Source organism: Parabacteroides sp. ASF519, from assembly GCF_000364265.2.
GTDB classification, from domain to species: domain Bacteria; phylum Bacteroidota; class Bacteroidia; order Bacteroidales; family Tannerellaceae; genus Parabacteroides; species Parabacteroides goldsteinii.
On the sequence record NZ_AQFV02000006.1, the window covers coordinates 5,593,979 to 5,651,649 of the forward strand.

Here is a 57,671-nt window from a genome sequence, read left to right on the forward strand (position 1 = left end):
TGACGGTGGAAGAAAACATAGACCTCCAACTGAAATATCTTGGCGTACCTAAAGCCGAACGCAAACAGCAGGTACTTGACATCCTGCGCAAAGTACGCCTCAGCCAACGCGCCAAACATTACCCGCAACAACTCTCCGGAGGCCAACAGCAACGAGTAGCCATCGCCCGCGCCGTGGTAGGCAAACCTAAATTGATTTTGGCCGACGAGCCGACCGGCAACCTCGACTCCAAGAACAGTCTCGAAATAATGAAACTGCTCAGTCAGTTGAATGCCGAAGGAACGACTATCGTCATGGTGACACACTCACAGCACGATGCCACATACGCCGACTACATCATCAATCTTTTTGACGGACAAATTGTCAATGAGTTGGATGGAATACTTTGATGCCTATAACATTCTCTCAATGTCATATAGGATTATTCCCCAATTTCGTCTGCTATCTGCAACAAACGGCAGGACATGTCGCTTCATTCCCGGATTACCAACGATTATCATGAATTCTGTCCTCTATCCGAATTTCTTTCTGTTTACAGATATGTGCGTTTTCGGCCGGATAACCGATAGCAAGATAACAGGTAAACTCATATCCATCGGGGGCTTTAACCAGTTGTTTTACATGTTCCGGTTCGTTGCCGATGGGAATACGGAAAGCACATGCCAATCCTTCTGCCGTTGCTGCCAACAGCATATTTTCAACGGCAGCCCACGCCGAAGCGAAATAGTTGAGCGAACTTTGGTCGGCAGGTTGACACAGAGGATAATCCTTTTGCCGGAAAAACGGCAGAACAAGGCAATTGCTCTGCATAAGCATACGTTGCTGCTTGGGCAACGCATCGGTAAACATGGCGTGCTCATCTTTGTCCATCACACCGGCAGCAGCGTTAAGTCCTGTCTGCTGAATATTTTTAGTGTTTTGTGCCACAGGCGATACGAGTCGGGCAATATTCTCTTGTCCTCTCACCACAACAAATTCAAACTGACGCAAATGGTCATTGGTAGGAGCTTTAAATGCAGCCGACAATACCTTCTTCAATACTTCGTCCGTAACTTCTTTATCAGAAAAATCCCGGATAGTTCTTCTTTTCTCTAATATTTGATAGAAATCCATAACAATACATTTTATTGGTTATACTTATCGTTTCCGGCAACAAAGTTATCCGGCTTTCTTGTTACATATTTGTGATATTGTTTCGTATACTTGTCGTATATTTGCATTCGGATCATTTTAAGCATACCTTTATGGAAGATACTGCTATTCCTTACGAATTGCCCGAGGTGGAAAATCATTCGTTTTTCTTTATAGACCAACGGGTAGAAACGGGTCTCGAGGCCAAATTGCATCAACATGATGCATGGGAATTGTATTATGTTGTCCACGGGTATGGTAACCGGATGGCAGGCGACACTTTACAACCCTTTGAAGCTGGCGATGTGGCATTGATACCTCCGTCCATGCTCCACCGCTGGGAGTATACGCCGGATTCAGCGGACGAAGAAGGCCATGTCCGTTATCTGATGGTAGCTTTCAGTCATTCACTGGTAGAACGGTGCATGCAGGTATTTCCCGAACTGCGCAACCATCTGAAAAACATTACATTTCCAGTCAATGCACTGAAGTTCGGTTCCAAAAGTTCACGAACCATCCGCCGGATATTATCACGGATGAACAACCTGAACGAGTTGGGACGCTTGTGCGAAATGTTCCGTCTGCTGCCAGTCATTTTCACCTCCTCCGACCACATGTTTGCAGGCAGGCCGATGCGCATCGAACGGGATGTACGTCGTATGCAGCAAATATGTAGCTATGTGATGGCTCACTACGTCCACACTATTTCGTTGGATGATATTGCCGCCGAAGTAGGTATGAACCGCTCTGCTTTCTGTTCTTACTTTAAGCGTTGTAAAGGAATAACTTTTTCGCAGTATGTAACTCAATACCGTTTAAATACAGCCTGCAAACTTTTGAAACATTCACAGAAGCAAGTATCCGAAATATGTTTCACGGTAGGATTCAATGATTTACCTCACTTTGTCCGGGTTTTCACAAATAATATAGGAGTCTCTCCCAGCAGGTACAGAAAACAATTTCAATAATTATCTTATATCGTTTTCCCTTTTGTCTGTTATCTTCATTTGTCTTCACAACTGATTGGACTTGCTTGTGCCGAAGCATTTGCCGGGGGAGTCAAAAACGAAGGCTGCGGGATTCATATCCGACAGCCTTCCACATTAACCCTTAACTTTAATCAACTGGATTACCAGGAAATTCGTTCCGGCAGTTTCAACATAATAATACGTTAGTAACCGGAATTCTGTTTCAGGTTCGGATTCTTATCCATGCTGTCCTGCGGGATCGGCAGATAACGGTTCTTGGCAGCAAACTCACGGTTTTCAATCAGGTCCTTGCCTGTTACGACGGCACGTTTATAAGGATCTGTCTCGTTGTAATCGATTGTACCGACGATACGGTTTAACGGGCCGTTCAATAATGTTTCGGCCAACATCTTTCCTGCGGCATCTTTCCAACGCAGAATATCTGCACGACGCAAGCCTTCACCCGCCAATTCAATGCAGCGCTCACGACGAATCAGCTCACGCAATGTTTCTTTCGTGCTGTACCTGGCTCTGTCCACAACAGGCATGCCGGCACGGGTACGGATCTGATCCAGATAATCATATACCTGGGCGGAAGGGCCGTTCAATTCATTCTCCGCTTCGGCATACGACAACAAAACTTCGGCATACCGGAACACGATCACACAAGTTCCGGTACTCCACATATTGGGATACTGGTCGATGGGGTCCAGATATTTCGCCCAAGTCAGACTGGATTTCGAAGCATTGTCGGTGTAGGTGGGATAGTTCTTATTATCCGACTTATCCGCCAGTGTTTTATCCAGCGTGTTCAGCACCGAACCTCTCCAGTCCTGTCCCGGATAAAGAATACTCATCGCCATACGGGGATCGCGGTTGGCAAACGGATGGGCCGCATCATACAGGTTCGACTCTTCCTTCGTTTTACCGTCTGTCATTTCATACATATCCACCAGGTTCTGGGTGGGGACGATAGAGGACCAACCGCCGTCTACATTATTATACATCTGGCCGATAACTCCCAAACCGAATGTATTAGGGATACGCTGGTCGGCAATGATCACCTCTTTCGAATCTGTGCCAGTGAGCTTGAACAAATTGGAATAATCGGGTTCCAGTTCATACTGCTTCAGGTCAATGATGGCCTGGGCAGCCTCTTTAGCCTTCTGCCATTCTCCATAATACAAAGCCTCACGCATCTTTATTGCCAGTACACCGCCTTTGCCGATGCGTCCGCGGGCAGCCGGTGTCGTATTAATACCCGTCAAAGCATCTTCCAGGTCTTTGGCTATCTGCTGACGAACTTCTTCTTCGGTATTACGGGGCACCTGGGCTTCTTCAGCTGACTGATAAGAGCCGATGATAGGCACACCGCCATACCACCAGTTCATCTGGAAGTATTTATAAGCACGAATCGCTTTCGCCTGTGCAACCAGGTCATTCTTTGTTGCTTCCGACTTGAATGTTACATTGTCGATATTCTCCAGCACGGTGTTGCAACGGCGGATAGTCGTGAAGCTATAAAATGAACTGCCGGGGTTGGAGCTTGACAAAGAACCGTCACCCCAGGGGCGCCAACCTTCCCACGGAAAGTTGTTGTAAGCAATATCTGAACCACAATCGAGATAGAGAATAGCGGTCGGATCCCACAGACCGTTATAACATCCCACCACGAAACTTTCAGCATCCGTTTCGGTCTTCCAGGTGGTGGAAGGAGACAATGCATCATGTGGAGCCGTATCCAGAAAGTCCGAGCAGGATGTAGATAAAAACGCTGCTCCGGCCATTAAATATATTGATAATCGTTTCATAAAATTCAACTTATATTAGATAGTCATTAATAGTTTAGAACGTAACATTTACTCCGAATGAATGGGTAGTAGACAAAGGATAGCTTGACAAACGGGTGCTGACTGTCTCCGGGTCTACATTCAACGGCATAGAATCGAATGTCAGCAGGTTCTCAGCCGAATAATAAATCCTCAGGCTTTGAATACCGGCTTTTTCTATCAGGCTTTTCGGGAAGGTGTAGCCTAACTGTGCAGTCTTCAGACGCAGATAGCTCGTATTCATGATCCAGAAGTCAGACATGACAACAGATGCTTCACTCGGTGACTTACGGGCTTCTGCTACACGGGGCATACTTGCTCCTTTATTTTCGGGTGTCCATGAGTCCAGCCAGGCTGTTGAAGGGTGGCCGGCGCTGCCGGAAAATTCACCGAAGGCTTCTTTAGTATAAGCGAAACCGACGTTTGCCGCACCGGTAAAGTTCAGCGTCAGGTCGAAGTTCTTATAAGCACCGTTCAGGTTCAGACCGAATGTCATCACCGGATCTTTTGTCTTATAGAGTTCACGGTCTTCGGCTGTGATCTTACCGTCATTGTTGGTATCGACATACTTCAGGTCACCCCCTTTAAATTTCAGGCCGAACGGATATCCGTCCTGACCGGCATATTTATCCATCCAGGCTTGTGCCTCTTCGTCCGACTGGAAGAAACCGTCTGTTCTGTACACGAACCAGGAATTAATAGGAGAACCGACCTGACGCATGAAGTCGCCATCAGACATACGGTTAACACCTCCCAGGTTTTCTATCTTATTCTTGTTATAGGCAAAGTTGCCGACTACACCAAACTTCCAGTCACCCCATTGGTTACTGTAGCCCAACTGCATTTCGACACCTCGGTTACGCATGGCACCTACATTATCTTTATAAGCACCCAGCGCAAATTCCGTCGGTACCGGAACTTCCATGATGATATCGGTTGTCTTGCGATCGTAGTAATCGAAAGTAAAGCTGATCTTATTATTGATCATTGCATCTATCCCGATACCCCATGTCGTTGACTTTTCCCACGAAAGGTCTGCTATTTTATAATTACTCTGATAATAACCGGTCGTCAACGCACTTCCGAAAGGATAGTTGGCACCCAGGTTATACGTATTCAACCAGGGATAAAAGTCACCGCCTGTCGGTGTCCCGTCGCTCAAAGCATCCTGGTTACCAAGCATACCCCATGATCCGCGAAGTTTCAGGCTATTCAACCAATTCCTCGTATTTTCCATGAAGCTCTCTTCGCTGATACGCCATGCTGCGGAGAAGGAAGGGAAATATCCCCAACGGTGTCCGGGGGCGAAACGGGAAGAAGCATCCGAACGGAAGTTTGCTTCCAGCAGGTATTTACCGGCATAGTCGTAGTTTACACGACCGAAATAAGAAAGCATATTCAATTTGCGGGTAAAACCTTCGTTGGTTTGGGTAGCCGTAGCACCGGCATTCATATCATCCAGTTCGTTATTCGGGAAGTTTTCGCGGTATTCCTTATTGTAACGCACATCATATTTCTCGGCATGATATCCCAACATCACTTTCAAACCGTGATTACCGAATGTCTTGTCATAGTTCAGCAAAGCATCGAAATTATATCGTGACCAGTTGGTGAAACGTTCTTCCAGGCTGTTCGGACGACTGGCCTGTGCCGGGTCTGTATCCAATTTCATAACGAATGCCTTGAAGTGCTGGTCGTCATTTACATACGAACCGGACACTGTTGCCTTCAGTCCGTCTATGATCTGGTAGTCGACTGCAAGAGAACCGGTAAAGTTCTGGTTGTATTTGTCCACAGTCTGTCCGGAGTCCAGCCAGGCGATAGGGTTACCGTCATTTGTTGCACCATATGTTCCATCCTCATTATAAACCGGAATCATCGGGCTCAGAATATTCAGCTGGCGGATAATCTGGTCCGACCAACCGCCGCCATAATTGGAGTTGGGGTCTTTATAGTCGTTCTTTATATATGACATATTCAAGCGAACCGTCAGTTTCTTCGTGATATTCATATCCAGGTTCGTACGGCCGTTGAATTGTTTACGTTCCGAGTTAGGAAGAATACCGGTTTGTCCCAGATAACCGACAGAAGCCATATATTTCGTATTCTCGGTACCTCCGCTGATATTTACATTGTGTTTATGCAATACACCGGTTTGGTAAGCGGCATCATTCCAGTCTGTGTTCGGATGTCCGTATGGGTCGGAGCCATCCTGAAACAGGCGGATGTCTTCATCACTGTAGCGGTGAGGCTGTCCGTTATCATCGTCGATCCGGTTATACAGCATCGCATATTCGGCCGAACTGACGCGGTCTATTACAGCAGTCGGGCTTGAGACCCCGATATATCCGTTGTAAGTAATACGCGGAGCACCGGTCTTACCGCGTTTGGTCGTTATCAGAATAACTCCGTTGGAGGCTTTCGAACCGTAGATGGCGGCAGAGGAGGCATCCTTCAGGACAGAGATACTTTCGATGTCGTTCGGGTCGATACTGTCCATCGAACCGCTCTCGATCCCGTCGATCAGGATGTAGGGAGATGCGTTATTCAACGTTCCGACACCACGGATACGGATATTACTTCCATCTTCACCAGGACGGCCTTCACCGGCTGTGATCGTCACACCCGGCATCAATCCCTGCAAACCGGAGGATACATTCGAAATCGGTCGGCTTGTCAGTTCTTCGCTTGCCACAGAGGCTACGGCTCCGGACAGGTTGGCTTTCTGCTGGGTACCGTATCCTACCACCACAACTTCGTCCAGCTTTTGCGTATCTTCAGCCAGAGTAATTTTAAGAGTCGATTGTCCTGTGTACTTAATTTCTTGTGTCAGATAGCCGATGAAAGAGATCTGGATCACATCCCCGGCTTTTACATCCAGTACGAAGTTACCATCCATGTCGGTGACAGTACCGTTCGTTGTTCCTTTTACGACAATAGAGGCACCGGCAACAGGGCCGAAATCGTCGTTAACTGTTCCTTTTAAACTCTTTTGTTGCTGAGAAATGTCAACTTTGGATGTTGCCGTACTGTCGGAAGCATGTGCTGTCCCTCCGGAGCACAATGTGGCTGACAACAACAAAAGGCTGACTGGTCTTACGATTTTCAACATAACAATTGCTTTTTGTTTAATAATACTAGTAACTTTATAAATAAGATTTAAGGAGATTAACTCACTTTACTTATAGATTCACCTTATTCATGGTATTAACATTTACTCTTTCTGTAAAAATCTTATCCCTATGAAACCACAGTTCTTACAGAACTATTCTTATTTCACAAATAGCATGGTTTCAGCATATTAATCTAAAGAGACAATCATCTACCTTTATAATGGATTAACTTTAGTTTAAACGTTATTATTATTAAACGATCTCCAACGACTTGACTATTACTGAATAATCTGCACAATTTAATGTTTTATATAAAATTAATATTACATTTGCAGGTCGGTATTAAATTAGTTCTGTAAGAACTCAATACAAAAACGCCACATATCTTATTTTAAAAAAGGCAAAGCAAATGATCAATACAGATACCGCCATCCACCATGCTAATAATCTTTTATATAAATAACCAATTATAACAAATCCGGCGACAATCACCATATATAGTAAGTCCATTATAAGAATACCTTTTACAAAGCTGGATAGAATTATATAAAAACTTATCTGTAACTTTATCGCCATATCTATTATAACCTTAGATAACATGACAAATAAAACTCTATTAAGTACCGTGGTTCTTGCCTCTATGGCACAATTCGCGGCAGCCGGTAATGCCGGTGAACAATCGCATCCCAACATTATTCTGATCCTATGCGACGATATGGGATTTTCAGATTTGGGATGTTACGGAGGAGAAGTTAAGACTCCGAACATTGATTTTTTGGCAGAGAACGGAGTGCGTTTCAGCCAGTTCAAAAACACCGGACGCAGTTGCCCCAGCCGTGCCGCCCTCCTGACCGGACGTTACCAGCATGAAGCGGGAATGGGATGGATGACGGCTGTCGACGAGCACCGGCCCGGATACCGCGGACAGATATCTGCCGATTACCCGACTATCGCCGAAGTCCTCAAAGCAAACGGATATGCGACCTATATGAGTGGGAAATGGCATCTGACAGTACAGGGCGCATTCGATAAACCGAACGGTAGTTATCCCACACAACGAGGGTTCGATAAATATTACGGTTGCCTGAGCGGCGGCGGAAGCTATTACACCCCGACTCCCGTCTATTCGAATACGGACCGTATCACGACATTCCCCGACGACTTTTATTATACAACGGCCATTACGGATTCGGCCGTCAGTTTCATCCGTAGCCATCCGGCCGATGTCCCGATGTTCATGTATCTGGCGCATTATGCCCCTCACAGGCCGTTGCAGGCACCCAAAGAACGGGTGGAAGCATGCCGGCAACGGTATAAAGTAGGATATGACGTCCTGCGCCAACAACGTTTCGACCGCCAGAAAAAGATGGGATTGATGAATACCGGAGATACCCTCCCCATCCATCAGAAAGAATTTGAAGGAGGACGCCCGGCCTGGACAAGTCTCACTCCCGAACAACAGGAAGCATGGATAACCGAAATGGCTACCTATGCCGCCATGATTGAAATAATGGACGACGGTATCGGGGAAGTTATTGCTGCTACCAAAGAAAAAGGACTCTATGAAAACACCGTCTTCCTCTTCCTGAGTGATAACGGTTCAACCAATGAAGGGGGTTTTATTGCCCAATTACTGGCCGACCTGAACAATACGCCTTACAGAAGTTACAAACAATGGTGTTTCCAGGGAGGAACCAGTACGCCTTTTATCGTTATGTACGGCGATCCGCAAAAGAATGTTCTCAAAGGGAAGTTCAATCGCGAATTCAGTCATATTATAGATGTAATGCCGACCTGTCTGGATATGGCTTCGGTTGAATATCCCGGACAATTCAATGATAAAAAGTTGAGTACCACCGAAGGCAGAAGCCTGATACCCGCCGTCCAAAACAAGACGTTGGAACCACGCGACCTGTTTTTCGAACATCAGACCTCATGTGCAATCATTTCGGATGGCTGGAAACTGGTTCGTAACAGCGGCAAACAGTCCTGGGAGTTGATCGACCTGATGAACGATCCGTTTGAAGAAAACGATCAGGCAGCCTTATACCCGGAAAAAGTAAAGGCATTAGAGAGTAAATGGAACCGATGGGCCGAAGAAAAACATGTCTTTCCTTTTGAATACCGTCCCTGGGGAGAACGTATTAATTACTATAAATCGCTCCATCCGGATCAAAGCGGAAAGGATTAAATGTTACAAAAGTCTCACTATGGCACACAGATGACACAGATTAAGCAGATGAACACGGATAAGTGTGCCATAGTGAGACCTTTTACTACTTATCAAATCCCTTCTTCAATTCTTTTATGGCTGGCAAAGCAAACGAGATCAATCCGATCATTCCCACCAGTCCCCCACCGATTATAAATGTATTTCCAATACCGATCGTATCCGCCAGAAATCCGGTACTCAACAATCCGATCATCGAAGGCAACAGACTAACACTCATATAAAACGAGAACACACGTCCCATCACCACCGGATTGATACGTGTCTGTACCACCGTCGTAAAGGAGGCCATATAAAGAGAACCGGATATACCGCCGACCGCCGTCAATACGACAAACAACGGGTAACCTGAAACCGGCAGAATACCGGACAGTCCGAACGTAACTCCCAACAGGATATACATCCAGTTTATCAATGAAATCTCATTCAGCTTAAACTTCTTCATCCCCAGAAAAGCACCGCCCAGCAAGGCGCCTATTCCCCAGGCTGCTTCAACCAGACTGATCTGAAAAGCATTCCCTGAATAATGGTCCAACGTCATCAACGGAAACAAAACACTGACCGGCATAATAAAGAAGGTAGCAATGATAGAAAGGATAAACAACCACGACAATCCGTTTTGTGCACGGACCTCTGTCAAGGCTTCCTTCGCTTCTTTCAAGAGATGTACTTTCTGCGTTTTTTCCGTATTATCCGGATCGGGGATTTTCACAAACAAGAGTGAAGTACATGCCAGAGCCGCACCAATCACATCCAGCAGCAAGATATTCGTCATCTCCATAAAAGAGATGAAAAGCGCAGCCAGTGCCGGCCCGGCAATATTACAGGCAGACTGGATAATCTGGTTGATGCCGGCAATACGAATCAGTTCCGACTTCGGAGCCAGCAAAGGGACCGACGCCTGCATGGCCGGCATATGAAAAGCCGAACCTACCGAACGTAAAGCCAACATAATATAAATATGTTCGATCTTCGCTATATCCAGGTAGAACAGGACAGCCAGGATCAATGTACAGAAAGCGATAAAGCTATCTGCCAGTATCATCACCCGCTTCCTTTTCCAACGGTCGATAAAGATACCGGTAAACAGTCCCAATACTGATTGCGGAAGCATGGCTGCTATGGCAGCAAAAGCCAGTACTTCTGCCGATTTCGTTTCAAAACTAAGCCATAGGATGATTGCAAAATTAACGATTGAACTGGTCAGGATAGAGAAGAACTGACCGGTCCATATAATGGCGAATACTTTTTTCCAGTTATTCATAACTTCTTTTATAATATAACAATAATAGATACGGGATTCCCCACGGTTCCGGGAAATCGACAATATAAACTCAGAAAACAAGAAGGATCTTATCCGTTTATCACACCAAATAAATGATGCCTGATTTAGAAGTTATTGAACACATAAAGATTATTTTATTTTCCGCAAGTATACGAATAAAATATGAATTACCAAACGATGATTAATAACGATGCTGTTTTTTCGCTATACCTCCCAGCATTCCCACCAGCGGTTGGCGCAGATATATACAATATACTGGCGTACCTGATAATTGGGGAATTTCCGGCGGGTATCATCGGCGTACTTCTTTACCTGCTCCACATCTTCAGGTCGGGGGTCTGAAAATTCCAACATCATTTCGGCATCTTTAGCCTCGAAGTATTTGAACTCTACGACACGGTCGTCGGTATAATAATCCGTGCCGGGAATACCGGTCATCTCGAAATCGGAACGCCCCACCGAATTGTTTTGCTCAATGGCAAAGGTGTAACAATTACTCAGATAACGGGAAACCAGTTCATAGAATGAGCAACGGATGAAGTTTTCGTTTATCTTGTCGAAAACCTGGGCGGGAAACTGTCCGAGGTATTGTTCGAAATAATTCTGCACGAGCGGTTCCAGGCGGCGGTCGCCGTCATATTTCCGGTAGGTAGGCACATAACGTTGTGCATTTCCTTCTATACGGTTCAAATCGTTGTAATAATCCATATAGACACTGCGCATAGTCATATTCGGAAGCGATGTCACATAGTTATCTCTGATCGTAGTCATACCCAGATAGAACAGGCTGATCGGATAAAACTCTTTGTTGAAGAACTTTTGCTTGTTGAATTTGCTGGACAGGTCGGCTACGTTATAGGCCAGTTCATCATCGATAATCAGCGCGTCGAGCATCGCTTTCGCATTGTCGAGCGACATGGTCAAACGACGGATCCAGTTGATATCCGTACGGAGGTTCTCATCAACCATTTCTTCGGGAATACTGCCGCCATTGACAGCAAATTTCTTAAAGAAATAGGTCAGGATAGTGGCATTAAACAACCGTTCGGCTTTCGGTTTAAAGCGATAGCCATCGTAGTTGTTTACGATAAGTTGCCATATCTCGTCATAACGGTCCTGGCTGCCCACATACTTATCGAGCACATAACGCAAATACGTTTCCGTTTCCGCATACGTAAAACCAAGCATATTCAAGAATGAAGGTTCCAGGGTCAATATTTCGGCTATATTGTAACCACTGGTCAAGTCGTCCATTGTGACGGGCAATACGCCGGTACAGAAACAGGTGCGGATGCTTCCTTCACCGATACCTGCCTTTATCACTTTAAAGAAGGTGCGAAGGAAACTGTCTTTAGTAGTCACCTGTTCATACAGCGGATCGTTGTAAGCTGTAAGCAGCTGGTTGGTGAAATTATCGTATTCGTCTATCAGCACGTAAACTTTAGGCAAGCCATGTTCACGGGCATATCCTAAAGCTTCTTCCAACATTTTTGAGGCATTACCTTTAGTAGTAAACTGAAAGTCGCCGAACAAATCCCGGTTATGTGTCACCATAATCTCGACCGGAATACAATTCAAATCATTGAAGTTCCGTTCCAATCCGTCCATATCGTTCGCCATTACCATCTTTGAGAAGTCATAGCGCACAATCATATATTGGTTATGTTCCGGGGTAGGATGGCTACCGATCCAGGTTCCACCGAAAAGTTCATCAAAGCGTGCCGCCCTAGTACGATCATAATAACAGGCCAGCGTAGAGATAAGCAGACTCTTGCCAAAACGGCGCGGGCGGAGGAAAACAGGGGCATTATAATATTCCAGTTTACTGATATAGTTGGTCTTATCCACATAATAAAAACCACGTTCGCGTAAATCGACGAAATCGGCAACTGCATAAGGTATCGTCATTGTAGCCATACTCGCTTTGTTTTATATTCAACAAGAGCAAAGGTACGAAAGTTTTCGGTACAACAAAACGAAGGCTGCGGGATTCACATCCGACAGCCTTCTACACTAACCCTTAACTTTAACCAATGAAAAACAATAATCTACTTAATTAGTTTTTTAGCGAAGCGATTGCGGCTTCGTAATTCGGTTCGTTGGTAATTTCAGGAACCAGTTCCTCATATACCACCTTGCCTGCTTCGTCGACTACTATCACGCCACGGGCCAGTAACCCTTTCAGCGGACCGTCAACCATCAGCATCCCGTACTTATCTTCAAAGCACGAACAGCGGAATGCAGAAAGTGTAATCACTTTATCAATACCTTCCGTAGTACAGAAGCGTCCGTGCGCAAAAGGCAAATCTTTCGATACAGCCAACACCACAGTATTTGGCAAAGAAGCAGCTTCTTTGTTGAAACGTCTCACCGAAGCAGCACATACGGCTGTATCCAAACTCGGAAAAACATTGATTACAACGTTCTTTCCTTTCAGTTCTTTCAGTGATAATTCAGATAAGTCACTTTTTACTCCTTTGAAATCGGGAGCCTCTGCTCCGACTGCCGGTAATGTTCCGTTTGTATTTACTTCCAGATTACCTTTAAATGTTATCTTTGCCATCTTTGTAGTATTTTATGTTTTTGTTACTAAAAAGCGACGTACAAATATAGGCCGCTTTGTATGACTAAAACAAACGTTAATGAAGAATGTTTTTCCTTTTAACTCTTTTTAATCACTTGCCCTAAGAACTGTTTTTCTATCTTTGCCGCAAAATAGAACGACATGAACTGGTTAATTATTTGCGGACTTCTTATTATCATTGTTTTACAAATCTTATTCCGCCCGAAAGAGGATAAATCCGATACACAAAACGAACTGAAACGCTTGCTCGATGAAATGCAACGTTCTTTCGAACGCATTGAAAAAAACTTCCGGGAAGACTTCCGGCTGAACCGCGAAGAGGGCCGTATCGTTGCCCGCGACAACCGGGAAGAACTGACCCGCTCCATGAACGAATTCAGGGAGGCTTTCGACCGGGGCATCGCTTCTTTCAACAACCTCCAACGGGAAAAGTTCGCCAACCTCGACGAACAACAGCGCCTGCTGGTTGCCAACACCGAAAAGCGCCTGGATGAAATCCGCGTCACGGTAGACGAAAAATTACAGAAGACACTGAACGACCGCATCGGCCAGTCTTTCCGCCTCGTTACCGAACAACTGGAAAGCGTGCAGAAAGGTTTAGGGGAAATGCAGACACTGGCGCAGGACGTTGGCGGTCTGAAACGGGTACTGAGCAATGTGAAGACACGAGGAAACATCGGAGAAATACAACTGAGCATGTTGCTGGAACAAATACTGGCACCGGAACAATACGAAGCGAACGTACACACCCGCAAAGGTTCGGACGCGGTCGTGGAATTTGCCGTCAAGCTCCCGGGGCGCGACGATATCCGCGAATACGTTTACCTCCCCATCGACGCCAAATTTCCCAAAGATATTTACGAACAATTGCTGGACGCTTACGACAATGCCGACCCGCAGGCTATCGAAACGGCAGGCAAGCTGCTCGAAACAACCATCAAAAAGATGGCTAAAGACATTTCCGACAAATACCTGGCTCCCCCCGCAACGACCGATTTCGGCATTATGTTCCTTCCCTTCGAAGGCATTTATGCAGAAGTAGTGCGCCGCTCCGCCCTGTTGGATGAGTTGCAACGGACCTATAAGGTCGTCGTAACCGGGCCTACCACCCTTGCCGCTATCCTGAACAGCCTGCAAATGGGTTTCCGCACGCTGGCCATCCAGAAACATTCCGGCGAAGTATGGACCATACTCGGTGCGGTAAAGAAAGAGTTCGAAAAGGTAGGTGGTATGCTGGAAAAAGCGCAGAAGAACCTGCAAACGGCCAGCGGCCAGATAGAAGAAGTGCTCGGAACCCGTACCCGCGCCATCCAACGCAAGCTGAAAGACGTAGACACCCTGAGCGGCCGTGAAGCCCGTGCAATCATACCGGAATTGGGACCGTTGACGGAGGAAGAGGAAGAATCATAAAAAATACCTATCTTTGCCACCTCAACAGAATGGATATATGAAGAATGATGGCTTTACTTTCCGCAAGCGGCTACGGAGTTTCCGGTATGCGTTCAACGGGATACGTTTGTTGATCACGAAAGAACATAATGCCTGGATACATTGTTTTGCAGCTGTATGCGTGGTGATTGCCGGTGTTCTTCTGGGGTTGTCGCGCATGGAATGGGTTGCTGTCGTAATCGTGATCGGTGCCGTGCTGGCAGCCGAAGCCGTCAACTCTGCGCTGGAAGCTATTGCCGACTTTGTATCGCCCGAATATAGCGAAGCAATCAAACGGACCAAAGACCTGGCAGCCGGAGCCGTATTGTTAATGGCGATTGCCGCCGCAATAGTAGGCGGAATCATCTTTTTTCCCAAGCTGATTGCTTTATGTTGAATCCGTACGTTTTAAACAAATCAGAACATTTTAAACAAAACAGAACAAACAATAGTTATTTCAAATATTCACTATTAATTTTAATTACACATAACAATGAAACTTCCCGAAGACCCGACGATGCTTTTCAGCGTAGTTAACATGAAACTGCGCGACAAATATGCATCCCTTGATGAATTATGCCGTAAGATGGACGTAGACAAGGACATGCTTGTCCATAAACTTGCCGTTGCCGGCTTTGAATACAGTGCTGAAAACAATAAGTTCTGGTAACTTCCGTTTCTACTTTGCATCAACAAAGAAAATATGAAACGAACAACCTATCTTTTTACCTTTCTTCTGGCATTCATGGTCTGCTTCAACAGCCATGCACAAGAAGTCAAACTAAGCGGTAGCCGTAATGCCGTCCGTAAATCGGGCGACGTGCTGGCCTGCCTTACTCCTGCGGCGAGCCTGGCAACCGTGCTGATCCTTCAGGACTGGCAGGGGTTGAAACAGGGTGCACTGGCCGGTGTAAGTACGGTCGGCATGACCTATGCGCTGAAGTATCTGGTAAAGAAAAAACGTCCCGACGGTAGCGACAACCATTCGTTTCCTTCCATGCATACCTCCGTGTCGTTTACAGGCGCTGCTTTTATCCAGCGCCGTTACGGTTGGAAATGGGGTATCCCGGCGTATGCCGTAGCAACCTATGTAGGATGGAGCCGTACGTATGCCAAGAAGCACGACTGGTGGGATGTGGCCGCCGGAGCCGCCATGGGTATCGGCAGTGCCTATATCTTCACCCGTCCGTTTGCCCAAAAGCACAACCTGACCCTCAGTCCACTGGCCGGTGACAAACATTTCGGCATTTATGCTTCCATGACCTTCTGAGCATAACTGATATAACGGAATAGAAAAAACAGCCCGGACGTGTACTCGCTACAGATCCGGGCTTAATTACAAGTCTATATGTGACTAACTCTATATTCTTTGAGGTTTTAATCATTCGTAATGTAAAGCATCGGCCGGTTGCAGCTGTGCCGCTTCGTTGGCCGGATACCAGATACCGGCAATAATCATCCCGGCGATCAGCAGGAAAGTGACCAGCATCCCTCCCGCAAAACGCAGGAGGCTGTTATCCATCAGGTTCGAATCGATCAGATTGGCAAAAGCAATATTCAGACAGATGACAACGGCCGGAATAAACGCAAGTGTCAGCAACACGAGTCCTTCGCCCAACACCGTCATCCTCAACTGCCCCCGGGTAGCCCCTAATGCCATCCGAAGTCCCATTTCCCCCTGCCGCTGACGGGTACGGAACCAGAAAGTACCGACAATCCCCAGAAAGATATTCACCAGCAGGAAGAGCAGGATGGACAAACGCGTTTTCATCTCCCCTTTTCCGTCCCGCAAAGCATCTTCCCTTATATTGGAAAGCGGGATAATATTCTGAAGATAGAGGTTACCGATCTCCACCTGATCACTCTTCTCCTGCATAAATGTATCGGCAAAGTTCCTGTCGGCTTCCGGTTTAACCCGCACAGAGACTTCCATCCAGGGTAACATCTCTGCCGAGACGGTCTTTACCTCCGTCTCACTCTGGTTAATATAAATCCTTGCTCCCACCTTGCTAAATTCCGACCGGCGGACCTCCTGGCTAATTCCGCCGATGGTCATCGTTCCGGAATTATTATTTGTATAAACAGTCTGTTTTACTGCGTCCTTTACACTTTTCTCCGGAAAAAGCCTCTCTGCCGCATCCCGGGTTATAATAACCTTCATACCGCCTATCCCTTCTTTCAGTTCTTCAGGATTTCCGGAAATAGCGGAACCAATACGATATACATCGAAATACTCCGGAGTAACAAACTGGATACGGCAGGAAACAGCATCCGAAAGCGTATCCCGGCGAAGAGGCTGGTAATTATCCATGCTATTATAAGGAACGCCAAACCTGGATAAAGCCACTTCTTCCACGCCCGGCATCCTGCGTATGCGCTCCATCGCCTCCCACAAATCTTCACCGGCTTTGGCGGGGTGTTCCCCAGGTGTCAGATACCCTTCGGCCCCCTCTTCCCGGGCGTTAAACTCAAACTTATAGGTATGGTCGAGGTCGAAACCGACCGGTGCACTGAACGTATATAATACAACCAGCAAATAATCCACAATATACCACAGGCAAACCGTCACAAGCAACAATTCCCCCAACAACCAGCTATTACTTTTCCGCTGGTTCCATATTAATTTAATGATATGTTTGATCATCTTCGTACTATTTTAACGGTTTAGTTTTCATTCAAAGCCTCTATCACCTCTTTGCGCGACATCCGGTAAGCAGGTATTCCGGCAGACAGCAGGTTCAGTATCAGGCAGAACAGAAAAGCATAGAGGAATATCACCGGATTAAGCAACTCTGAAACAGCCAACATCGGTGTCCCTCCGAACACGGAAGAGATGGAGCCGAAGCTATTACTCAGCAACCAGGTTCGCAACAAAAAGATGGCGATGTAAGAGAAGAGCAGTCCGACCACCCCACCCAGCAAGGTCAGAAACATATTCTCCGACAGTATCTGCACCAGCAGACGGCCTTTGGTCGCTCCGAACGCCTTGCGTATGCCAATCTCCGGCAGACGGCTGCGCATCCGTGACAAGGTCATGCCGGAAAGATTGATTGCAGGCACCAACAGCAGAATCACGATAATCAGCAAATACTGCACGATCGTCCTTGTCTTGTCAGGTCCGATAGCCCTCACTCCTTTAATCTCCAATTCAAGCTGCGTATCCGGCTGGTCGTATAACACGAGCTTATAATCCTTCAACGAACTGTTATATTGCGCTTGCAGGTTGCTTATTTCTTTCCTGATTGTATCGAAATCGGATGCCGAACGGGCCAGGATAATCACCTGGAACCATCCCGTTATATTCTCCGCCCAGGAATCATCGCTCAAATCGGCAGCCGAAGCCGTATAAGGAATCCACGCCTCCGCATATGCCGCTTTGGCAATTGTGGAAATATCCTTTACCACCCCGCCAACCGTGTAAGGCTTATAAGCGATCATAATCGTTTTGCCGGCAGCATCGGCCGTGCCATATAACCGGCGGGCGGTCGACTCGCTGATGACTACCTTCTTTATACCCGAAGACACTTCCTCTTTCGTATAAGGACTGCCGGATATAAACTCGAAGTTGAAGACCTTCCAGAACACATCGTCGGTAAACATCATCAGGCAATCTTTCTTCTCCTTCCCGCCCGGCAAAGAAGCCAGCAAGCTGCGGCAGGGAGAGATAAACGACACAGCCTCGGGTGTTTTCAACGGTAGGAAACACGCTTTGACCGTACGCAAGGAAAGATAACCGTTCCCGTACTGCTCCCCTTTATAGGTCCGTCCGCCCCACCGCACATACATCGTCCGGTCGCGGTTGTCCTCGGGAGAATAGTTTTCGACACGTACCTGATACGTGATCACCATCACCATGATCAGGCAGATAGCCAATGCCGTCCCCAGGATAGAGATCAGGGCCAGGAGTTTGTTCTCCTTCAGCATGGCAAGTGCTTGTTTTAAATAGATCTTATACATAATGTCAGTATTTGTTTATTCGTAATGCAAGGCTTCCGCCGGTTCGAGACGGGCCGCCTTACGGGACGGATACCAGATAGCCAGTGTGATGATAACGGCCAGCAACAGCCACGTCAGCAGGCTGACAAGCAACAGGCGGCCGACAGTCACCTCCATCACCTCCGTACTCAGCAGGCCGGCAAAGGCCACGTTCACACAGATCAGCAAGGCGGGTACGGCGGTTATGGTCAGTATCATCAATCCTTCGCCGATAAGCAACTGTTGCAGGCGGCGGCGACTGGAACCGACGGCCATGCGAAGCCCCAACTCGTTACGGCGGCGGTTCACACGGAACCAGAACGTCCCGATCACAGCCAGGAAGACATTGATCAGCAAAAAGATATTGACCGCAATGTCCAGCTTTCCCCCACTCGTATTCATCGAAGTCTCCAGATAGTTCGTACGCACATCAGGGTAATATTGCACGTTAGCCAGCCAGAAGTTGCCTGCCGCCAGCCGGTGCTTCATCTCTTTCTTAAAACGGACGGCATATTCGGAAGCACTCTCCGCCGCCGCACCCGGACGGACACGGAAACAGATCTGCATCTTCCCCAGCTCCTGTTCACTCATCCGCAGGATACTCCGCTCTTTCATCTCTTTAAAGACAATCGAAGGCGGCTGGCTGAACTCTTCCCGCTTAACGGCTTCCGTCACTCCCTTCACACGGTAACGCAAGGTGTCATCCTGAAGGATTAGCAACTCCCGGCCGCCCACCTGGGTCGAGCTGAAACATTTCATTGCCATCGGCTCACTGAGCAGGATACCTTCCTGAATAGCGGAAGCCAGTTCGTCCGGCGAACCACCATCGGCCGCATGTATATCGAAGACACGGAAGTAATCGGGCGTAACACTGAAGTCGAAAGCATTCCGGTAAATAGAATCTTTCTCCTGAAAATAAGTATCCGAATTGGACATATAGGTATAAGGCATCGAAGCCTCGTTCGCCAGGCCAACCACCTGCACGTCGGGATGCGCCTCCAACTGGCGGATGATACGCATGAAATCCTCTCCCGCCCCCTGGCTTCCCTGTTCGTAGGTAATATAGGAAGCGCTGGTGGAAGGGCGCACGGCCAGCGTCACCTTATATACATCCTCAAACGAGTATCCCATCGGTTGCGCCTGTGTGATCCGGCTCATCGTCATCCGGTCGACGGCGTACCAGAGCAGTACGAAGACGACAAGCAGTTCTATAAACACCCAGGTATTACTGCGGCGTTGTGTCTTGATCAGTTTCAGTATATGTAACAGCATATCTATTCCTTTTAATAGTGGTTTAACGACTCAGTAATATTCACACGGATCGCACGCCAGGCAGGGATCATCGACGACATCAGGTTCAGCAGGAAGCAGACCCCGAAAGCATAGCCGAACACCGCCGGACTCAGCAGCATCCCGACTGTCAGCTCCGTCTGCACACTGCCCTGCACCATCGCAATGATACCCGGCGTAAGCAGCAACTGCTGAAAGAGCGCCACCATCCCATACGATACCAGCAGCCCGACCAATCCGCCCGGCAGCATCAGCAACAGGTTCTCGATCAGTATCTGCGTCAGCAGCCGGTTCTTACGCGCCCCGAAAGCCTTCCGCACCCCCAGTTCGGAGATGCGGTCCTGCATCCGCGAAGCGTTCAGGCCGGACAAGTTAAGCGCCGGAATCAGCAGGAAAAGAAAGATCAGAAACAGGAGCATCAGGTAAACTGCCGTCACGGAACCGCCCATCACAAACTGGCGGATCACATGTGTCAGATGCGTCTCCACCCCGTTCATCATACTGAGCTTTCCGTCGGCCAGGGTCGTATTATAGCGGTCGATCATCTCTTCCAGTTCACGGCTCACCTCGTCGACTCCCATCCCGTCGGCAGGCAGGATACAGACCGTCAGCAAGCCGACCGATACATCGCGCTCGTCGGAAGCCCCCATGACCAACGGCATCGAGGTATAAGGCACCCACATATCGGCATACACGGAGGGAGTCACGGCGGAGACATCCTTCACCACGCCGCTAACGGAATATTCGGTATCGTCCAGCAGGATACTTTTCCCCGTCACGCCGGTCGCCGTCGAAAAGATACGGCGTGCCAGCGATTCGGAAACGACCACCCGGGGGAAACCCGACTGGAACTCCTCCTCACTGAACGGTTTCCCTTCGACGAAAGAAAAAGAGAAGAGGCGCCAGAAGCTATTGTTCGTACCCATCACCTGCACCTTCTGGGGGTCGTCTCCCCCGGGAATCTGCACATAGGTGTCGCCATAAAGCAAGCTGGTGATGGCCGTATTGGTCATAAGCGCCACCTCCTTTGCCGACTTCAACGGCATCAGGCATTCTTTGGCGGAACGGATGCCCCAGAAAAAGTTACTGTTTCCTTTCCCCCGTTCATATTTCATCTGGTCGATATACAGGTATTTGCCGCGGTGCACTTCGGGTGTGATGTCAGCTGTACGGATATGGTACACGATCGCTATCACCATCACCATCGAAATGGCAAGTCCCGTCCCGATGATATACACCCCGCTGTAGAAGCGGTTTTGCCTCATCAGGTTCCAGGCTTGTTTGAAGTATTGTTTATACATGATACGGTTTTATTTGTTATGCCGGACTAAAAGCAAATGCCGTGCCACAAATATAACAAACTGAATATAAGAGATTAACACAAACCCAACAGTGTTCAATACTGAACACTCGTTCCAATATCGAACACTATAAGCAGAAGCTGATAACCGCCATCAAAAACTATCGCACAGGCAACTCAACCTTCTCACAGAGCTCCAAATACTTGCCTCTAAAGATAAGCAAAATCAGTCCCAGCTGCGTCAAGTATTTGGTCTGTGCCACCAATGGGTCGGCAGCATAGCGCTGCAACTGTCCGACGGCCTCGTTGCGCAGGTCTTCAAAATCGCCGTCGGAGGCGGCAACCCTAAGATATGTCACTTTAACAATATAGCTGTAAGCGATGAGCGGCTGATGAAGTCGGTCGGGCATCATGTAAAAGCCGTCATAACCTTTAGTCGCTTCATATTCCGGTCGTATTATATAACCGTTCACCATCCCCAGGTAAGCCATCAGAAAACTTTTCACATGCGCTTCGCCTTCGATAAAGTCACGTATCTGGTCTTGCCGTTCCAATTCAGAGGCGAGATAGCGGAAGACGGGTTCCCATTCGCCTTTGTAGGCCATGTTCACTACCAGATCGGACAGGGCGGACAGGTCGAGCGGGATAACATTGTTTACGTTGTAAGCTTCAATCAAGAGGGAATAAACTTGATGACGAACGGTGAAGTTTGGAATTCCCAGCATGAGCATCTCATGTTCAGCCACATGGGGAAACAGCAAACCGAAGTAATAGAGCAGGCTTTTGAAATTATCCGGCCAGACAAGCGATTCCACGGGATAACCGATATCAATTCCGGCAGATATCATCCCGTTGCCCACCACCTCTTCCATAATGGAGGCATACATTCCGGATAGCCTATTGGTACGAATAAAATGGCGCAACCCGGCATAATCGGAATATACATTTCCGTCGACCATTTGGTAAGGTACTTCTTTATGAGGTATGTAATAATTAAGAAAGTAGAGCGTCAACACCGGATTGTATATTCGTACTTTTATAGCATCCTCCGAAAAGCAGCAACCACCACACCACAGCGTAATAATCTCCATTATCTTGTCAATGGGATCAGATAATAAAAGCTCGGAGTCATAATACTCCAGCATATCTGTTAATTCAGACTCATAAAAACCCATAAGTCCGTTAAAATACACATCGTCACTCATATCCGTCCCAAAACCAACACTTTTTCTCACAATAGGAGAAATGCCGGTGATAAAGGCCCGCTTAATCGCCCGATCGCCTATAGTCCCCGCCTTAATCCGGGCAAAGAAACGTTGGAAAAAGCTATCCTCACTTATTAATATATTATAATCACCCTGTCCCTTACGGGCCAGGATATCATTGGCGAAGTTGTCATATTCGTCAATAAAGAGATAGATAGGAAGATTGAGAGTGGTTGCCTTTGAAATTAGATAAGCGAACTTGGCATCGGCCGAAGGTTGCGCCATCAGTTCGTCGCGGAAGCCAGGTGCAAAGAAACGGGCATAGTTGTCGGCAAACTCCATAAAGCGAAAGCCACAATGTTGTTCGAACGACTCGAATACTTTATCCGGCATCGGGTTCACATCCGAGAAGTCAAAACTCAGGATCAGGTACCTTCCCTGCTCGGCTGTCGGGTTATCGAGAATGTGACATCCGACAAACACTTCTCCGAAGCGGTCTTTACGATTGATATCATAATACCAGGTTAGCATATTGATAAACAATGACTTACCGAAGCGGCGGGGACGGGCCAGAAAGAAGTAAGACTCCGCCTGCTCAATCCGGGGGATATATTCTGTTTTATCCACATAGTAATAATTATCCCTCTGAATGCGGGCGAAGTCTGTCAACCCGTACGGTATATTCTTTGCTTCCATATCTGACTGTATTTATTGATCGACAGGAACAAATGTACGGATTTATTGTGACAGAAGGCAGAAAAAGTTTAAGTAATACCAAACATTCCCTATCCCCTATTCATAATGCAGCGCCTCAGCCGGCTCGATCTTTGCTGAGCGGTGTGCAGGATACCAGGTAGCGAGAAGGATCACCGGCAGCAATAATAATAGCGACAGCGCGGTGTCGAGCAAGAAGCGGCCCACTGTCAGGTCCATATTCTCCGTGGCGAGCAAATCCATCCGATAGATATTCAGGCAAACCAGCAGGGCAGGCACGAATGCCACGGCAAACAGACAGACGCTTTCCCACAGCAGCCACTGTTGTATTTTCCTCCGCGAAGCTCCCAAAGCCATCCGCAGGCCAAGCTCCTCCCGGCGGTATTCGATGCGGAACCAGAACGTACCGATTACTCCTAAAAACAGGTTCAGCAGAAAAAAGACTGTCAGCAAGACACGGTATTGTATCGTTTCCGAGATATGATAGGCATCGAGCAGATTCTGCCGCACCTTCTTGAACGGCACGATCGAGGAGAAAGAATAATTCCCCGCATCCATCTGCATCCAATCCTTAAAGGAGGCTTCGAAGGCCCGCCTGTCAGCATTCGAACGGAGGCGGAAACAAATACCTATACGACTGAAGAGTCGGTTTTCTCTCATCCTCCCCCAGCTATTTTCCGGCATCAAGCTGATTATTACCGGGAAAGGACGCGTATACTCATGCTGCTTCATATCGGGCAATACGGCCATGACGACTGATCCGATCGAATCTTTCTCATCCCAATATACTCTCTTTCCGGCAGGTGAAATATCGCCGGGGAACAACCGACGGGCGCCAAGCCGGGTAAGAATCACTTTCTCCCCCAGCCTTTCGCCCAGTTCCTGCGGCGTCTCCCCATTGAGTCCGTAGAGGCGGAAAACACGGAAATAGTCTTTGGTTACGTGGTAGATATTTGCACCAGTCTTCAGGGTATCGTTCCACAAGGTCGTAGAGGAACTCCCACCGTAATACGGATAATAAAACTGCCCAAGGCAGAGACATTCGATATCCGGATGGTTACGGATACGGTCGACGATACGCTGGAAGTTGCGCGAAGGTTCTTCGCTGCCCTCTTCGTAAGCGATAAACGAGGGACTACTTTGCGGAGTCATGGACAGTTTGACCAGATAGGTATTGGTAATGTCGGCACCAACGGGGGTACGCGCTGTCAGATAAAGTACGGAGAAGAAATCGACCAGCACCCATATCAGGATGAAGATAAGGAACAGTTCGAGAACGATCCAGCCGTTACTGCGCCGCTGGTTATATATCAGTTTAAATAAATGACTTGTCATAACTTATTATTTATCATTAATAGCCTTTACAATAGAAACACGCGTAGAAAGCCATGCCGGCAACAAGGCGGACAGCAAGTTCAGCAACAAACAGAACCCGAAGGTGATAAAGAACACCGGAAGATTCAGCAACATGCCGGGCGAAAGACTCACTTCGCCAGTCATCTGTTCGATGCCAAACAACAGGTTGCGCAGCAGAAACACCAGCAGGAAGGAGAACAGCAAGCCTACTATTCCCCCCAGGAACGTGTAAAGGAAATTTTCGGTCAACACCTGCACGATCAGCGTCGCGCGGCTTGCCCCGAAGGCCTTGCGCAATCCCAGTTCGGGAATCCGCTTCACCATGTCGGAGGAGGAAAGCCCCGAGAGGTTTACGGCAGGGACAAGAAGGAAGATGCACAACAGCAATCCGTATTGCATCAGTTGCTTCGAAGGCGATGTGCGCCAGTCGAGCTTCGAGAGGATGAAAGTGCGCCATGTCCGCACATCGCCCCTTTCATTGGCAATATATTCCCAGTCTTTCAGCGTCGTGTTGTAGCGTTTGCGGTTCTGGTCTATCTCTTTCCGGAGCACAGACAGATCGTCGATGCTCCGGCAACGGATGCAGAGTTCAAGCATTCCGAGTACGCCTTCCGCCCCATCGGAGATCATCAGTTCGGGATATAAAGTGAAAGGAACCCAAGCATCGGCACAGGTGATTGTATTGACGGCAGAGATATCGCGGACCACGCCTGCAACGGTATACTCGACATCGTTCAACAGGACGCCCTGTCCCGCTACGTCCGGCTTGCCAAACAACTGCCGTGCCCTCGTCTCGCTCAGGACAATACGGCGCAGTCCGCTTTCAAAATCAGCCGGCGTATAAGGCTTCCCGTCGATAAAGGTAAAACGAAACATCTGCCAGTAGGCGGCATCGGTTGCCGACAGGTTGATTTCAAACTTGTCTTTTCCGCCGGGAATGCGCAGTTGCATCTCACCGACATTGTAAGTGAATATTCCCGGCCTGATGTAGGCGCTGACCAACTCCGGAGTCCGGAGGGGATAGTAGACCTCGCGGATGGTCTTGAATGACAGGTTGCCTGTCCAGTTGCTCTGCCCGTCTTTGGAGACCGACGTCGCCGCATCGAGGAGGCAGAGGCGGCCGCGGTTCACCTCCGGTGCAATGTCGGCGGTACGGATATAATACACGATCGCCATCATCATGACCATCGAGATTGCCAAAGCCGTCCCCAGAATATACACGAAACTGAAGAAACGATTCTGTTTCATCAGATTCAAAGCTTGTATGAGATATTGTCTGAACATATTACTTATCTTTGTCGTTTAACATTAATCTATGTGTGTTATGGATAAAGAGCTACCTAAATCAAAAATGACCGTTAAACCCGGCAAACTATTCGTCAAACTGAGTAAAAGCCAGTTGCCCGGACAAAAGCCGTTCTATAAAGGAACGTTGCCCAACCATCCGACGCTCACTATCGAAGATATCGCCGCCCGGGCCGTTAAAGCCCGCTCTTCCTACCGCCACGGAACGTTCGTCGAAGTGTTCCGTACGATGATCGAAGAGATGTACGGTGCCATCCATGACGGCTTCAACGTCGACTTCGGCCTGGGACGCACGGAACTGACCGTCACCGGCCGTTTCAACGCCCCTACCGACAAGTTCGACCGCGCAAAGCACGCCATCCGTGCCAACTTCCGCCCCTCTCCCCGTCTGAACCAGCTGATCGACTCGTTTCCGGCCGAGGTAAGCAACTTCAATGCGAACGCCCCGCTGCCAAACGAACTCAGCATCTACAACGAACGCCATGAAAAAGGACATGCCTACGAGTTCTGCTGTATCCCTTCCGACTACACCCTTCCGCTCTTCATCCACGGACAACGCGTGAAAGTAATGGGCGACCATCCGGATGTCGGCATCGTGATCCGTCAGGAGGAGGGCGACAAACGTTACTTTATCGAACCCCGGTTCGTCTTCATCAACCAGACGATGCGCCTGGCTTTCATGATCCCCGAAGCACTTACGCCGGGAAGATGGGTAGCGGAGGTGCATAGCCAGTACACACCTACTTACCACCTGTACAAGAAGCCTCGTGTCGGCACTGTCGCCTTTACCGTGCTAGACACTGCCTCACCGGGATGATGTAACCTGCCTCACCGGGGTGATGTAATCTACCTCATCTGGATGATGTTAACCACCTCATCAGGGTGAGGTGATCTGCCTCATCGGCGTGATGCGAGGTCTAGCATTAGGCTCCCCGTTCTCCCGGCAAACGGGGAGCGGGGAAGTCCACAGCCTCTGTCTGCCCTGCCTGTAACACACTCCCCGCCTCTTCCCGAGAGGGGAAGGGTTACTATTGAACCTGTCGTCCGTCGAAGAAACGCACTGTGCGGCTGGTCTGCTGTGCCTGCGCTTCGTTGTGGGTTACCATCACGATGGTGCGGCCGTCTTCCTTATTCAGGCGGTGGAGGATATCCATGACCTCGATACCCATCTTTGAATCCAGGTTACCGGTCGGCTCATCCGCCAGGATAATCTCGGGATTCCCTACGATGGCACGGGCGATGGCTACACGCTGGCACTGACCGCCGGACAACTGTGTCGGGAAGTGGCGCATGCGGTGGCTCAGTCCGACCTTTTCGAGAACGGCTTCGGCAGCCTTGCGGCGTTCGGAAGAAGAGACGTTACGGTAGAGCAGCGGGAGTTCCACGTTATCCAGTACGTTCAACGAATTGATCAGGTGGAAGGACTGGAAGACGAAACCGAGCGTCTTGTTACGGAAGGCGGCCAGTTGTTTGTCGTTCATACTGACCGTATTGGTTCCGGCGATCTCGACCGTACCGGCTGTCGGGGCATCCAACAGTCCGATGATGTTCAGCAAGGTGGACTTTCCGCAACCAGAGGGGCCCATGATGCTGAGGAATTCTCCCTTCTGGATATCCAGATTCACATTCTCCAAGGCAACTGTTTCGATCTCCTTCGTACGGTAGATCTTCTCGAGGTTTGTTAATTTGATCATGATGTTTGATATTTAAATTGTTATTATTGTTCTTTATTCATAATGCAACGCCTCCGCCGGTTTCATCCGTACCGCCTTGTACATCGGGAACCAGATGCCGAGGCTGATCATACCCGCCATCAGCAGGTAGGCTCCTCCGAAGGTGACCGCGAAACGCCACCAGGTATAAGGCAAACGGATGGTATCGAGCATATCGAAATACAACATATTCAGGATAAAAACCAGCACCAGCGGGACAGTCAGCACCAGCAACATCAATCCCTCGCAATTCATCAGACTACCAATCCGGCTACGGTTGGAACCCAAAGCCATACGAAGCCCAATCTCACCCTGCCGTGCCTGCGTGCGTAACCAGAACGTCCCGATAATACCGAAGAAAACATTGATGAGCATGAAACTGACCAGGGCAGACTTCTTCTTCATGGTGTCTTCGGATTTCTTCAGTATTTCGGTGCGCATCTCGCCGAGGGGGACGACGCTGGAAACATAGACGTTATTCACCGTCAGCCGTTCGCCCATTCCTTGCAGAAACCTTTCCATGTCTTCCGGACGGAAACCGGATTTCATTCGCACCAGGCAGTCGATGCCCACCGCCTGCGCCTCTTCGATCTGCCTGATCATTTCAGGCTGCGAAGGGATATAATAAAAGAAAGGGATACTCTTCTTATACTCCGATTCGCGGACAGGGCCTGAGACTGCCAGGATTGCCATCTCATCGGTGTTGTCGGGATGATACTTGACGGCCTTGCCCCGGGCGGAGACGTCCGCTCCGTAAAAGACCCGCTCCAGGTCGGAGGTGATAACGCCGCCTGTCCGCTGTCCGATCTGCGGGCCCAGCAGGTTGCCTTCGGTATCTTTCATCCGTAGCACCGTGAAATACTCGGGACTGACGGTAGACTGGCGGAAGTTCGCCTTGATGAACGTATCCGCATCCGCCCGGTAGAGTTGCGACCAGGAACGGTTTTCGGTGTACACACAGCCGACATGGGAGATGGAGACCTCCTCTACCTCGGGCGCCTGTCGGAGCAGTCCCGCCAACCGAAGCACGTCCTCCCCCTGGCGGGTGGTCAGCAACGAATCGTCCACGTATCCCGGAGTGCCCGGCGCGAGGATACCCAACTGCACCTTATACGTATCTTCGATGTCGAACCCCAGGGGCGAATAGTAAGTGTATTTATCGACCAGCAGCGAATCCGTCATTACCCACAGGATACTGACTACGACCAGCAGTTCGGCAAATATCCAGCCGTTGCTGCGGCGCTGGTTCCAGATTATTTTCAGTATATGCTTTATCATCTTCCTTTCGTATTTATATCGTTACATCTCTTCGGATTCTTCGCCTTTCAATGAAGCGGCTATCTGCTGGCGGGCGATACGCAGGGCAGGAATACCCGCAGAAAGCAGGTTCAGCAGCAGACAGAACAGCAGGGCCACCAGGAAAAGCCCGGGTTTGAACAGCATATCGCTTTGCAGTACCGTGTCCGCCTTTTCCAGCAGGAAGCTGCGGCAGAGGGGCAACAGCAGGAACGAGAGCAGCAAGCCGATTACGCCACCTACCAGGGTGATCACCCCGTTTTCGTAGAGGACCTGGCGAACCAGGTCGCCGTAAGTCGCTCCGAATGCCTTGCGGATTCCCATTTCCGAACGGCGTTTCTGCACTGCCGACTGGGTGACGCCCATCAGGTTAAGGGCCGGTACGAGCAGGAGGAAAAGCAGCAGGCCGCCCATCTCCGTCAGGTAGTCCTTCAGCTCGACCTTGATCTGTCCGCTCGTACCGATCGCTTTGTCGAAACGGCTGATAGGGTTATGGAAAAAGTTGATCTGCGCCTCTTTCTTAGTGGAGTTGTAGCGGGCCATCTGCCCCTTCAGTTCCTGGCGGATGGCGTCGAAACCGGACGTCTCACGGGCCAGCAGGCAGACGTTGAAGGCCCCCGACATATTCTCCATAAACGCCATATCCGACAGGACCCGGTTGGTGGTATAGGGTGTCCAGACCTGTCCGTAGGCGGTGTCGGCGGCACGGCTGACGTCTTTCACGACACCGCAGATCGTATAGGACATGCGGTCGATGATAACGGGTTTGCCGACAACCTGGGTAGTACCGTAAAGTTGCTTGGCGACACTCTCACAGACAACGGCCTGTGGGATGGCGGAGCTGAAGTCGGCTTCCGAGAAAGGTTTGCCTTCCAGGAAAGAGAATGCGTATATCTTCCAGAAACCGGGATCGGTATAGTAGATCGTATAGGTCCTGAACATCTGCTTACCCGGCAAAGAGAGCGGGGAAAAGCGGGTGGCCCAGGCACAGGCGGCCTCGGGTGTCTTCAGGGAATAGAAGCATTCGCGAACGGCTTCGACCGACATGTTGCCGCGGCTCCAACTATTCTGAGCCTTTACTTCGGTACCGTTTTCGACATAGAGCATGCGGTCGCGGTTTACTTCGGGCACGAACGAGGTCAGTTGTACCTGGAAGACCAGGATGACAACCATGATCATGGCTATCGAAAGGGCCGTGCCGAGTATGGAGATCAGGCTGATGAGGCGGTTCTCACGCAGCATGTTCAAGGCTTGTTTGAGGTATTGTTTGAACATATTGTTGTTGTTTGTGTTGGGGCGGTTCGCGAACCGCCCGTACGGGACGTTATTTTATTTTAAGTTTGTTCTTGTCCTTATAGCTTGCCATGTCGGAGACTACTACCTGGTCGCCGGGTTGCAGGCCGCTGATCACTTCTACGTATTCGTAGTTGCTGTCGCCTAGCTGCACCTTGCGTTTCAAGAGTTGGTCGCCATTGACTACAAAGAGGTCGTATTCACCTTTGCCGACATAATAAGAGGCGTTGGCGATGCGCATGACGTCATCCTTGACGGCGTTCATGACATACACGTCAGTCTTGAGGCCGGAGCGGAGGCGGCGGTGGTTGTCTTCTTCCAGTTGGACGGTGAAGGAGATGACGCCGTTCTTCGACAGCGGGGTGACGTCGCTGACGGTGCCCTCCAGTTTGTCACTGCCGATCTTGACAACGGCTTTGCTGCCGGCGGCGATGCGGTCACCATAGGTGTCGGCTATCTCACCTTCGATCTTGAAATGTGAGAGGTCGGAGACGATGGCGATCTTGGTGCCTTCGCTTACCTGAGCACCGATCTCGTTGTTCACGTAGGTCAGGATCGCCTTGCGGGGGGAGCGGACCTGGGCATCGTCGAGCGTGCGCTTGGTTTCGGCGAGGCTTTTGCGGAAGATGTTGAGTTCGAGTTCCTTCACTTTCAGGTCGGCTTCGGCAAGGGCCTGTTCGTTGATGTATTTCTGTTCGTCTTCCTTGAGTTTTAACTGGCTGACGTTGTAGTCGAGTTCTACCTGGCGGACTTTGTCGGTGGTGCCGGCACCGAGGCTGTCAAGGTAGCGTTCGTTACGCAGTTCGACGGCTTTGCGGTCGAGTTCCATGCGGGAGACTTTCAGGTTCATCTCCATCTCAGAGAGTTTGCTATGGCCGGTGACACGGAGTTTTTCCAGTTCGAGTTGTTTCATCTGTTGCTCGTCCAGTTTCTTCTTGTATTCCGTTTCGGCACTTTGCAGGTCGAGTTTGAGGATCGGTGTTCCTACATCGACGGAGTCGCCGCCTTTTTTGTATATCTCGACGATACGGGTGTTGATGGGGGAATTGATGATCTCTTCAAAAGCGGGTATCACCTTGCCGGAGGCGCTGACCGATACTTCGATGACGCCCTGGTCGACGGTGGATATAGTCAGGTCTTTACGGTTCAGGCTGGTTTGCAGGAAAGATATGATCACGGCAATGACGGCTACGGCCGCTCCCACGCCTCCCCCGATCTTTATGATTTGTTTGCGTTGTTCTTTTCTTCGAACTTCTTTTGATATCTCTCTGTCCATATTTAGTATTGTTTTTATTTTCCGCCACAGTAGAGGCAAACTCCGTGCCAAAAAGCTAAACTACTGATATTGTGCACCTACGATAAAACAAACAGTGTTCAATATCGGACAGTGTGTTCGGTTTTACAGAAAACATTCCGGCTCTCCGCGTTGTTCTTTATCGACAAAGAAGGTAAAAACACTTATTAATCGCTAAAACAAGAAAGATATGAGTACCAGATCTATTATTTTATCGCTTTTCGTCGCCTTGGGGTTCGTCCTCACCGGTTGCGACAATAATGATGACAATCACAAAAATGCCATCGAACCGACTGAGCCGGTAATGCAGGCTTTCAATAAGAAATATCCCGATGCCTCTAACCCGCTCTTTACGATCGAAGGAAATTATTATGTAGCCGAGTTCACGGACAACGGCGTTTCGACCGAAGCATGGCTCACCGAACAGGGAAAGTGGATGATGGACAAGGCGGATACACCTTTCAACCAACTCCCGGAGGCGGTGACCGACGCGTTCAATAACGGCCTTTATGCGGGCTGGAAAGTGGATGACTCCTATACGATCAACCGCGATAGCATGGCTGTCGTCTATAAGATTAATGCCGAAAAGGGAAACAGCGACATGGACCTGTATTATTCGCAATACGGCAACCTGATCAAGGCCGTGAACGACGAAGGGAACGAGGATGCTCCGATCGTGATCCCGGCAGAGGTACATACGTTGATGAACCTTACTTTCGCAACCTGCGACCTGCTGGATATACAGAGCAACAGCGAAGGATATATCCTGAATATGCTGGACGGAAAGGTTTATAAGGTCGCCCAACTGAATAAAGATTACCGGTGGCAGAGTACCACATACCAGATAACCGAACAGGAGGTACCGGAGATTATTATGGCTGCCTTCCAGTCCACAGGCTATGCCGGAGATACAATCGAAGCAATAACAGTAAAGATCGAGATTGCCGGAACATTCTACACCTTCACCGTCGATCATAACGGACAGAGCACAGATGTCACATTCGATGCGGTGGGGAATGTTGTTGGATGAAACAGCGTTAGAAATAATTGAGCTATCCCGTTCCCGTGCTTGACACGGGATCGCAAAGACACAGACCGTTTCCTATAATATCTTTTGATACTGCCAGTTCTCTTGCGGCCCCGTGTCAAGCACGGGGACAAGATTGCTCAATTTTGATAATAACCGAATCTCCCTACAACAAGAATCCCCTTGGCATGTTTGAAGTGCCAAGGGGATTCTTATTCCTATTATATCAAAAATATATACTGACTTACCGGCTTATCAACTCGATCCGTGCACTCTTGACACCCGGGGAGGATGCTTCAAAGTAAATCGTTCCCGGTGTTTCTTCCGTTTGTACGATGGCTGTCAGCTGACCGCTGAACAGTTTCATCTGCGGAGCCTGGAAGGATTCGAGGCTGGCGGGGTTACCGTTGGCTGCCGCCTTGTAGGTTCCGTTGCCACGTACGTTGAACTTGATCTGGTTGGTGGCATCCGGACAAAGATTTCCGTTCTTGTCGACCACTCTTACGTTGATGAAAGAGAGGTCTTTGCCATCGGCTGTCAGGTTGGTACGGTCGGCAGACAGTTCGATATGATGGGGCTTGCCGGCTGTGTGTACTTCCTCTTCGGCTACGGCGTTGCCATCCTTATCGTAGGCTACCACTTTCAATGTTCCCGGCTCGTATTTAGTATCCATCCACATCAGACGGTAACGTTTCTGACGTTCGAAACTCTTCTGAGCAGCTTCGGTATAGCTGCTATCGATACCGATACTCAGGTCTTTCGTACGTTTGCCCTGGCTCTTTCCGTTGATGAACAGTTCGGCAGAAGGATAATTGGTATACACGAATACCGGAGTGACTTCGCCTTCGCGTCCCGGCCATGTCCAGTGAGGCAGGATATGCAATGTCTTTTCCGCTTTGTTCCAATGACTGCGGTACAGATAGTAACGGTCCTTTGGAATACCGGCCAAGTCGATGATACCGAACAGGGAGCTGTGGCTCGGCCAGTTGGTATAATACGGCGTCGGTTCACCCAGATAGTCGAAACCGGTCCATACGAACTCACCGATACAGTAAGGCAGGTCTTCATGCTGGATAAAGTCGTCTTCCGGCAGGTTTGACCAGCCGCAATGTTCTACATCGTAAGAAGAGCTCTGATGATCGTCGTAAACTGCCATCGCCTTACGTTCAACCGGGAACTTATAAACACCGCGTGAACTTACCGTAGAAGCAGTCTCGCTTCCCAGGATGATTTCCTGCGGCAGTTTCTTATAATTGATCTGATATTTAAACGGACGGTAGTTGAAACCGGCCACTTCCATGACAGCGGCAAAGTTATTATTCACAACAGCATCCGGGGCATCCATGCCCTGGGTAACAGGACGTGTCGGGTCTTCGCGGTGACAGATGTCCTGAAGGAAGCGGGCAATCTTGGCGTCGCCTTCGATCCACTGGTTCGGCACCTCGTTACCGATACACCACATGACGATACTCGGGTTGTTGCGGAAGTTATGGAGCAGGTTGACCATATCTTTTTCCGCCCATTCGTCGAAGAAAAGGTTATAGCCGTTCTTACATTTGGCCACGTTCCATTCGTCGAAACTTTCAGCCATCAGCATCATCCCCATTTCATCGCAGGCCTTCACCAGGTCGGGAGCCGGCATATTATGGGAAGTACGGATCGCATTACAACCCATATCTTTCAGGATACGGATCTGGCGACGGATAGCCGCATCATTGACGGCAGCACCCAACGGACCCAGGTCATGATGGTTACATACACCTTTAAAGACAGTCTTTTCGCCGTTCAGGAAGAACCCTTTTCCCGGAATGATTTCGATGGAACGGATACCGAAAGGTGTCGTATATTCATCTTTCAACTCTGTCCCGTTTTTGTACAGGCGGCTTTCAGCCACATACAGGGCGGGCATATCCGGCGACCAGAGGGTCGGGGTGTGAACAATGAATTCCTGGTCGACCGTACCATTATTATATATGATATCGTTCAGCGGGAGCATTGTTTCAACCAGCATTTGTCCGTTCGGGTTACGCAGGCTGGTTTTCACGGCATATTGTTTCGGATCGGCACCTTCCGGAAGGTTAACCTTTGTGTTGACATTCACTTTGGCAAACTCTTTCTTAACGATAGGTGTTGTAACAAAAGTCCCCCATATCGGAATATGGGCATCTTCCGTAACAATCACATGTACATTTCGGTACAAGCCGGCACCCGGATACCAGCGGGAGGACTCCGGCAGGTTTTCCAGACGGACAGCCAGCGTGTTCTTCTGTCCCGGTTTCAAGTACTTCGTAATGTCAAAATGGAATGAGTTATAGCCATAAGGCCAGTAACCAACCTCTTCGCCATTGATATAGACTTTAGCGTGGCTCATCGCCCCGTCAAACAGGATTGAAGCTTTTTTCCCTTCAGCGAACTGAGGTACTTCAAACTCGGTACGGTACCAGCCCACACCCACGAAAGGCAGACCGCCCGTACGGCCGGCATGTTCCATCGCCTCCTTTTGGCCGTCTTGCGAAATAGCCACTTCCTGCTTGTCGTTCTGGGAACTGAACGGACCGTATATCGCCCAATCGTGCGGAACCGTCACCGATTGCCATTTACTGTCGTCGAAAGCGGGGTTGATAAAGTCGGGGTTATCCTCACGGGTGAACTTCCAGTTTTTCTCCAGCAGGAATTCACTGCGTACTTGTTGTGCCGAAAGGTTAGTCAGCCAACCGAATAACGCGACTAAAATAACAAAATTGAATCTTTTCATGCGCATTTTAAATGTGTTTGTAGTTCTTAGCGCAACAAAAATAACTAAATTTGCGACTTTATCAAACTAAATCTACAATAACAAGTTACAGAATATGTTGATTCAATTAGCCTTCGTTTTAGTTGCAATAATTATCGGAGCCCGTTTGGGTGGTATTGGTTTAGGCGTACTGGGTGGCCTGGGGCTGGCAGTACTGACTTTTGTCTTCGGCCTCGAACCAACGTCACCCCCTATCGACGTGATGTTAATGATCGTAGCGGTCATTGCAGCAGCCAGTTGTATGCAGGCTGCCGGAGGGTTGGACCTGATGGTGAAATGGGCGGAAAAGCTGCTTCGTAAAAATCCTTCCAAGATTACAATATTAAGTCCGCTGGTTACCTATCTCTTTACCTTTATTGCAGGAACCGGACATGTGGCTTATTCTGTTTTACCGGTTATTGCCGAGGTGGCGACCGAAACGAAGATACGCCCGGAACGTCCGCTGGGTATTGCCGTAATCGCCTCACAGCAAGCTATTACAGCCAGTCCGATCTCTGCAGCAACCGTTGCCCTGTTAAGTATGCTGACCGGACAGGGGGTCAATGTCAGCCTGTTCGATATTCTGATGATCTCAGTACCTTGTACGTTGGCGGGTGTCCTGGCGGGAGCATTCTATTCCCTGCGTGTCGGCAAGGAATTGGAAGATGATCCTGAATTCAAAAGACGTATTGCTGAAGGAGAATTCACTACCCAGAAATATGAACTGAAAGATGTCAAAAACCAGAAAGCGGCCGGCTGGTCGGTCATTATCTTTATCCTGGCGACAATCGGGATTATCCTGTTCGGTTCCATCGAAAGCATCCGTCCGGTATTCAACGGCCAGTCGTTGTCGATGGCTTACATTATCGAAATACTGATGTTATCGGCGGCTGCCATCATTTTGCTGGCTACCCGGACAGACGGGATCAAGGCGGTACAGGGATCGGTTTTCTCTGCCGGCATGCAGGCGGTTGTCGCTATCTTCGGTATTGCCTGGATGGGTGACACATTTATCGGTGGAAATATGGCGGAACTGAAAGGTTCTATCGAGCAGATCGTTACGGCTATGCCCTGGCTGTTCGGGATTGCCCTCTTCCTGATGTCTATCCTGTTATTCAGCCAGGCGGCAACCGTACGTGCTCTGCTTCCTTTAGGCTTAGCGCTGGGGATCTCTCCGTATATGCTGATCGCCCTCTTCCCTGCCGTGAACGGATACTTTTTCATCCCGAATTATCCGACAGTCGTGGCTGCGATCAATTTCGACCGTACGGGAACTACGCATATTGGTAAATATATCTTAAATCATTCTTTTATGGTTCCCGGGCTGATAGCGACCGGTGTTTCTGTATTGCTTGGTTTACTTCTTATCCAACTGTTTTAAGGGCGGCCAACAGGCTTCCCGTCAGAAAAAAAGAGATTCTAACTACCTCATTCTTATCGTTTTTTTAAAGAAAAGGCTTATCTTTATCTCGAATTTATAGAAAACAGGTGTATATGAAATGGTAGACCTGTTATTATTTTAGTAAGGATTTTATATTATTGATTAAGCTGTAATACACGAAAAAAAGAGTCAGAGACTCAGAGGTATATGATGGTAGTGGAAAACTTTATCTTGCCGGATCTTTTAGAAAGCATGCGCATTTCAACATCTTCTTCTCAGGAAAACACCCGGAATTTCCTGACAGATTATTCTATTGTGTATGCAGTATCCGGTACGTTATGTTTGAAAAACAGCGATTCCGAGCAGATCATTGAAGAAGGAGAATTAGCCCTTATCCCACCGGGAACATACGCTTTTTCCGAATCAGCCAATGATCAGAATCATTCCGGATTTACCTTCTTCTTCGACCAATGGACAGCACAGTGCATTCTCAAACTCCCGGAAGTGATCAGCGCCTTGAGTCTGTACCAACCGCCTGTTACCAGACAAAAAGTATATATCATCCCCCGGCAAAAGGTCTTCCGGAACTTTTTCAACGCCGTCCAGCTATACCATAACCTGGAGAAAAAGCTGAAAAAGGAAATGCTCCCGGTCAAGTTTACCGAGCTTATCTATCTGTTACTGAATAGTCCTCATAGAGACATTGTTTTATCTTTCCTCTCCGAGGCTACCGGTAATATGCCGGAGAAACGGTAAAGATATACCCCTGGGAAAAATTGACAAAAATATAAGTTATATTGCCATTCCGTTAGTCACCGAAGGAATGTAATTTTGCATTGTCAATTAAAACAATGAATATATGAAACCGATAGAACTAACAAAGACTGAATTCATTCAAAAAATAGGTAACGTCGAAGCTGCCCCGAAAGACTGGAAATATGTAGGTGACAAACCTTGTATCGTAGATTTCCAGGCTCCCTGGTGCGGTTACTGTAAACGTCTCGACCCGATACTGGAAGAGTTCGCCCAAACATATGAAGGACGATTGGATATTTATAAAGTGAATGTAGACAAAGAAGAAGATCTCGAAACGCTCTTTAATATCCGCACCATCCCTACCCTTCTTATCTGTAAAACGGACGGAACCAAAGAACTCATGCTGGGAACTATGCCCAAACACGAGTTGAAGAAGATCATCGAAGAGAAAATTCTGTAAAAAGCCTCTTATAACAGTTTATTTACGAACTGTGATATGGAAACATCCTTGCTTGCGTTCGTGCTTTATATAACAACGGTCTGCTCTTTTCAGGTCACGAAGCACTGACGCAAGTACCATTTTCAAGCGGTCGTTGTCGATATTCAGGGTATCTTTCTCATTGATCTTGGTATAACGCACCCAGGAAACGTCAAAGGTTGTACCATAACGGTGAGCCGAGTTCATGGAAGCATTGTAATTGCGTTTGCCCAGTTTCTTCACATCATCTACCGTACGGGTAACGCTGGTTACTTTTATTTTATAGAGAGATGCATTCAGATTATAAAGGGAGTCCTGAAAATTACGGCCGATATCTTCCAGTAAGGTTGCCGCTTCCGGAATCAGATAAGGGATAGAGTGTTTCAGTTCTTCCACTTCATAATAATCGCCGGTTTTGATCTCCTGCATCTTTTTGGAAGCATGTTCGGCATCTTCACGGTTACTGATGGGTTCTATCCCGATCTTTTGGGCGACAGCCAGCTGGACGTCATTCAAATCGTTAAAATCACGATTATAACTTCCGTTATACCAGATGGTTTTCAACTCGCCACGTTTTTCTTTACAGGAAGGGAACACACTGGTCGACACCAGTACAAAAAACAATATAATTGCATTAACAGCTATTTTCATCCTTTTCAATTTTACGGAGGACAAAAATAAGAAAATTACAATACTTTGTTGTATGAAGATCAAAAAGAATTACCTATTTTTGTGGTCAACACAATTAATTAATAAGAATATGAGTACTTTAGAACTAAAACTTTCACTGATCGAACAACTCACCAAAATCGACGATGAGCAGTTGCTGAACAAGATCAAAAAGCTGATCAGCCAGCATACAGAAAAGAAGACGGAGAGATATCCGGCACAAATGACGGTTGAGGAACTGAAAGAGGTGCTGAAGAAATCTATCGAAGAATCCAAACAAGGCTTGGGAATGACTACAGAAGAATTACGCAAAAGACATCCATTATGCAAATAAAACTAAAGTGGTTACCACGAGCCATCGCCTTACTTGACGACATTTACGAATATTACAGCGAGAAAAGTGAAAGATCTGCAATCCGCATATATAATAAGCTACTTGATTCTGCTGAACCTTTGAAGACATTTCCCTATGCCGGAATTTCCGAACCTTTATTGGAAGAATTTCCTCAGAATTTCCGCTCCCTGGTTGTCGAAAAACACTTCAAGCTGATTTACACCATCAGTCCAACCCAGATCGAGATACACGCCATATGGGATTGCAGGCAGGATAACTGGCGGCTAAAAGAAATGTTCCATCGGTAATATCAAAAAAAGACAGGAATATATTCATGAGATAAAGAATATTGCTAATTTTGCGTACCTAAATCAAAGGGAATAAAAACATAAAAAAATAAGACAAGGAAAAGAACGGATGATAGAACGTATTTATATTCTTGAAAGTGTAGACCCGGTTATTTTTTACGGAGTGAATAATGCGAACATGCAGCTGATTAAAACACTGTTTCCCAAGCTTCGCATCGTTGCCCGCGGAAATGTGATGAAAGTAATCGGAGACGAAGACGAATCCGAACTGTTCCTTAAAAAGATCCGTGAAGTAGAAAAATACTGCGAGGAATTTAACTCCCTGAGCGAAGATGTCATCCTCGACATTATCAAAGGAAAAACTCCGACAGTCGTCAAACAGGAAAACCTGATTATCCACGGAATGAACGGAAAAGCAATCGTTGCCCGCACCGAAAATCAACAAATACTCGTAAAAGCTTTTGAAGAAAACGACTTGGTCTTTGCTACCGGCCCTGCCGGAACAGGTAAGACATTCGTTGCAATAGCTCTTGCAGTGAAAGCGTTAAAGAATAAGGAAATAAGGAAGATCATCCTGAGCCGTCCCGCTGTAGAGGCCGGTGAAAAGCTGGGATTCCTTCCGGGAGAAATGAAAGATAAGCTCGATCCGTACCTGCAACCTCTGTACGATGCATTGCAGGATATGATTCCGGGTGCCAAACTCAAAGAGTACATGGAAAATAACGTGATTCAGATCGCCCCGTTGGCTTTTATGCGCGGACGTACGCTGAACGATGCCGTTATTATCCTTGATGAAGCACAAAATACAACGACGCACCAGATCAAAATGTTCCTCACCCGTTTGGGTATGAACGCTAAAATGATCATTACCGGCGACGTGACACAGATCGACCTTCCCCCTACCGCGACCTCCGGCCTTGTGCAGGCGATGCAGATACTGAAAGGTGTCAAAGGAATAGGCAAGGTGGAATTTGACAAGAAAGACATCGTTCGTCATAAGCTGGTACAGCGAATCGTTGAAGCATACGATAAATTCGATGAGAAAAAGAAAGCGGAAACCGCTGCAAAAAAAATAGAAAAGAACAACAAACTATCAGATAAATAATCAAAAATAAATTGGTCATGAAGAAGGCGTTAGTTAGAACAGATTACAATTTCCCGGGACAAAAAAGTGTCTATCATGGTAAAGTACGCGATGTGTACAATATCAATGACGAAGTATTGGTGATGGTCGCAACCGACCGTATCTCAGCTTTCGACGTAGTATTGCCGGAAGGTATTCCTTACAAAGGCCAGATGTTGAACCAGATTGCAGCCAAATTCCTTGACGCGACCACCGACATTTGCCCGAACTGGAAATTAGCTTCACCCGACCCAATGGTTACCGTTGGTGTACAGTGCGAAGGTTTCCCTGTTGAAATGATCGTACGCGGTTACCTTTGCGGTAGTGCATGGCGTGCTTACAAAAGCGGTGTACGTGAAATCTGTGGTGTGAAACTACCGGAAGGAATGCGCGAAAACCAGCGTTTCCCCGAACCGATCATCACTCCGACAACTAAAGCTGCTATCGGAGCTCACGACGAAGACATCTCCAAAGAAGAAATCCTGAAACAGGGACTTGTTTCTGAAGCAGACTACGCCGTTCTTGAAAAATATACGATGGAGTTGTTCAAACGTGGTACGGAAATCGCTGCACAACGCGGCCTGATCCTGGTAGATACAAAATATGAATTCGGTCACCGCGACGGAAAGATCTACCTGATCGACGAAATCCATACGCCCGACTCTTCACGCTATTTCTACTCGGAAGGGTATGAAGACCGTTTCGCCAAAGGTGAACCGCAGAAACAGCTGTCTAAAGAATTCGTTCGCGAATGGTTGATGGACAACGGTTTCCAGGGCAAAGCCGGACAGCAGGTTCCGGAAATGACTCCGGCTATCGTTGAAGGTATCAGCGAACGTTATATCGAACTCTTCGAACATATCACCGGCGAGAAATTTGAAAAAGGCGACACAGACAATCTGTTGGCCCGCATCGAAAAAAATGTAACCGATTATCTGAACAATAAATAAGCATATATGAAGTACGGTTCGGAACAGATTTTACCTTACAACCAGGAGGAACAGAAGGGCACGCAAGTCAAACGCATGTTCGACTCTATTGCAGGCACTTACGATCTACTGAACCATACGCTCTCGTTCGGTATCGATAAAATATGGCGCAGGAAAGGCATTGCTTTCCTGCGGCCTTTTTCTCCGCAATCCATACTGGATATTGCCACCGGAACGGGCGACCTGGCCATTTCCATGCACCGGAAACTAAAAGCCAACCGGATCATCGGGGCCGATATTTCAGAAGGCATGATGCAGGTCGGACGCGAAAAGGTAGCGAAAGCCGGTTTATCGGAGTATATATCGTTCGAACAACAGGACTGTACGGCACTCACTTATCCGGACAATTCATTCGATGCCGTTACCGCCGCATTCGGAGTACGTAACTTTGAAAATATCGAACAAGGTATTGCCGAGATGTTCCGGGTACTCAAACCCGGCGGCCATCTCATGATTCTGGAACTTTCCACACCGGAACATTTCCCGATGAAACAGCTCTACCCTATTTATTCAAAAACGATCATTCCATTTATTGGCCGGTTATTTTCAAAAGAGAAAGCCGCTTACAGCTATCTTCCGGAATCCATCAAAGTCGTTCCTCAAGGTAAGGTCATGGAAGAATTGCTTGCCCGCCAGGGATTTGCTCAGGCGAAAGCACGCACCTTCACCTTTGGAATTTGTTCATTATACACAGGTTGTAAGGATGGTTCGCGAACCACCCCTACGAAATAACAAATACTAGAAAAGGTTATGCAGAAATATGGTTTATTGGGATACCCACTCGGACATTCGTTTTCCAAAACTTATTTCAACCAGAAGTTTGAAGCGGAAAAAATAGATGCCCAATATGTGAATTTCGAGATTCCGAATATCAAGGAAATTAAAAATGTACTGAAAGAGAATCCCGAATTGAATGGTCTGAATGTAACGATTCCTTACAAAGAACAGGTCATTCCTTATCTGGACGAACTGGATGAAGACGCCCGCCTGATCGGAGCCGTGAACGTTATCAAATTCACAAAAGGCCTTTTCGGTAAAAAACTGAAAGGATACAACTCTGATATCATCGGCTTCAAACAGTCTATCGATCCTTTATTAAATGAAACACATCGGAAAGCATTGATCCTGGGGACAGGCGGCGCCTCCAAAGCCGTATTCCAGGGACTAAAGCAACTGGGTGTCGGAGCAACTCTGGTTTCACGCAAACCGAAAGAATTTTGTATTACCTATGACGAAATCACTCCAAAAACAATGGAGCAATACACCGTCATCGTCAATACGACTCCATTGGGAATGTTCCCCAATGTCAACAGTTGCCCGGATATTCCATACGATTTGCTCACCCCAAATCATCTGTTATATGATTTGTTGTATAACCCGGATGAAACGCTCTTCATGAAAAAAGGAAAAGAAAAAGGGGCTGTCGTCAAGAACGGACTCGAAATGTTGCTGCTTCAGGCTTTTGCAGCCTGGGAGATCTGGCAAAAATAACCCAACTCCTCTGCCCGGCATTTTCTCACGAGTGAGAAAACAAGCCGAAGCCATTTTCGGACTTTCCTACTGCTTTTCCGTCATATATTTCCAGAAACGAACCGGCAAATGTTGCCGGTGCAGTTTCGGATTGATTCTTTCTTTTATCGCGATCGTTTTAAAATATTCTTTCCACATCTGTTGGAAAAGTTTTTCGTTTTCATCCATCAGCTCCTCACTCAGAAAACCGGAAAGCAGATGTGCCTCCTTCTGTTCAAAGCGAACTTCGATCGTTTCCTTCAGATCATAATAATATCCGTATTCACGGCGCATGTCGTAGATCAGCCATTTCTGGTCACCGAAACGGTCGTTCAGATAAGGAAGTACAAGCGGTAATACATTATATATAGGTTCGACAGCCGAGAAATAGGTACCATCCACCGCCTTCTGGAAACGAAGAAACTGCATGATACGAAGACGCTCATTACTCACCTTCTTCCATATTTTGGACATCTGCAATACATCAGGATCACCGAAATTCATCTCGATAGACTTGGAATAGTCGATCGCCTTACGGATATAGCGGAATAAAAGCATGTCGATCTCCGGCAGTTCCGACAACCAGGAGACCGTCAGGCCGGAAAGGGAGAGTTTGGATATTTTCTTTTCAAGGCCTTTCCAGACACGGTCGGCTTTTTGCTTGTCGGAACAGATTGTCACCGTCTCCTCACAGAACAAAGGCAACGGTTCCCCTTCGGCCAGCAACACATCAGGAAACGACTTCCGGACGTAAGCGTCGAAGACGGCAGTCAGTAATCCCTCGAAAGTTTTGTCATATATAAAAGCAATCATCTTGTTTAGTCCCGGAATTGAAATGTTAGTTGCCGGTCGTCAAATTGTTTTCCCTTCTTTTGAATCAGGATGTGGCGCACATTCTCCGGCGTCAGTTCGTTAACCGTCCGCATCGCCAGTTCATGACAGGTAATGAAATATTGCGCTTTCTTCATCACGACCCCAATCTTCTTCAATTGCTCCGACCCAAGACGGGAGTAACGGCGGGAAACGATGATCATTTTCGCCGATTTCACCCCGATACCGGGAACGCGCAGAAGCAACTCGTAATCAGCTTTGTTGATATCGACCGGAAACATATGCGGATTTCGCAACGCCCACGATAATTTCGGATCGACCTCCAGATCGAGTTCCGGATAAGCATCGTTCACGATCTCATCCACTTTAAATTCATAAAAGCGCAACAACCAATCGGCCTGATACAAACGGTTCTCCCGCACCAGAGGCGGCTGTTTCAATGCCGGCAGCCGGTTATCATAATCGTTCACAGGAATGAAACCGGAATAATAAACACGTTTCATCGTCGGACGCTGATACAGGGCCGACGACAGGCGGAGAATATCCTTGTCCGTATCGGCAGTCGCCCCGACAATCATCTGCGTACTTTGTCCGGCGGGAGCAAACCTCGGAGCATGACGGAAACGCTTCCGTTCCTCTGCACTCTGTAATACCCCCTGCTGGATATAACGCATCGGGGCAAAGACGCTTTTAAAGTCTTTTTCCGGTGCAAGCACCTGCAAACTTTTTTCGTTGGGAATCTCGATATTCACACTCAGACGATCGGCATACAAACCGGCTTCGTTCACCAATTCCTGGCTGGCACCGGGAATGCTTTTCATATGGATATACCCGTTGAAACGATGAACCAGACGCAGATCTTTTATCACGCGCACCAACCGTTCCATCGTATAATCCGGACTGCGTACCACGCCTGAACTGAGGAAAAGCCCTTCTATATAATTACGCCGGTAAAACTCGATCGTCAGATTGACCAGCTCCGTAACCGAAAGCGTAGCTCGCGGCAAATCATTGCTCCGGCGATTAATGCAGTAGGCACAATCATACATGCAATTGTTGGTCAGCATAATCTTCAACAAAGAAATACACCGTCCGTCCTCCGCAAAACTATGGCAAATACCCCAGCCAGCCGCACTGCCTATCATTCCTTTCTTTCCGGAACGGGATGTGCCGCTTGACGCGCAGGATACATCATATTTAGCTGATTCTGCTAATACTTTCAGTTTTTCAAGTACATTTTCATTCATATTTCACGGGGATATACCACACAAAAATAAGGAATTAAAAACTATCTTTGCGATAAAATAGAGTGAAATGTTCTTAGATAATATTCCCGTACATAACCTGGATGAAAGTGATTTCTTCGTCGCCGAACGCATCGAAAACTGCGCACCATTGAATTTCCGGGGATCACACTGTCACAACTTTTACGAACTTTTATTTTTCATGGAAACCGGGCCGGGAGAAAGTCACAGCATCGACTTCACCAAGCATCCGCTACAATCCAACCAGATTTTCCTGATCCGTCCGGGACAGGTACACACCATGAAACTGAAAGAACAAAAAGGTTTTCTGTTTGCCATCAATCGCGATTATTTCGAACGGCTATGCCTGCATATCGAGAGCTATGCCGATTATTCATTCCCGGACATTCTCACCCTTCCCGGTAGCGAAGCTCCTGCCGTCCGCCGGATAGCAGACCTGATTTATGCCGAACACGAAGGGTTGCACCGCAAAAGCCTGCTAAATTCTTATATGCATGCCTTTATCACCCACTTATTACTGCTACATACCGACACCCCGGGCAACCAGGACATCCGCGTCAACAGAGTGCTTTCCCTGATCGATACCCATTTTATCAGTGAACGCACAACCGACTTTTATGCCCGCGAAGTAAACCTCAGTAACAAACGGATGAACGAACTGACAAAAAAAGCCGTCAGCCACACAGTTAAACAACTGATCGACCAACGGCTGTTATTGGAAGCCAAACGCATGATAAGCCATGGCGCTTCGAGTTTCAAAGAAATAGCGTTCGATCTCGGATTCAGCGAAGCATCTTATTTCACCCGTTTTTTCAAGGAACAAAGCGGATACACGCCCGAGCAATTCCGGTCGCTGCTAAAGAAAGACCTGTCATGAACGGACCTTAATCACCGCCAGGCGACGACGCGTATCGACAAACAGCAGCACAAAAGAAGTCAACCCGCAAACAAATAATCCGCACATCATCGGTACAACCGAATCATTTTGTAAGAAACTGACTACTGCCGAAAGAACACCGGTAAAGAACAATTGCAAAAATCCCATCAATGCCGAAGCAGATCCGCTGTCTTCCTTAAAATAAGCCAAACCGAGCGATGTCGTAGCCGGTAACAATAATCCGATCGGAATCAGATTCAGAAATACCAGCACCAACAAAGGAATAACAGAAGTCAAAGCAAAAGCTGTAACAATCAGTAATGTCCCGATCAACAGCTGCACAGCCAGCGTATATCGTACCAGCTTCTTCAACGTCATATATTTCAGCATAAAATTAATAATATAAGTCCCGAACATCAATCCCAACGAATTGATCGCAAAAATGATTGCAAACGTATCACCCGACATACCCCCCTTCTCCATAATCAGAAAAGGTGCATTAGACACATAGACCATCAAACCTCCGTAAGCCATACAGCCAATAATGGTGTAAACCATGAACGGCCATACTTTCATCACCCTGACATATCCTTTTACCATTTCTTTCACCGAAGGCTTCTTCGCATTCATCTCTCCGGATAATGCCACCGGTTTACTTTTCGGAAGAAACAACCAGGTCAGCAGAATAGTAAAGGCTCCTAACAGGGCCATTGTATTAAACACCCCGTGCCAATGCCACTGTTTCAATAACAAATTCCCGATAGTCGGCGCAATAACCGGTGCAATTCCGGAAATGATCACCAACAGGGAGAATACCTTCGTCCGCTGTTCATTTACAAACAAATCATTCACAGCAGCACGTCCTACCACCACTCCGGCACAACCGCCAAAGGCTTGCAGAAAGCGGATTACCCACAATTGTTCGATCGAAGTCACATAGATGGAAGCAAACGAACTGACCGTATACAAAGCCGTAGCTGCCAAGATCGGATTCTTCCGTCCGTAATAATCGGAAAGCGTCCCCCAGAACAGTTGTCCGATAGCAAAACCTGCCAGAAAGATGGATAAGGATATTTGTACTTCACTCAAAGAAACTTGCAGGCTTTCAGCAATATCTGTAAAAGCAGGGAGATAAAGATCTATGCTCAAAGGTTCCAGAGCCGCTAATAAAGAAAGGACCAGAACCACGATTCCCATTTTTCTATTCATCACATTATTCCTATTAAAATTACCGCAGCAAAAGTACTTCCTTCTTTCCGCCTGCCTTTTACATTAATTGCACATTTACTGGTATAAACAGGAACTTCAGGATATTTCTTTTTGAATGTGGTAATTAGGAAGGAAACATGTACATTTGTACGTTTTTTAATTTACATCTTCAAGAATGAACGACTTACTTATTTTCAATCATATAGAAATGATACTGGCAGGCATGACTGCCGGTCTATTCATCATCCAGCTCTTATATTATCTTGTCACTTATGCCCGCCCGTTGAGACAGGCTAAAAGAAGACAAATGCAACAGGGACAGGCAAAGCCTGCCGTTTCCGTGATTGTCTATGCCAAGAACGAATCGGAGAATCTAAAGAAACACCTTCCGGCTTTGTTGAACCAGGACTATCCGGAATACGAAATAGTTGTTGTCAACGACGGTTCCACCGATGAGAGTGACGAAGTTTTAAAAACATTCAAGAACGAATACGACCATCTTTATCACACCTATATCCCGGAAGACGTAAAATACCTGAGCCGTAAAAAACTGGCACTCACTGTCGGTATCAAAGCCGCCAAACACGACATCCTCCTTTTTACGGAAGCAAATTGCGAACCTATGGGTAAAAACTGGATATCAGCCATGGCACGCAACTATACCTCCAGGACAAACATCATTTTAGGCTTTTGTGCATATGGGTATCACAAAGGATTTTTCCATAAGCTGGTCGCTTATGATAACCTGATAACCGGATTGCAATATATCTCGTCCGCCCTCACCGGAAATCCCTATACCGGCAACGGCCGTAACCTCTCATACCGGAAAGATTTATTCTTTGCCCATAAAGGGTATTACAAATCGCTCAGCCTGCATGCCGGCGATGACGATTTATTTATCAACGAATCTGCAAACGCTCAGAATACCTGGGTGGAATATTCTCCGGAAAGCATCACGGAAATGGCAAAGATAGACCGTTTCAGCATGTGGAAAGAGATGAAAGTATCACGTGCCGCCACCCAACGTTATTATAAAGGCTGGAACCTGACCTTTTTCAGGATGGAAAGCCTGAGTTATTTCCTTTTCTTTATCGCGGTAATCACCAGTATCGTCATGGGTATTTTAGGCAACTGGCTGATATCCATACTGGCAGGATTATTATACATCATACGTTTTTCAACCAAAGCGACAATCCTGCACAAATCAGCCAAACTCCTGCAACAGAAACCTGTAACCGGCTGGCTGTTCTTCCTGGAACTGCTGCTGCCCCTGTTCAATCTATACGTAAGAATTTACAGGATATTCAGAGGAAAAAACGATTATACATTCCGCCTGGGAAATAAATGAATTGAAAATTACTCAAATCGTATGCTCTTGGCAGGATCGATCTTCGTGATAAGGTAAGACGGACCGAGCATCATCAGCATTGATGCACATAAGGTCCCGATATTCAGGAGAATCAAAGAGACTATACTTAAATCAATAGGCACCGCATCCAGATAATAGATGGAAGGATCCAGTTTTATTATACGAAAATGAGACTGGATCAAACAAATAGCGATACCAACCACATTCCCCCAAAGCATCCCCTTCCCGATCAGGAAGAAAGAAATATAAAGAAATATCTTGCGGATACTGACATTGTTCTCACCCAACGCTTTCAGGATACCGATCATATTCGTCCGCTCCAGAATAATAATAAGCAAACCGGAAATCATAGTAAACCCTGCAACCGCAAAGATCAGGATAAGAATAACTACCACATTCACATCCAGCACATCGAGCCAGTTAAATATCATAGGATTCATCTCCTTTATCGAACGGGTAAAATACGTATTTCCATGACGATCCTGTTTCTCCACCAGATTGAAATACAGGTCTTCCGCAATCTGGTCCAGCTTATCGTAATCATCTACAAGCAATTCCAGTCCACTGACCTCATCCTTCTCCCAACCGTTCAACCGGCGGATCTGCTTAATGTCAGCCAAAACAAACAGCTTGTCATAATCCATAAAGCCGGTCTCGTAAATCCCGGCGATATTGAGTTTTCGGGCACGAATATCTTCCTGCACAAAATAAGTCCGAATACTGTCGCCCAGCTTCAATCCCAGCAAGTCGGATAAATATTTGGAAATGATCACATCAGTCGAAGTCTTTTTGGGGTCTATCGTCAGCAACTCACCTTCTTTCAGGTTGTTCCGGAAAAAACTCCAGTCATAATCCGTATCGATCCCTTTCAATACGACACCCTGAAAATCACTATCCGTTTTCAAAATGCCCATTTTAGTGGCATATCCTTCTATATGCTTAATGCCAGGAAACTCCCGGAGTGCCTGAAGCAAAGAATCGCTCACCGCAATCGGCGTCGTTTCATACGAACTGTTATTATCAAAATTGGTGATCTGAATGTGAGAACCAAAACCAATCACCTTATTACGAACCTCTTTCTTAAAACCAATCACAATAGCGACCGAAAGAATCATCACCGCCAACCCTAGCGCTACACCGACTATGGCAATACGAACAGCAGGAGGAGTAACCTGACGATTCCCCTCCTTACTGAAATGAATTTTTCGTGCTATAAATAGTTCTAAGTTCAATTCGATTCAGTTGATTAAATGACTCTTCCCGGATAAGCCTCCAACGCCTTTGCCAGGACCACCAGTGCTTTTGTTAAATCTTCCTTTTTCAGGACATACGCAATACGCACTTCATTTTTCCCCAAACCGGGTGTTGTATAGAAACCGGATGCCGGAGCCATCATAACCGTCTGTCCTTCATATTCGAACTCGTCCAGACACCAAGCACAGAACTTATCGGCATCATCCACCGGCAATTTGGCAACCGTATAGAAGGCCCCCATAGGGATCGGAGAATAACAACCCGGAATACGGTTCAGCCCGTCGATCAGGAATTTACGGCGTTCCACATATTCGTTGTAAACATCCAGCATATAATCTTCAGGCGTATCCAGTGAAGCCTCTGCAATGATCTGTCCGACCAAAGGAGGACTCAGACGTGCCTGACACCATTTTATAACATTTTCCTTCACCATCTGGTTCTTCGTAATCAGCGCACCGATACGGATACCGCATTCGCTGTAACGTTTGGAAACCGAATCCACCAGTACCACATTATTCTCGATACCTTTCAAATGGAATGCCGAGATATAAGGAGCCCCCGTATAACAGAATTCACGATATACCTCATCCGAGAACAGGAACAGATCATATTTCTTTACGATATCACGAATCTGATCCATTTCCTTCTGTGTGTACAGATAACCGGTCGGATTATTCGGGTTACAGATCAGGATCGCTTTGGTACGCGGAGTGATCAGCTCCTCAAACCGTTCCACCGAAGGAAGAGCAAAACCTTCATCGATAGTAGACGGAACTGTTTTGATCACAGCTCCACAGGAAATGGCAAACGCCATATAGTTTGCATACGCAGGTTCGGGAACAATAATTTCATCCCCCGGATCCAGACAAGCCATAAACGAAAAGAATACAGCTTCCGAGCCTCCTGTAGTGATGATTATATCTTCAACATCGACATTGATATTGAATTTCGCATAGTATTTAACCAATTTCTCACGGAAACTACGAATTCCCTCACTCGGAGAATATTCCAATACTTTACGGTCAATACGGCGCATGGCCTCCATCGCGACCTCGGGAGTAGGTAAATCCGGTTGACCGATATTCAGATGGTACACCTTGGTACCCTTTGCTTTAGCCTTATTGGCTAGCGGAACGAGTTTTCTAATGGGGGAAGCCGGCATATTGACACCCCGCTGTGAGATATTAGGCATTACTTTTTCTATATGTTAGTTTAAAGTTCGGCAAAGATAGGAAATAATTGAAAATTGAAAGTTGAAAATTGAAAATTAATATCGGTTTGCAGTTAATCTCCCCATTTAATTTTCAATTTTAAATTATTAATTTTCAATTCCTCAGATTCCCGGACGAGGCGAATCCTTGCTCGCATGCATAGTTGAAATAAAAGCAGTCGGATCGATCTCCTTAATTTCATCTTTCAGGCGCGGCATATCCTTACGTTCGGCAATAGTAAAGATGATCTCTTTTTCCTTTCCTTCATACATGCCCCGTCCGTGGAGGAAAGTACCCCGCATCCCCATCTTTCCGACAATCAGGTCTTTTATCTCCTGTGTCTTCTTCGATACGATAAAGACGGCACGATTCGGATTTTCCGTCTGGAACATTTCAACAACCTTTCCATACACGAAAATAGCGAACCAGGAATACAATGGAACCGCCCAGTCCTGGAATACGATCAAGCCTAACATCACGATCGCAGAATCCAGTATTATAATCATATTACTTACTTTCAAATTGGAATTATTGGCAATAACACGGGCCAACACATCTGTTCCCGCACTGGTACTTTGCGCCTTAAACACACAAGTCACACCGATACCCAATATCGCCCCTCCATAGAAACAAGCGATAAACGTATCATTTTCCACCAGCGGTTCCGTTCCGCAAAAATAGGATAATGTGTCCGTAAAGACAGAAATAAGCACAAATGTCACGATCGTTTTCGGTCCTGAAGCAAGACCGATCTTTTTCATTGCCAGCAACAACAATGGAACGTTAAAACATAAGGCAGTAGCACCCATCGGCAAACCGTCCGGAAAAATGGAGAAAACACCTTTCGTCACATAATGCAAAACGATGGAAATACCATAAACACCCCCGGTACAATTTTAAAGGGAGCCAGGAAAAGTACATAACTCAATGCCTGCAAAAAAGCCCCAACCACAATCAGAGAATAATCGACTGCATTACTCTTCAATGTAGCATTAGAAGGAAAACCAAGTTGTTTCATAATTTAGATTCAATCATTATTTGTTTTCAATGCCGCAAAGATAGATAAAAAAAGAAGAGACTACACAAACAAATTGCGTAATCTCTTCCACCTGTTTTCAACAATCGCGATCCGGGGAACAAATCCCCCTCACCTTTTATATTAAAGGTTCAGTGCACGATTATTATTATTTGTCACATTCAACAATGTTACATATTTGCGATACTGATCGGGCGTCAGAACCTTTTTCATCAACTTCAGATTTCCATAAACAGCCTGATGCATCTTTTTTTGTTGCTGGCTTTCGCTGGCACAAAGACTCTCACGTTGTTTATCCAGGAAAAATTCATTTATATTTGCTACTTCACCTGTCTGAGACGGGGTTAATTGTAAATAATAACTCAGTTTCTCAAAGTTAATAGCAAACGGTTCTTTACTCACATTGTTCCGGTTCTCGCGTGCAAAACCTACCGTTGCACATAATAAAATGGCTGATACAGCCATACCTAAACGTCTCATAATACCTAAACATTAAATTAATAAACCTAAACATGGAGGCCGCTGCCTCCGAATCTATCTCTCTTTTTTCTTTTTGCCTTTGTGTATATAACAATATGTTTTATAACATTGTTCACGAACAGATTTATTACTTCATCCAGACTATCGGATATCCCAAAGCCCTTTTTATTGCCTCCATCTCGGCACTATGCCACATCTCATGCTTGAAACACCAGGACAAGGCTTCGTACTTTATATCGGCAACGGGATGCTTAAACGGGATTGGTTCAAGGGGTTCTTTCAGAGTTTCATCGTTAAGAGTCAGTAGGTTTGCAAGGCAAATATCGTGTACAAAATCCAATTGTTCCTTTAATTCCGAAGCAGGGATAAAGTTCCTTTCAACGGAACGATGCAAAGTCCCCATACCATTAAAGATTTTATTATAACGGGCAATTGGTATCTGCCGTTTAATATCTTCATTTACCCCGGTTATCGTTGTAATGGCATGAAAATTCTGTGAAACCAGCAGATGCCCGATCTGCCAGGCAAAGTTTGAATCCGTACCTTCCGGAATTGTGTACCATAGCTCTTCGGGCATTTCCGAAATCAGACGGTTTACAAAATTCCGTGCTTCAATGATTTGTTCTCTCAAAAATTCAATTTTACTCATCATAATGTTACTTTTTAAGTTATACATTATAATTAGTGAGTAACAGTGTAGAGATTGTGACAACTCAGTCCAAAAATTTTTCCCAATAATTCTTCCGGGGCAAATCTTTTTCAAACTTCTGATACAGGTCAGCCAACCGTATCATTTTGGCAACTGTGGTATATTCTTTATCCAGGTCAATAAAAAAGACCTGTTTACAAATCCTGCATTTACAGGTTCCCGCAGGATTATAAAGCGGACAGGTATCGGTCAGGAAATGGCTGATCTTATCAATGGAACGGGAGTATATCTTACGGACATTCTCCACTGACATTTCCATAATCTCCCCGATCTCTTTATGAGAAAGCCCTATATTCTCCTTAAAAATAAAAATCAGCCGGGCATCATTATTCAGGCAATGATTCAAAGCCGTCAAGCACCAGTCACATCTTTCTTTGACCCACTCTTTCCGTTCCTCATCAGAACCGGTATATTCGATTTCCTGCAAGGCCCTGAATTGCTCCAGCTTCACCAAGGTCGCCACCTTTTCATTTTGAGCATACCGCGAAATAGTCCGCTTCGCAATCGTATAAATCCAGGTCGATAATTCAGAATCTGCATTGAACGAAGGCAGGCTCTTAAACACCTCATACCAGACTTCCTGAGCCGCCTCCTTCGCAATCTCCCTGTTCTGAATCATCCGGTGGGCAATGGTTGCGACCATTGTGCCATAGTGCTCAACTATATCCTCTAACTTCATTCAATCTTATTCAATTAAAATTCCTAATGACCCTGAACTCACATTTCCCAGTACCGAGCAGTTCCATACCATCGACACCCTCCGCTATTCCCACAAATCCGGTATTGATATCGGAACAATAGAAAGAAACTTCTGCCTCCCCTTTTTCATCCGTTATGACGGAAGGTTGCCATAACAAAGTATTACGGGCATCGGGAGTTGACAATTGCATATCTATTTCGTCCGGTTGGTAAAATTCACGGGCAGCGTAGTAGCCTTTGGCACGCCAAAGGTTGTTCCGGCGGAGAAGTTCTTCTTCCGAATAAATAGGACCGTGATAAACGACATATTGTTCGTCTTCCACAATAAACCATTTTCCTCCATCGAAATATTTAGGTTTAATAATTCGATACGTTTTACCCTCTACCGGTTTACTTCGTTCTTCAAGAGGAACGATATTTGCATTGGGACAATAACGGGGGTCATGATGTACCGTATATCCGTCTTTATAATTTTCCAAATGTCCATCCGGGCACACCCAAGGCATACCAATGTCCATCTGTGCCAAACTATCTAAACGTCCCATAAACTTATCCCTGAAAGGTCTACTTGCTTTACGGGTAACAACTACCTCATCCAGTAAAATTGTACTATCATTACTAACGACCGGCATATCGAGAATCTGTTCTTTTACAGACTGAGAAATATCCATAATAGGGTAATATCTCTGTTTCTTTTTCCTTAGACTATCGATTTGCGGAAAATAATCCTCTATTTCAAGTTGAGGCTTATGTTCATTCGACAACATCGGTTTCAAATATACATAACCGCCTCGAAGTTCCTTCAATATATCCGTACCGACAGTAAAAGAACCAGTTGAGTCAGCCCATACATACAATGAATTTCCCTCTGCACCGGATATCTGAATAAGTTGTTCCGTCCCCTGCGCCTCTTTCCTCTTTTTCTTACTATGAATAGATTGTATGCCTATTATTTCATCAGACAAAAACAGATTTTCATTATCGGGAGCATATTCTATATTCCAGACATACCGCCTCCACCCCTGAGTCAGCAACAATAAATCCATTGCCTGCATACGGTCTTTATTCTTTTCATCAAAATAATAAAGCGGATTATGAATCTTTCCCCGTATCTGAGAGGATAGATAACAATGCGTCAATATGTTTACCGGATCTGCCGGATTAATATATGCCTTATCAAATACACTAAGGCCCAGATTCGTTTTCACTGGTACTCCATTCCCATCCGTCACCTTTATTTTCAATGTAGCTTTTTCACGAAGGGCATATGTTTTCTTATCCGGTTCAATATTGATCTGTAACTTCTTTTCCGGATGCACGTAAACCAACCTTTCTGCAACCGGTTGCATATCGCCATTAAACAAGGTGAACTCTGCGATTCCCTGATAAAAGAACTCACTAAGCGGCATTTTTATTTTAAGCCGGTCCTTCAACACTCCCTTTGCCACACAGCAAATCATCCCACGGACTTGTCCTACCAGACAAACGTCCTGAGCAGGAGAACCTTCGGTTTGTGAGATAAAAAACTCCAGATTTTTCTTGTCTTGTTTGGATAGGCTTAAAGTCATTCCTTGTGGGTAAATCTCCGGTAAAGAATAACAAGCACCATCCTCTAACTCTATCCGGTATTTCTTTTCTGTATCAGGAGTAAAGAAGAAAACCCCCATTCCGTCATGACTACTTTCCAATAGGGTGACCGGAGTATCATCTTGGTATAAAGTACCCTTTACCTCTACCGGATATCCTTTGCCATTTGTTGCCTTAAACGCCACACGTGAAGGCAAACCCGAAACCAGATTTCCTCCCTCCGGAAAAACATCAAATCGCAAACTATCTTTTCCTACATCTTCCGATTGTTGATTATCATGAGCTATATTTTTGACAATCCTTACTTTACGTGAAGACAGAATTCCTGTTGTGTCGTTATGAAAAGAGTGACGGGTATAGGCTTCCAGAAAATAATCACCATCCGCCAGCTTCTCACCGACATAAACATGTCCGAACACCATACCGTTTTCTACCGGATATTTCTCTTGCCAAACGATACTATCCTTATTATTTATCATTTGCAGATACAATGTCTGACTTTGATTGGAGAATGCAAAAGATTGGGAATTCAACTGATATGCTTTAAACCAAAGGTCTTCTCCTGTCTCATAAATACCCTTGCTGGTTTGGAGATAGATAAGTTCGGAAGGAAAGGCAGCATATTCTTCATTAATAGAAGCGACCCAGGCTTCATCGACTGTTTGCTGGCAAAAACACGGCAAACAGGTATATGTCAGTAAAAAGATGGTTAACAGAATGTTTTTCATGTACCCGACATTTTTAATTATCATTGCAGTCCCCAAAACAAGACCACAGCACAAATATAAACAAAAGAAACCAATCTAATCAGGCAAGTAATAAAATTCAATCGACCAATTTATGCTTCTCATACGACGGCCTCACCCACCGCAAATAAACCAGGAGCGACACCAGGCAGCAACCCGATCCTACCAGATAGGCTGTTGCCAGATCGGCATGCGAAGCGATGAAGCCGGCTGCCAGCATTCCGATTCCCACTCCGAAATCAAAAGAAGTCAGATAAGTGGAAGTTGCCGTTCCACGCATATGATGCGGAGCGACATTTACGAAAAGACACTGGATAGCCGGGACACAAACACCGAATCCGATGCCTATCGCCAGCGCAGAAGCAAAAAAGACAATTTCATTATGAAACAAAGCAAATACAGCAAACGAAAGTGTCAGAAATACCAACGCACTAATCGATACCAGATGAATCTTCCCGTGATCGACCAACCGCCCGGAGATAAGCCTTGCCGTACCGACCCCTATCGCCATAAAAATAAAGAAATAACCGGGATTCGACACATTGATCTCTTTTCCGTACAGCACGACGAAAGAAACAACCATCCCATAAGGGATTGCACTCAACAGGTAAGCCAATGCCGTCGGTAACGCTTTCACCAGAATAAAACGATCCAGCGAAAAAGGAGGCCGTTCCACCTTCTCCCGTTTCGGATAACGAATCAGACAGACAGAGCCGACACCAACCAACGCTATCGCCAGACCTACCAGCACCAGCGGATGAAAACCATACCTATCATAAACAGCGACCGCCACCAACGGAGCAAGCGACATCGCCAGATTAATCGTCAATCCATAAAACCCCATTCCTTCGCCTCTTCGCCTGGAAGGAATCACATCTATCGCAATGGTATTACCGGAAACGGAAGTCATCCCCATAAAGCCACCCTGAATAAAACGGACAGCCATTATCGTCAGGACCGTCGTTGCAAACAAATAACCGGTAAACATACAGGCAAAAACCGTAAAGGCAAAGAGATATAACGGTTTGCGTGAAAAACAATCTACCAGATATCCGGAAAAAGGACGGACGCACAGCAACCCTATCGAATAACTGGATAATGCCACCCCCACTTCCGACGGATTAATCTTCAATACCTCCACCAAATAAACCGGCATAGTCGGCATCAGCATGTAAAAAGAGAAATTCATCAGGAAATAAGAAATACAACACTGGATGAAATTCCGGTTCCAAAGCACAGGTTTCGTTTCGTTCATATCTTTAAGCCAGCTCACTTAACTCCAGCCAGCGCATTGTCTTTTCATCTATTTCTTCAATCACTTTTGCAATGCGTTCCGACTTTGCCATCAACTCGTCGTTGCTCAATGTTCCGCTGCTCATAGCCGTTTCAAGTTCAGCTTTTTCAGCTTCAAGCGCAGGTATTTCTTCTTCCAGCGCTTCAAACTCCTTCCGTTCCTTGAAAGATAGTTTCTTTTTCTGTTCATTCTGAGGGCGGTTGTTCTTTTCAGGAGCAGGAGCTTGTTTGGGCTGGCGGGCAGCTTCGGCTTCCTTCTCCAACTGATCCTGTATCTCTTTCCAATCGCGATATTGAGTATAGTTGCCGGGGAAATCTTTCAGGTCGGCATTACCACGAAATACCAGTAGATGATCGACAACCTTATCCATAAAGTAGCGGTCGTGGGAAACAACGATCACGCAACCTTTAAAGTTACGCAGATATTCTTCCAGCACATTCAGCGTTACG

General features: G+C 46.8%; 50 protein-coding genes and 1 pseudogene (2 of these 51 running past the window's edge). 20 read left to right on the plus strand and 31 right to left on the minus strand.

The window, feature by feature from the left end:
- On the plus strand, positions 1–389 hold the 3' portion of the coding sequence (locus C825_RS22395) for an ABC transporter ATP-binding protein (protein WP_010800247.1). 292 nt of this gene lie to the left of the window's left edge; 389 of the gene's 681 nt are visible here — the last part of the coding sequence; its start codon lies beyond the left edge, outside the window; it ends in the stop codon at positions 387–389.
- A gap of 94 nt (positions 390–483) precedes the next feature.
- Here C825_RS22395 and C825_RS22400 read toward each other — a convergent pair whose 3' ends face one another.
- Positions 484–1,113, minus strand: a complete 630-nt coding sequence (locus C825_RS22400; protein ID WP_010800248.1) for a nitroreductase family protein — start codon at positions 1,111–1,113, stop codon at positions 484–486.
- A 131-nt stretch (positions 1,114–1,244) separates the two neighbouring features.
- On the opposite strand from C825_RS22400, the gene C825_RS22405 reads away from it, so the two are divergent.
- Positions 1,245–2,099 (plus strand): AraC family transcriptional regulator, encoded by an 855-nt coding sequence (locus C825_RS22405; protein ID WP_044215262.1) that lies wholly within the window; start codon positions 1,245–1,247, stop codon positions 2,097–2,099.
- A 203-nt stretch (positions 2,100–2,302) separates the two neighbouring features.
- Here the strand turns inward: C825_RS22405 and C825_RS22410 are convergent, their stop codons facing one another.
- Both C825_RS22410 and C825_RS22415 read right to left on the minus strand, forming a co-directional pair.
- On the minus strand, positions 2,303–3,910 hold the full coding sequence (locus tag C825_RS22410; RefSeq protein WP_010800250.1) for a RagB/SusD family nutrient uptake outer membrane protein: 1,608 nt from the start codon (positions 3,908–3,910) through the stop codon (positions 2,303–2,305).
- A 34-nt stretch (positions 3,911–3,944) separates the two neighbouring features.
- Positions 3,945–7,040, minus strand: coding sequence for a SusC/RagA family TonB-linked outer membrane protein (locus C825_RS22415; protein WP_010800251.1), 3,096 nt, complete (start codon positions 7,038–7,040; stop codon positions 3,945–3,947).
- A 599-nt stretch (positions 7,041–7,639) separates the two neighbouring features.
- Here C825_RS22415 and C825_RS22420 point away from each other — a divergent pair.
- The gene (locus C825_RS22420; protein WP_010800253.1) at positions 7,640–9,232 is read left to right on the plus strand and encodes an arylsulfatase; all 1,593 of its coding nucleotides are present in this window, start codon (positions 7,640–7,642) and stop codon (positions 9,230–9,232) included.
- 85 nt (positions 9,233–9,317) lie between these two features.
- Here C825_RS22420 and C825_RS22425 read toward each other — a convergent pair whose 3' ends face one another.
- From C825_RS22425 to tpx, 3 genes are all read right to left on the minus strand, one after another.
- Complete coding sequence (locus tag C825_RS22425) at positions 9,318–10,535, minus strand: MFS transporter (RefSeq protein WP_010800254.1); 1,218 nt, start codon at positions 10,533–10,535, stop codon at positions 9,318–9,320.
- 225 nt (positions 10,536–10,760) lie between these two features.
- Entirely contained in the window at positions 10,761–12,473 is a 1,713-nt protein-coding gene (locus C825_RS22430) for a PD-(D/E)XK nuclease domain-containing ATP-binding protein (RefSeq protein WP_010800255.1), read from the minus strand.
- Between the two features lie 139 nt (positions 12,474–12,612).
- Positions 12,613–13,119: a thiol peroxidase gene (tpx, locus tag C825_RS22435; protein WP_007653626.1), complete on the minus strand. Its 507-nt coding sequence runs from the start codon at positions 13,117–13,119 to the stop codon at positions 12,613–12,615.
- A gap of 162 nt (positions 13,120–13,281) precedes the next feature.
- Here tpx and C825_RS22440 point away from each other — a divergent pair, with 162 nt between their 5' ends.
- The 4 genes from C825_RS22440 (at position 13,282) to C825_RS22455 (ending at position 15,838) form a co-directional block, all read left to right on the plus strand.
- Complete coding sequence (locus C825_RS22440; RefSeq protein ID WP_007653627.1) at positions 13,282–14,550, plus strand: DNA recombination protein RmuC; 1,269 nt, start codon at positions 13,282–13,284, stop codon at positions 14,548–14,550.
- Positions 14,551–14,587: 37 nt separating this feature from the next.
- Positions 14,588–14,965: a diacylglycerol kinase family protein gene (locus C825_RS22445; protein ID WP_044215250.1), complete on the plus strand. Its 378-nt coding sequence runs from the start codon at positions 14,588–14,590 to the stop codon at positions 14,963–14,965.
- 96 nt (positions 14,966–15,061) lie between these two features.
- Positions 15,062–15,238, plus strand: a complete 177-nt coding sequence (locus C825_RS22450; RefSeq protein WP_010800257.1) for a DUF4250 domain-containing protein — start codon at positions 15,062–15,064, stop codon at positions 15,236–15,238.
- A gap of 75 nt (positions 15,239–15,313) precedes the next feature.
- Positions 15,314–15,838 (plus strand): phosphatase PAP2 family protein, encoded by a 525-nt coding sequence (locus C825_RS22455; protein WP_370449596.1) that lies wholly within the window; start codon positions 15,314–15,316, stop codon positions 15,836–15,838.
- Positions 15,839–15,949: 111 nt separating this feature from the next.
- On the opposite strand, the gene C825_RS22460 is transcribed toward C825_RS22455, so the two are convergent.
- The 7 genes from C825_RS22460 to C825_RS22490 form a co-directional block, all read right to left on the minus strand.
- On the minus strand, positions 15,950–17,212 hold the full coding sequence (locus C825_RS22460; RefSeq protein WP_010800259.1) for an ABC transporter permease: 1,263 nt from the start codon (positions 17,210–17,212) through the stop codon (positions 15,950–15,952).
- A 20-nt stretch (positions 17,213–17,232) separates the two neighbouring features.
- Positions 17,233–18,525, minus strand: coding sequence for an ABC transporter permease (locus C825_RS22465; protein WP_010800260.1), 1,293 nt, complete (start codon positions 18,523–18,525; stop codon positions 17,233–17,235).
- Between the two features lie 15 nt (positions 18,526–18,540).
- A complete protein-coding gene (locus C825_RS22470; protein ID WP_010800261.1) occupies positions 18,541–19,815 on the minus strand; it encodes an ABC transporter permease in 1,275 nt (424 codons plus the stop codon).
- A gap of 11 nt (positions 19,816–19,826) precedes the next feature.
- Positions 19,827–21,134, minus strand: coding sequence for an ABC transporter permease (locus tag C825_RS22475; RefSeq protein WP_010800262.1), 1,308 nt, complete (start codon positions 21,132–21,134; stop codon positions 19,827–19,829).
- Positions 21,135–21,294: 160 nt separating this feature from the next.
- Positions 21,295–23,034 (minus strand): AAA family ATPase, encoded by a 1,740-nt coding sequence (locus tag C825_RS22480; protein WP_010800263.1) that lies wholly within the window; start codon positions 23,032–23,034, stop codon positions 21,295–21,297.
- Between the two features lie 96 nt (positions 23,035–23,130).
- Complete coding sequence (locus tag C825_RS22485; protein WP_010800264.1) at positions 23,131–24,387, minus strand: ABC transporter permease; 1,257 nt, start codon at positions 24,385–24,387, stop codon at positions 23,131–23,133.
- A gap of 6 nt (positions 24,388–24,393) precedes the next feature.
- Positions 24,394–25,692: an ABC transporter permease gene (locus tag C825_RS22490; RefSeq protein WP_010800265.1), complete on the minus strand. Its 1,299-nt coding sequence runs from the start codon at positions 25,690–25,692 to the stop codon at positions 24,394–24,396.
- 31 nt (positions 25,693–25,723) lie between these two features.
- Here C825_RS22490 and C825_RS22495 point away from each other — a divergent pair, with 31 nt between their 5' ends.
- The gene (locus tag C825_RS22495; RefSeq protein WP_228100073.1) at positions 25,724–26,530 is read left to right on the plus strand and encodes a DNA-binding domain-containing protein; all 807 of its coding nucleotides are present in this window, start codon (positions 25,724–25,726) and stop codon (positions 26,528–26,530) included.
- A 211-nt stretch (positions 26,531–26,741) separates the two neighbouring features.
- Here C825_RS22495 and C825_RS22500 read toward each other — a convergent pair whose 3' ends face one another.
- The 4 genes from C825_RS22500 to C825_RS22515 are packed head-to-tail and all read right to left on the minus strand — an operon-like array spanning position 26,742 to position 31,290.
- Complete coding sequence (locus C825_RS22500) at positions 26,742–27,407, minus strand: ABC transporter ATP-binding protein (RefSeq protein WP_007653641.1); 666 nt, start codon at positions 27,405–27,407, stop codon at positions 26,742–26,744.
- A 33-nt stretch (positions 27,408–27,440) separates the two neighbouring features.
- Positions 27,441–28,703 (minus strand): ABC transporter permease, encoded by a 1,263-nt coding sequence (locus C825_RS22505; RefSeq protein ID WP_010800267.1) that lies wholly within the window; start codon positions 28,701–28,703, stop codon positions 27,441–27,443.
- Between the two features lie 21 nt (positions 28,704–28,724).
- Positions 28,725–29,996, minus strand: coding sequence for an ABC transporter permease (locus C825_RS22510; protein ID WP_044215248.1), 1,272 nt, complete (start codon positions 29,994–29,996; stop codon positions 28,725–28,727).
- A gap of 49 nt (positions 29,997–30,045) precedes the next feature.
- Positions 30,046–31,290 carry an efflux RND transporter periplasmic adaptor subunit gene (locus C825_RS22515; protein ID WP_010800269.1) on the minus strand — a complete coding sequence of 415 codons (1,245 nt, stop codon included), beginning with the start codon at positions 31,288–31,290 and terminating at the stop codon, positions 30,046–30,048.
- Between the two features lie 208 nt (positions 31,291–31,498).
- Between C825_RS22515 and C825_RS22520 the strand changes: the two genes are divergently transcribed.
- Positions 31,499–32,338, plus strand: coding sequence for a PepSY-like domain-containing protein (locus tag C825_RS22520; RefSeq protein WP_010800270.1), 840 nt, complete (start codon positions 31,499–31,501; stop codon positions 32,336–32,338).
- Positions 32,339–32,579: 241 nt separating this feature from the next.
- Here the strand turns inward: C825_RS22520 and galB are convergent, their stop codons facing one another.
- Positions 32,580–35,090, minus strand: coding sequence for a beta-galactosidase GalB (gene galB, locus C825_RS22525; RefSeq protein WP_010800271.1), 2,511 nt, complete (start codon positions 35,088–35,090; stop codon positions 32,580–32,582).
- A 94-nt stretch (positions 35,091–35,184) separates the two neighbouring features.
- On the opposite strand from galB, the gene C825_RS22530 reads away from it, so the two are divergent.
- From C825_RS22530 to C825_RS22540, 3 genes are all read left to right on the plus strand, one after another.
- Complete coding sequence (locus tag C825_RS22530) at positions 35,185–36,489, plus strand: anaerobic C4-dicarboxylate transporter family protein (RefSeq protein ID WP_010800272.1); 1,305 nt, start codon at positions 35,185–35,187, stop codon at positions 36,487–36,489.
- A 207-nt stretch (positions 36,490–36,696) separates the two neighbouring features.
- Positions 36,697–37,245, plus strand: coding sequence for a hypothetical protein (locus C825_RS22535; protein ID WP_010800273.1), 549 nt, complete (start codon positions 36,697–36,699; stop codon positions 37,243–37,245).
- A gap of 103 nt (positions 37,246–37,348) precedes the next feature.
- On the plus strand, positions 37,349–37,705 hold the full coding sequence (locus C825_RS22540) for a thioredoxin family protein (RefSeq protein ID WP_010800274.1): 357 nt from the start codon (positions 37,349–37,351) through the stop codon (positions 37,703–37,705).
- A gap of 18 nt (positions 37,706–37,723) precedes the next feature.
- On the opposite strand, the gene C825_RS22545 is transcribed toward C825_RS22540, so the two are convergent.
- Complete coding sequence (locus C825_RS22545) at positions 37,724–38,374, minus strand: DUF5715 family protein (RefSeq protein ID WP_007653656.1); 651 nt, start codon at positions 38,372–38,374, stop codon at positions 37,724–37,726.
- Between the two features lie 109 nt (positions 38,375–38,483).
- Here C825_RS22545 and C825_RS22550 point away from each other — a divergent pair, with 109 nt between their 5' ends.
- The 6 genes from C825_RS22550 (at position 38,484) to C825_RS22575 (ending at position 42,637) form a co-directional block, all read left to right on the plus strand.
- A complete protein-coding gene (locus C825_RS22550; protein ID WP_010800275.1) occupies positions 38,484–38,726 on the plus strand; it encodes a hypothetical protein in 243 nt (80 codons plus the stop codon).
- Positions 38,717–39,034, plus strand: coding sequence for a type II toxin-antitoxin system RelE/ParE family toxin (locus C825_RS22555; RefSeq protein ID WP_010800276.1), 318 nt, complete (start codon positions 38,717–38,719; stop codon positions 39,032–39,034). Before C825_RS22550 ends, C825_RS22555 begins: the two co-directional genes overlap by 10 nt.
- Before the next feature lie 109 nt (positions 39,035–39,143).
- Positions 39,144–40,139, plus strand: a complete 996-nt coding sequence (locus C825_RS22560) for a PhoH family protein (RefSeq protein ID WP_007653659.1) — start codon at positions 39,144–39,146, stop codon at positions 40,137–40,139.
- A 17-nt stretch (positions 40,140–40,156) separates the two neighbouring features.
- Positions 40,157–41,107: a phosphoribosylaminoimidazolesuccinocarboxamide synthase gene (locus tag C825_RS22565; protein ID WP_010800277.1), complete on the plus strand. Its 951-nt coding sequence runs from the start codon at positions 40,157–40,159 to the stop codon at positions 41,105–41,107.
- 6 nt (positions 41,108–41,113) lie between these two features.
- Positions 41,114–41,878, plus strand: a complete 765-nt coding sequence (gene ubiE / locus C825_RS22570; RefSeq protein ID WP_010800278.1) for a bifunctional demethylmenaquinone methyltransferase/2-methoxy-6-polyprenyl-1,4-benzoquinol methylase UbiE — start codon at positions 41,114–41,116, stop codon at positions 41,876–41,878.
- A gap of 18 nt (positions 41,879–41,896) precedes the next feature.
- Positions 41,897–42,637 carry a shikimate dehydrogenase family protein gene (locus tag C825_RS22575; protein WP_007653662.1) on the plus strand — a complete coding sequence of 247 codons (741 nt, stop codon included), beginning with the start codon at positions 41,897–41,899 and terminating at the stop codon, positions 42,635–42,637.
- A 66-nt stretch (positions 42,638–42,703) separates the two neighbouring features.
- Here the strand turns inward: C825_RS22575 and C825_RS22580 are convergent, their stop codons facing one another.
- The gene (locus tag C825_RS22580) at positions 42,704–43,468 is read right to left on the minus strand and encodes a TIGR03915 family putative DNA repair protein (protein WP_010800279.1); all 765 of its coding nucleotides are present in this window, start codon (positions 43,466–43,468) and stop codon (positions 42,704–42,706) included.
- A 5-nt stretch (positions 43,469–43,473) separates the two neighbouring features.
- Positions 43,474–44,733 carry a putative DNA modification/repair radical SAM protein gene (locus C825_RS22585; protein WP_010800280.1) on the minus strand — a complete coding sequence of 420 codons (1,260 nt, stop codon included), beginning with the start codon at positions 44,731–44,733 and terminating at the stop codon, positions 43,474–43,476.
- A gap of 67 nt (positions 44,734–44,800) precedes the next feature.
- Between C825_RS22585 and C825_RS22590 the strand changes: the two genes are divergently transcribed.
- The gene (locus C825_RS22590; protein WP_010800281.1) at positions 44,801–45,628 is read left to right on the plus strand and encodes a helix-turn-helix domain-containing protein; all 828 of its coding nucleotides are present in this window, start codon (positions 44,801–44,803) and stop codon (positions 45,626–45,628) included.
- Here the strand turns inward: C825_RS22590 and C825_RS22595 are convergent.
- Entirely contained in the window at positions 45,623–46,837 is a 1,215-nt protein-coding gene (locus C825_RS22595) for a multidrug effflux MFS transporter (protein WP_010800282.1), read from the minus strand. The genes C825_RS22590 and C825_RS22595 overlap by 6 nt on opposite strands.
- A 175-nt stretch (positions 46,838–47,012) precedes the next feature.
- Between C825_RS22595 and C825_RS22600 the strand changes: the two genes are divergently transcribed.
- On the plus strand, positions 47,013–48,185 hold the full coding sequence (locus C825_RS22600; RefSeq protein WP_010800283.1) for a glycosyltransferase: 1,173 nt from the start codon (positions 47,013–47,015) through the stop codon (positions 48,183–48,185).
- Between the two features lie 8 nt (positions 48,186–48,193).
- Here the strand turns inward: C825_RS22600 and C825_RS22605 are convergent, their stop codons facing one another.
- The 9 genes and pseudogenes from C825_RS22605 to C825_RS22645 form a co-directional block, all read right to left on the minus strand.
- Positions 48,194–49,438 carry an ABC transporter permease gene (locus C825_RS22605; RefSeq protein WP_010800284.1) on the minus strand — a complete coding sequence of 415 codons (1,245 nt, stop codon included), beginning with the start codon at positions 49,436–49,438 and terminating at the stop codon, positions 48,194–48,196.
- Positions 49,439–49,452: 14 nt separating this feature from the next.
- Positions 49,453–50,652 (minus strand): pyridoxal phosphate-dependent aminotransferase, encoded by a 1,200-nt coding sequence (locus tag C825_RS22610; RefSeq protein WP_010800285.1) that lies wholly within the window; start codon positions 50,650–50,652, stop codon positions 49,453–49,455.
- Between the two features lie 141 nt (positions 50,653–50,793).
- Positions 50,794–51,689 (minus strand): annotated as a pseudogene (locus C825_RS22615) (YitT family protein).
- Positions 51,690–51,830: 141 nt separating this feature from the next.
- Positions 51,831–52,187 (minus strand): hypothetical protein, encoded by a 357-nt coding sequence (locus tag C825_RS22620; protein ID WP_010800287.1) that lies wholly within the window; start codon positions 52,185–52,187, stop codon positions 51,831–51,833.
- A 127-nt stretch (positions 52,188–52,314) separates the two neighbouring features.
- The gene (locus C825_RS22625; RefSeq protein WP_010800288.1) at positions 52,315–52,836 is read right to left on the minus strand and encodes a DinB family protein; all 522 of its coding nucleotides are present in this window, start codon (positions 52,834–52,836) and stop codon (positions 52,315–52,317) included.
- A 64-nt stretch (positions 52,837–52,900) separates the two neighbouring features.
- A complete protein-coding gene (locus tag C825_RS22630; protein ID WP_010800289.1) occupies positions 52,901–53,575 on the minus strand; it encodes an RNA polymerase sigma factor in 675 nt (224 codons plus the stop codon).
- 10 nt (positions 53,576–53,585) lie between these two features.
- Complete coding sequence (locus C825_RS22635) at positions 53,586–55,910, minus strand: hypothetical protein (RefSeq protein ID WP_010800290.1); 2,325 nt, start codon at positions 55,908–55,910, stop codon at positions 53,586–53,588.
- A 97-nt stretch (positions 55,911–56,007) separates the two neighbouring features.
- Positions 56,008–57,183 carry an MFS transporter gene (locus C825_RS22640; RefSeq protein ID WP_010800291.1) on the minus strand — a complete coding sequence of 392 codons (1,176 nt, stop codon included), beginning with the start codon at positions 57,181–57,183 and terminating at the stop codon, positions 56,008–56,010.
- A gap of 4 nt (positions 57,184–57,187) precedes the next feature.
- Positions 57,188–57,671: the final stretch of an ABC-F family ATP-binding cassette domain-containing protein gene (locus tag C825_RS22645; RefSeq protein ID WP_010800292.1), read on the minus strand. 1,400 nt of this gene lie beyond the right edge of the window; only the last 484 of its 1,884 coding nucleotides appear in the window; its start codon lies beyond the right edge, outside the window; it ends in the stop codon at positions 57,188–57,190.

Coding starts and splice junctions, on each gene's coding strand:
- C825_RS22400 (WP_010800248.1), bottom strand. CDS start 1,113: ATGGATTTCTATCAAATATTAGAGAAAAGAAGAACTATCCGGGATTTT.
- C825_RS22405 (WP_044215262.1), top strand. CDS start 1,245: ATGGAAGATACTGCTATTCCTTACGAATTGCCCGAGGTGGAAAATCAT.
- C825_RS22410 (WP_010800250.1), bottom strand. CDS start 3,910: ATGAAACGATTATCAATATATTTAATGGCCGGAGCAGCGTTTTTATCT.
- C825_RS22415 (WP_010800251.1), bottom strand. CDS start 7,040: ATGTTGAAAATCGTAAGACCAGTCAGCCTTTTGTTGTTGTCAGCCACA.
- C825_RS22420 (WP_010800253.1), top strand. CDS start 7,640: ATGACAAATAAAACTCTATTAAGTACCGTGGTTCTTGCCTCTATGGCA.
- C825_RS22425 (WP_010800254.1), bottom strand. CDS start 10,535: ATGAATAACTGGAAAAAAGTATTCGCCATTATATGGACCGGTCAGTTC.
- C825_RS22430 (WP_010800255.1), bottom strand. CDS start 12,473: ATGGCTACAATGACGATACCTTATGCAGTTGCCGATTTCGTCGATTTA.
- tpx (WP_007653626.1), bottom strand. CDS start 13,119: ATGGCAAAGATAACATTTAAAGGTAATCTGGAAGTAAATACAAACGGA.
- C825_RS22440 (WP_007653627.1), top strand. CDS start 13,282: ATGAACTGGTTAATTATTTGCGGACTTCTTATTATCATTGTTTTACAA.
- C825_RS22445 (WP_044215250.1), top strand. CDS start 14,588: ATGAAGAATGATGGCTTTACTTTCCGCAAGCGGCTACGGAGTTTCCGG.
- C825_RS22450 (WP_010800257.1), top strand. CDS start 15,062: ATGAAACTTCCCGAAGACCCGACGATGCTTTTCAGCGTAGTTAACATG.
- C825_RS22455 (WP_370449596.1), top strand. CDS start 15,314: ATGGTCTGCTTCAACAGCCATGCACAAGAAGTCAAACTAAGCGGTAGC.
- C825_RS22460 (WP_010800259.1), bottom strand. CDS start 17,212: ATGATCAAACATATCATTAAATTAATATGGAACCAGCGGAAAAGTAAT.
- C825_RS22465 (WP_010800260.1), bottom strand. CDS start 18,525: ATGTATAAGATCTATTTAAAACAAGCACTTGCCATGCTGAAGGAGAAC.
- C825_RS22470 (WP_010800261.1), bottom strand. CDS start 19,815: ATGCTGTTACATATACTGAAACTGATCAAGACACAACGCCGCAGTAAT.
- C825_RS22475 (WP_010800262.1), bottom strand. CDS start 21,134: ATGTATAAACAATACTTCAAACAAGCCTGGAACCTGATGAGGCAAAAC.
- C825_RS22480 (WP_010800263.1), bottom strand. CDS start 23,034: ATGGAAGCAAAGAATATACCGTACGGGTTGACAGACTTCGCCCGCATT.
- C825_RS22485 (WP_010800264.1), bottom strand. CDS start 24,387: ATGACAAGTCATTTATTTAAACTGATATATAACCAGCGGCGCAGTAAC.
- C825_RS22490 (WP_010800265.1), bottom strand. CDS start 25,692: ATGTTCAGACAATATCTCATACAAGCTTTGAATCTGATGAAACAGAAT.
- C825_RS22495 (WP_228100073.1), top strand. CDS start 25,724: ATGTGTGTTATGGATAAAGAGCTACCTAAATCAAAAATGACCGTTAAA.
- C825_RS22500 (WP_007653641.1), bottom strand. CDS start 27,407: ATGATCAAATTAACAAACCTCGAGAAGATCTACCGTACGAAGGAGATC.
- C825_RS22505 (WP_010800267.1), bottom strand. CDS start 28,703: ATGATAAAGCATATACTGAAAATAATCTGGAACCAGCGCCGCAGCAAC.
- C825_RS22510 (WP_044215248.1), bottom strand. CDS start 29,996: ATGTTCAAACAATACCTCAAACAAGCCTTGAACATGCTGCGTGAGAAC.
- C825_RS22515 (WP_010800269.1), bottom strand. CDS start 31,290: ATGGACAGAGAGATATCAAAAGAAGTTCGAAGAAAAGAACAACGCAAA.
- C825_RS22520 (WP_010800270.1), top strand. CDS start 31,499: ATGAGTACCAGATCTATTATTTTATCGCTTTTCGTCGCCTTGGGGTTC.
- galB (WP_010800271.1), bottom strand. CDS start 35,090: ATGAAAAGATTCAATTTTGTTATTTTAGTCGCGTTATTCGGTTGGCTG.
- C825_RS22530 (WP_010800272.1), top strand. CDS start 35,185: ATGTTGATTCAATTAGCCTTCGTTTTAGTTGCAATAATTATCGGAGCC.
- C825_RS22535 (WP_010800273.1), top strand. CDS start 36,697: ATGATGGTAGTGGAAAACTTTATCTTGCCGGATCTTTTAGAAAGCATG.
- C825_RS22540 (WP_010800274.1), top strand. CDS start 37,349: ATGAAACCGATAGAACTAACAAAGACTGAATTCATTCAAAAAATAGGT.
- C825_RS22545 (WP_007653656.1), bottom strand. CDS start 38,374: ATGAAAATAGCTGTTAATGCAATTATATTGTTTTTTGTACTGGTGTCG.
- C825_RS22550 (WP_010800275.1), top strand. CDS start 38,484: ATGAGTACTTTAGAACTAAAACTTTCACTGATCGAACAACTCACCAAA.
- C825_RS22555 (WP_010800276.1), top strand. CDS start 38,717: ATGCAAATAAAACTAAAGTGGTTACCACGAGCCATCGCCTTACTTGAC.
- C825_RS22560 (WP_007653659.1), top strand. CDS start 39,144: ATGATAGAACGTATTTATATTCTTGAAAGTGTAGACCCGGTTATTTTT.
- C825_RS22565 (WP_010800277.1), top strand. CDS start 40,157: ATGAAGAAGGCGTTAGTTAGAACAGATTACAATTTCCCGGGACAAAAA.
- ubiE (WP_010800278.1), top strand. CDS start 41,114: ATGAAGTACGGTTCGGAACAGATTTTACCTTACAACCAGGAGGAACAG.
- C825_RS22575 (WP_007653662.1), top strand. CDS start 41,897: ATGCAGAAATATGGTTTATTGGGATACCCACTCGGACATTCGTTTTCC.
- C825_RS22580 (WP_010800279.1), bottom strand. CDS start 43,468: ATGATTGCTTTTATATATGACAAAACTTTCGAGGGATTACTGACTGCC.
- C825_RS22585 (WP_010800280.1), bottom strand. CDS start 44,733: ATGAATGAAAATGTACTTGAAAAACTGAAAGTATTAGCAGAATCAGCT.
- C825_RS22590 (WP_010800281.1), top strand. CDS start 44,801: ATGTTCTTAGATAATATTCCCGTACATAACCTGGATGAAAGTGATTTC.
- C825_RS22595 (WP_010800282.1), bottom strand. CDS start 46,837: ATGAATAGAAAAATGGGAATCGTGGTTCTGGTCCTTTCTTTATTAGCG.
- C825_RS22600 (WP_010800283.1), top strand. CDS start 47,013: ATGAACGACTTACTTATTTTCAATCATATAGAAATGATACTGGCAGGC.
- C825_RS22610 (WP_010800285.1), bottom strand. CDS start 50,652: ATGCCTAATATCTCACAGCGGGGTGTCAATATGCCGGCTTCCCCCATT.
- C825_RS22620 (WP_010800287.1), bottom strand. CDS start 52,187: ATGAGACGTTTAGGTATGGCTGTATCAGCCATTTTATTATGTGCAACG.
- C825_RS22625 (WP_010800288.1), bottom strand. CDS start 52,836: ATGAGTAAAATTGAATTTTTGAGAGAACAAATCATTGAAGCACGGAAT.
- C825_RS22630 (WP_010800289.1), bottom strand. CDS start 53,575: ATGAAGTTAGAGGATATAGTTGAGCACTATGGCACAATGGTCGCAACC.
- C825_RS22635 (WP_010800290.1), bottom strand. CDS start 55,910: ATGAAAAACATTCTGTTAACCATCTTTTTACTGACATATACCTGTTTG.
- C825_RS22640 (WP_010800291.1), bottom strand. CDS start 57,183: ATGAACGAAACGAAACCTGTGCTTTGGAACCGGAATTTCATCCAGTGT.